We start from the raw sequence: 57,671 nt of genomic DNA, 5'->3' as shown, positions 1-57,671 counted from the left end.
TCGGTCAGGTCGGCGACGAGTTCGTTGTCGACGATGTCGCCCGTGATGTCGCCTGTGTCGATGAAGTCGGTGATGGAGCCGACGTTTGTGAGGTCGCCGGTCACGTTCCCGACGAGGTTGCCGTCGATCAGGTCGCCCGTGATGTCACCGATGGAACCGACGTCCGTCAGGACACCGACCAGGTTGTCGGTGATGTCGCCGGTGTCGATGAGATCGCCGGTGACGTCGCCGACGGAACCGACGTCGGTCAGGTCGCCGACCACGTCGCCGACGAGGTTGCCGTCGATCAGGTCGCCGGTGATGTCACCGGTGTCGACGAGATCGCCGGTGACGTCGCCGATAGAACCGACGCCGGTCAGGTCGCCGACGAGGCCCGCGATATTGCCCACGTTGGTGAAGTCGTTGTCGATCAGATCGCCGGTGATATCGCCGTCGACAAGGTCTCCGGTGATGTCGCCGACCAAGTCGCCGTCGATCAAGTCGCCGGTCACGTCACCGTTGATGAGGCCGCCGGTCACGTCGCCGACATTGCCCACGTCGGTCAGGTCACCGACGATTCCGGCGATATTGCCGACGTCGGTGAAGTCGTTGTCGACCAAGTCGCCAGTGGTGTCGCCGATGTCGGTGATGTCGCCGACGATTCCGCCGTCCACCACGTCGCCCGTGATGTCGCCGATGCCGTTGAGATCGCCCGCGACTCCGGTCAGGTCACCTGCCACCCCGGTCAGATCTCCGACGGCGCCGCCGTCGACCAAGTCACCCGTGATGTCGCCGATGCCGTTCAGGTCGCCCGCGACCCCGGTCAAACCACCGACCAGGCCACCGTCGACAAGATCGCCCGTCACGTCACCGTTGATAAGGCCGCCGGTCACGTCGCCGATAGAGCCGACGTTCGTCAGGTCACCGACCAGACCACCGTCGACTAAATCACCGGTGATGTCGCCGATGCCATTGAGATCGCCCGCGACACCGGTCAAGTCACCGACCAGACCGCCATCGACGAGGTCGCCGGTGATGTTGCCGACGTCGGTCAGGTCACCGACCAGACCGCCGTCCACCAGATCCCCGGTGATGTCACCGACCGAACCGTCGATGAGATCGCCGGTCACGTCGCCGATCGAGCCGACACCGGTGAGGTCGCCTGCGACGCCGGTCAGATCACCTACCAGACCACCGTCCACCAGATCCCCGGTGATGTCACCGATCGAGCCGTCCACGAGATCGCCTGTCACGTCGCCGATGGCGCCGATGCCGGTGAGGTCGCCGTCGACGAGGTCGCCGGTGATGTTGCCGACGTCGGTCAGGTCGCCTCCGGTGATGTCGCCGACCAGGTTGCCGATGTCGCCGGTGTTCGTGATGTCGCCGTTGAGGATTCCGCCGACCACTTCGTTGCCGGTGACGTCACCGATCACGTCGCCGTTCACGAGTCCGCCTGCGACGCCGGTGATGTCGCCGGAATTGTCGAACAGGTCGCCGGCCATGCCTGCCAGGTCGAAGTTTCCGATGAGGTCGCCGGTGCCCACGTCACCCGCGATGCCGGTGACCGCGGCGGCCAGGCCGGTCATGCCGATCAGGTTGGCCACGTCGCCGTTGTTGGTCACGTTGCCCACATTGTCGACGAGGTCGCCGGTGACGTCGTTGTCGGTGATGCCACTGAGCACATCACCGTTCACCACACCGGCGACGATGTCGTTGTCGGTGATGTCGCCGTTCACCACGCCACCCGCGGCACCGGTGATGTCGCTGAGCACGTCCCCGTCGACCACGCCGCCGGTGACGGCCGAAAGATCGTTGAGGAAGTCGCCGGTAATGTCGTTGTCGGTGACGTCACCGACGATGTCCCCGTTGACAATTCCGCCCGCGATACCGGTCAGGTCGCCATCGACCAGATCACCGGTGATGTCGCCCGCGTCGACCAGATCGCCGACCACGTCGCCGTTCACCAGGCCGCCCGCCACACCGGTCACGTCACCGATGTTGTTGACGAGGTCGCCGTTCACCAGCCCGCCGGTGACGTCGCCGTCGACGAGGTCGCCCGTCACGTCACCGACGACGTCCCCGTTAAGGATTCCACCGGCGATACCGGTCACATCACCATCGACCAGACCACCTGTCACATCGCCGACGAGATCGCCGTTCACGAGACCAGCAGTGAGATCGCCTGCGACACCGGTGATGTCGTTATCGGAGATCGAGCCGACCAGGCCGCCGATATCACCGGAGTTCTCGAGAAGGTCGCCGGTGATATCGCCATTGACGATGCCGCCGGCAATTCCGGTGAGACCGGCGTCGATGAGGTCGCCGGTCACGTCTCCGTTCACCAGGTCACCGTTCGCCAGGCCTGCGGTGAGATCACCCGCAATGCCGGTCACATCACCGTTGACCAGGCCGCCGGTCACGTCGAGCAGATCACCGCTGACGTCACCGTTCACCAAGCCACCTGTGACATCTCCGACCACGTCGCCGTTCACCAGCCCGGCAGTGAGATCGCCTGCGACACCGGTCAAGTCGCCGTTCACGAGGCCACCGGTGACATCGCCTGTGTTGGAGATCAGGCCACCTGCCACGCCGGTGATGTCGCCGTCGACCAGGTCACCCGTCACGTCACCGTTGACCAGGCCACCGGTCACGTCGAGCAGGTCTCCGGTGACGTCGCCGTTTAGGAGACCGCCCGCGATGCCGGTCAGTCCACCGTCGATGAGATCGCCGGTCACGTCGCCGTTCACCAGGCCGCCGGTGATGTCGCCACTGTTCGAAATAGCGTCACCTGCAACGCCGGTGAGATCGCCTGCGACACCGGTGATTCCACCGTCGATCAGATCGCCCGTCACGTCACCGTTGACCAGGCCGCCGGTTACGTCCAGCAGGTCTCCGGTGACGTCGCCGTCGATCAGGTCGCCCGTGACATCCCCATTGACGAGGCCGCCGGCAATGCCGGTCAGGCCGCCGTCGATCAGGTCGCCTGTCACATCGCCGTCGATGAGGTCTCCGGCGATGTCGCCCGTGTTGGAGACCAAGCCGCCCGCGATGCCGGTGATATCGCCGGTGTTCGTGATATCGCCGATCACATCACCGTTCACCAAACCGCCTGCGATACCGGTCAAGTCGCCGTCGACGAGGTCCCCGGCCACGTCTCCGTTCACCAGGCTGGCAGTGAGATCGCCTGCGACACCGGTCAAGTCGCCGGAATTGTCGAGGAGGTCGCCGGTGATGTCACCGTTCACGAGGCCGCCCGCGATGCCGGTCACGTCGCCGGTGATATCACCGTTGACCAGGCCGCCGGTCAGGTCACCTGCCACACCGGTCAGGTCGCCGGTGTTGCCGGTGATGGCGCCGACCGAACCGATGAGGCCGCCGATATCACCGGTGTTATCAATGAGATCGCTTGCTGCACCCGTGAAGTCGCCGTCGATCAAGTCACCGGTGATATCGCCGTTGACGAGTCCGCCGGTGATGTCGCCGACCACGCCACCGATGGCGCCCGAGTTGTCAAAGAGATCGCCGGTGATATCGCCGGTGTTGTTCACGAGGCCGCCTGCCACACCGGTCAGATCGCCCGCGACGCCTGTCACGTCGCCTGCGCCGGTGATGTCACCGACGGAGCCGATGAGCCCACCGATATCGCCACTGTTGTCGATGAGGTCGCCGGTGAGATCCCCTGCGACACCGGTGATGTCACCGTCCACCAGACCTGCGGTGAGGTCGCCCGCCACACCGGTCAGGTCGCCGTTCACCAAGCCCGCGGTGAGGTCACCAGCCACTCCGGTGAGATCGCCGTTCACCAAGCCCGCGGTGAGGTCACCAGCCACACCGGTAAGGTCGCCGTTCACCAAACCGCCTGCGATACCGGTGATGTCGCCGTTGTTGGTGAGGTCGTTCAGTACTCCGCCCGAGTTGTCGAGCAGGTCACCTGCGACGCCGGTCAGGTCGCCACTGTTGCCGGTGATGTCACCGACCAGCTCGCCGGTGTTTGTGATGTCGCCGATCGTGCCCGCGTTGTCGACCAGATCGCTGACCACGGTGCCCGAGTTGTCGATGAGGTCGCCGGTGATATCGCCGTTGACCAGGCCGCCCGCGATGCCCGTCAGATCTCCGCTGTTGCCGGTGATGTCAACCACTACGTCTCCGGTGTTGTTCACGAGTCCTCCCGCTACCCCGGCGATATCGCCGTTGTTGGTGATGTCGCCTACGGAGCCGATGAGGCCTCCGATGTCACCCGAATTGGTGATGTCGCCGACCACGCCTCCGATGTCGCCCGTGTTGTCCAGCAGGTCGCCCGTGAGGTCGCCACTGTTGCCGGTGATGTCACCGACCGAACCGATCACGCCGCCGATGTCGCCGTTGTTGGTTACGTCGCCGAGCACATCGCCGTTGACGAGGTCACCGGCTACACCGGTCAGATCACCCGCCACACCGGTCACGTCCACCAGGTCACCGGTGATGTCGCTGATGTTGCCGACGTTCGTCAGGTCGCCGACGGTGCCGTCGATCAGATCGCCGGTCACGTCGCCGTTCACGAGGCTGCCGGTCAGATCGCCCGCCACGCCCGTGATGTCGCTGATATTGCCGACGTTGGTGAGGTCGCCGACAGTTCCGTCGACCAGGTCACCGGTCACGTCGCCGTTGATGAGCCCGCCTGCCACGCCGGTGATGTCGCCGGAGTTGTCGAGCAGGTCGCCGGAGATATCGCCACTGTTGCCGACCGTGCCGATCACATCGCCTGCGACTCCCGTCAGGTCGCCGCTGTTGCCGATGTCGCCGACCGAACCGACGAGGTCGCCCGCGACGCCGCTGATATCGCCTGCGTTGTTGACCAGCCCGCCCGCGACTCCGGTGATCGTGCCGGTGTTGTCGATGAGGTCGCCAGTCACATCACCGTTGACGAGGCCACCGGTGACATCGCCATTGACGATCCCACCGGCCACTCCGGTCAGGTCGCCTGCGATGCCCGTGATGTCGCCGTCGACCAGGTCACCGGTGATGTCACCACTGTTGCCGACCGTGCCGATCACGTCGCCGGCGATGCCGGTGATCGTGCCCGTGTTGTCGATGAGGTCGCCGGTCACGTCACCGTTGACGAGGCCACCGGTGACATCGCCGACCGTGCCGTCGATCAGATCACCGGTCACATCGCCATTGACGAGTCCGCCTGCCACACCGGTGATGTCGCCGATAACGCCCGTGTTGCCGGTCAGGTCACCCGCCACGCCACTGACGTTGCTCAGCAGATCGCCGCCGACGCCGGTAACGTCGCCGACGACGCTCGGGTCGCCGGCGATCCCGGTCAGATCCCCTGTGTTGCCGGTGATGTCGCCGACCGAGCCGACGAGGTCGCCCGCAACCCCAGTGAAGTCGCCAGAGTTGCTGAGCAGGTCACCGGCGACACCGCTCACATCACCGATCGTGTTGGTCAGGTCGCCGGTATTGCCGGTCAAGTCACCCGCGATGCCCGTCACGTCCCCGGCAAGGTCGCCGCCGACGCCGGTCACGTCGCCGATACCACTGAGATCACCCGCGACACCGGTCAGGTCGCCTGCGACGCCAGTGAGGTCACCGGAGTTGCTGAGCAGGTCACCCGCGACACCACTCACATCACCGACTGTGTTGGTCAGGTCGCCCGAATTGCCGGTGAGGTCGCTGAGCAGGTCGCCGCCGACACCCGTCACGTCACCGATCGAACCGACTGTGCCGGTCAGGTCGCCTGCCACGCCGGTCAGGTCACCCGCGATGCCGGTGAGGTCACCGGTGTTGTTGATCAGGCCACCCGCGACGCCGCTGACATCACCGATTGTGCCGGTCAGATCGCCCGTGTTGCCGGTGAGATCGCCCGAGTTGCTGAGCAGGTCACCCGCCACACCGCTGACATCACCGACCGTGTTGGTGATGTCGCCTGCGTTGTTGACGAGGCCGCCCGTGATTCCGGTGATGTCACCCGAGTTGCCGGTGAGGTCACTGAGTAGGTCACCGCCGACACCGGTGACGTCACCGAACGAACCGACTGTTTGCGTCAGGTCGCCCGCCACACCGGTGAGGTTGCCGGAGTTGCCCGTCAGGTCACCCGCGATGCCCGTGAGATCGCCCGCGACCCCCGTGAGGTCTCCTGTGTTGCCGGTGATGTCGCTGAGCAGGTCGCCGCCGACACCGGTGAGATCGCCTGTTACGCCGGTGATATCGCCGATCGAACCGACATTGCCGGTCACGTCGCCGATGGTGTTGGTGAGGTCACCAGCCACGCCCGTCACGTCGCCGATGGACCCGACGGTTTGGGTGAGGTCCCCGGCGACGCCGGTCACGTCGCTGATATTGCCGACCGCCTGGGTGAGGTCACCCGCGACGCCGGTCAGATCGCCCACGGTGTTGGTCACGTCGCCCACAGAGCCGACCGCATTGGTCACGTCACCGACCGTGTTGGTCCAGTTGCCCACGGAGCCAACGGTTCCGGTTACGTCACCGACAGTCTGGGTGAGGTCACCCGCGACACCCGTCACGTCGCCCACCGAGCCGACGGTGTTGGTCAGGTCGCCCGCCACACCGGTGAGATCGCCCGCGACGCCAGTGACTTCGCTGATGTTGCCGACGGTCTGCGTCAGATCTCCGGCCACCGCGGACACGTCCCCGGCGACTCCGGTCACGTCGCCGACGGAACCGACTGTTTGAGTCAGGTCGCCCGCGACGCCGCTGACATCACCCACGGTGTTCGTGAGATCGCCTGCTACCCCGGTGATGTCGCCGACCGATCCGACAGTGCCGGTCAGGTCACCGGCCACACCGGTCAAGTCGCCCGCAACGCCGGTGACATCACTGATGTTGCCGACGGTCTGAGTCACATCGCCCACCGAGCCGATGACATCGCCGGCGACTCCTGTCACGTCGTCCACCGAACCGACGACATCGCCCGCCACGCCCGTCACATCACTGATCGAAGCGACCGTGTTGGTGAGATCGCCTCCGACACCGGTCAGGTCGCCCGCGACCCCGCTGACATCGCCCACAGTGTTGGTGAGATCGCCTGCCACACCGGTCACATCGCCGATGGACTGGGTGAGGTTGCCGACCGTGTTGGTCCAATCGCCGACGGACCCGACCGTATTGGTGAGGTCACCGGCCACTCCGGTCATGTCGCCGACTGAGCCGACCACGTCGCCCGCCACCCCGGCAACCGAGTTGGTGAGGTCACCAGCGACCCCCGTCACGTCGCCGATATTGCCGACAGTGTTGGTCACGTCTCCGAAGGTGTTGGCGAGGTCGCCTGCCACACCGGACACGTCTCCCGCGAGACCTGTGACGTCGCCGATCGAGCCGACGGTCTGTGTCAGATCGCCCGCCACGCCGGTCAGGTCCCCTGCCACGCCGGACACATCACCCGCGATGCCGGTCAGATCACCGACGGCGTTCGTCACGTCACCGACCGAGCCGACGGTGTTGGTGAGATCGCCTGCGACGCCAGTCACGTCGCCGACGGAACCGACCAGATCGCCCGTGACGCCTGTCACGTCACCGGCGACTCCGGTCAGGTTGCCCACCGCGTTGGTCCAATCACCGACGGAGCCAACCGTGGTGGTGAGGTCGCCCGCTACACCGGTGACGTCGCCGACGGTATTCGTAAGGTCGCCGACCGAGCCGACAGTGTTCGTGAGGTCGCCGGCCACACCGGTCAGGTCTCCGGCCACGCCCGTGACGTCGCCTACCGAGTTCGTCAGACCCCCTGCCACGCCCGACACGTCGCTGATCGAGTTGGTGAGATCACCCGCGACACCGGACACGTCGCCGACCGTGTTGGTCACTTCGCCGACCGAACCAGCGATGCCCGTGATATCACCTGCCACGCCGGTGAGCTCGTTCGTCACATCACCGACCGAGCCGACGGTATTGGTGAAATCCCCTGCGACGCCGGTGAAGTCGCCCGCCACGCCGGTCAAATCACCCGCGATTCCGGTTACGTCGCCGACAGACTGAGTGAGATCGCCTGCCACACCGGTGACGTTGTTCGCGACATCGCCCACCGAACCGACGGTGTTCGTGAGATCGCCGGCGACCCCGGTCACGTCACCCGCCACACCGGAGACATCGCCCGCGACGCCAGTCAGGTCGCCCGCGACACCGGTCACGTCACTGATCGAGCCCACCGTGTTGGTCAGGTCGCCGGCCACACCGGTGATGTCTCTGATCGAACCGACATCGGTGATGTCGCCGACCGAGCCGACCGTGTTGGTCAGGTCGCCGCCGACGCTGCCGATATCTCCGACCACGTTCGTCAGGTCACCGACCGAGCCGATGGTGTTGGTGAGGTCGCCAGCGACGCCGCTCACGTCGCCCGCGACGCCGGAAACATCGCCGACCGAACCGATCAGGTCACCGCCGACCACGTCACCGACGAGATTGCTGATCGAACCGATGTCGCCCGCGACGCCGGTCACGTCGCCCGCTACCCCGGATACATCGCCGCCGACGATATCGCCGGCCACATTGCTGACCGAACCGATATCGCCTACCACGCCGCTCACGTCACCCGCGACGCCGCTGACGTCCCCGGCAATACCGGAAACATCGCCGACGGAATTGATTACGTCGCCCGCAACACCGGAGACATCTCCGCCAACGAGGTCGCCCGCGACTCCACTCACGTCACCGACGGAGCCGACGGTGTTGGTCACGTCGCCGAAGGTGTTGGTGAGGTCGCCTGCTACGCCGGTCACCTCGCCGACCGAACCCGCGATGCCGGTGATGTCGCCGACGGAGCCGAGGACATCGCCGCCGACGGAACCCACATCGCCGACCACATTGCTCACGGAACCGATGTCGCCGGCCGTGGCGATGACATCGCCTGCGATGCCGGATACATCGCCGACTGAGCCGATATCGCCGACGGTTTGGGTGAGATCGCCGGCCACACCGGTGACTTCGCTGATCGAACCGACTTCGCTGATCGTGTTGGTGAGGTCGCCTGCCACGCCGGAGACGTCACCGACCGACTGCGTGACATCGCCGACCGTGCCGATACCGCCGTCGAGAATGTCTCCGACAGAGCCGATGTCGCCGACCGAACCCAGCACATCGCCGCCGACGACATTGCCGACGACGTTGGTCACGTCACCTACGGAGCCCACCGAACCGAGGACGTCCCCGCCGACCACATCGCCCACGACATTGGTTACGTCCCCGCCGACCACGTCGCCCACGACATTGGTTACGTCCCCACCGATCACGTTGCCCACGACATTGGTTACGTCCCCACCGACGACATCCCCGACCACACCGCTCACATCACCGATGGAGCCCACATCCCCGCCGACGCTGCCGATATCGGACAGCACGTCGCCCACCGACCCACCGATCCCGGTGACATCACCGACGGACCCGATGTTCTGGGTGACGTCGCCGACGGAGCCGACAACGCTGCCGATATTGCCGACCTCGGTCAGGTCCCCGACAACATTGCTCACGTTGCCGACCCCACCGACAACCTCGCTCACATCACCGATCGACCCGATATCACCCACCACGGATCCAACGACATTGCTCACATCACCCACAGACCGCGCACCGTTCAACACATCCCCCACCGTGTTGCTCACCTCGCCGACCGAGCCCACCTCGTTCAGCACCTCCGACACCGAGCCCACATTCGTGACATCACCGATCACGTCACCCACAGACCCGTTGAGCACGTCCCCGACGTTCGACCCGTTCAGCACCTCGCTGACCCCACCGACGGTCACGTCGTTGAGCACCTCGCTCAGGTTCTGGTCGCCCACAACCTGATTCACCACATTGCTCACATCGCCGACCGAGCCGGCGCCGTTGAGCACGTTCCCGACCACATCACCGGTCGTCACATCACCGAGGACGTCTCCGACGGATCCCACGTTGATGACACCGCCGAGTACATCTCCCACAACATTGCTCACATCACCCACGGAACCGATTTCGCTGATATCCCCAACGGTCCCGATCCCCACATTGTTGAGTGCGGAAAGGAAATTGCCGATGGCCAGCTCTTCGAGCACATGGCCCACATCGCCGATATCACTGAAATCGTTGAACATATTGCTGATCGGACTGATGCCGTTGAGGACGCCGCTCACGCCGCCGAGGGAACCGGATACCACCGTGACGGGGGCGCTGAGGTTGCCGAGGAAGGCGTCGCCGATCTGTACGGCGTTGAAGGCGTCGGTCATCTCGGTCGCGATGTGGGCAGCTTGGTTGAGCGCGTTGATACCGGTGATGTCACCGAGAGTGCTGCCGATATCGCCGACGTTCGCACCGCTGACCAGGTTGGTCATGTCGCCAACCGTGTTGCCGCTCAGCAGATCTCCGATGTTGGCGCCACTGATGAGGTTGGTGACGTCGCCGATCGTGTTGCCGCCGCCGATCACATCGCCGATTCCGGTGATGTCACCGAGGTTTCCGACGGTATTGGTCACGTCGCCGAGACCGCTGATGTCGCCGACCGAGTTGGTCAGGTTGCCCACGTCGTTGAGCGTGTCGCCGAGGCTGCCGATATTGCTCAGCACGTCGCCCACGTTGCCGACATTCGCGATATCACCGAGATTCACGCCGCCCAGATTTGTCCCGTTGAGCACGTTGCTGAGCGGATTGCCATTGAGCACATTGCTCACGGGATTGTTGAGCACATCGCCGGTGAGAATGTCGGGGCTGAAAATCTCGTTGTCCCCGTTGCCCTGATTATTCGTCGTGTTGCCACTATTGGTGTTGGTGGTGTTGCCACTGTTGTTGTTGGTGGTATTACCGCCGGTACCTCCGCCAGGTCCACCGGGTCCGCCAGGCCCACCGGGTCCACCCGGCCAACCGCCGGGTCCCCCGGGTCCTCCCGGTCCCCCGGGCCCACCGGGTCCACCGGGCCGGCCACCACCCCCACCACCGCCGGGCCCACCGTGGCCCCCGCCACCATGACCACCACGACCACCGTGCCCGAACCCACCCTGCCCCGGCCCGAACCAACGCCCCGGCCCGAAGAACATCGACGGCCCGGCCCCGGCACCATAGAACCCGGCACCATGACCCCCACCCCCGAACCCATGACCTCCCCCACCGCCACACCCGACGATGCCCCGCAACGGCGCACTCCCCGCATCGCACACGCCGCGCGCCACCATCGGCGCGCAGGCGGCAATGTATTCGGGGGTCGCGCACAGCTGCGCCTCCTCGATGACCTTGTCCGGCGCGTTGCAGTACGCCGCCGCGGCCTTAGGATCGCGCAGCAAATCGAGAATGAACTGCAGGATCGCGTTCTCCAAGGGTGTGGTCATCGGAATCAGCTCCTCCGGGATCGGCAAGATGTTTCGAAGCTATGGCCGATGGGCACCCCCTCGTAACGGGGCAAATCCCTATTCATCGCATGGGGTGCCCGTTAGGGGATCGAGGGCCGTTAGGGGATCGGCCCCGTCATCGGCGCGTGCACCGGTAACAGCAGACCGTCAGCAACCGACAATCGGGATAGCTCTCTCGATGATTTCCGTCGCTCACGTATCTGCAGAGGTTCCCCATGACAGACCGTCTCGCGCTCGGCGTCACCGTCGGTGCATCCCGTTCAGTTGCCGTAGCGACGGCGATCGACGGTGGTGAACCGGTCGCGGTCGTGCGGCGACCCAGTGCAGTAGAAGTAGCCACGGCCGGTCCGGCGGTGGTGATCGAGGGCTTCCTGGCCCGGGTCGGCGATCCGGTGCGGATGCTCGCCGAGGACGGTTCGTCGCATGTCGCGGCCGATTTGGTGGCCGCAGCGACCACTCAGCTGATCGACGAGGTCCGCGACCGGGTCGAGGGCGAGCCGACGGTGGTGTCGTGCCACCCCGGTTGGTGGACGGATGACCAAGTGCAGGCGGTGCGTTCGTCTCTCGACAACGCGGGCGCCCACGCGGTCGTCCTCGTCCCGGAACCGGTCGCGGTGATCCGCCGCTACGAGGTCGAGCGCGGACTGTTCGACGAAGGCGCGGTGGTGGTCTACGACCTCGGCGCGAGCGGCCTGACCGTCTCGGTGGTCCGCACCGGAGAGCAGTCGGGGCTGCTGGCCACCCCGTTGCACGACACGGAGATCGCCGGCTCGGAATTCGATTTGCTGACAATGCGCTACGTGCTGTCGCACGCGCTGGGTGACCGGGAATTCGACCCGTTCGACCCGGCCGTGGAAACCGAACTCGCGGCCCTGCGCGAACGCGCACGCCTCGCCAGAGAAGAACTGTCACTCGACACCGCGACCGTGGTGGAGGTCGGCGCCCTCGGCGAGGCCGCGACCGTTCGCCTCGTCCGCCACGAGCTCGAGGACCTGCTGCGCGGGTCGGTGCAGGATTCCCTCACCCTGGTGCGCGAGGCCGTCGAACGCGCCGGCGTCCGGCTCGGCGACATCACCGCCGTCCTGCTGACCGGCGGCGGCGCGCAGATGCCGCTGGTCGCGGAACTGGTGTCCGCGGAGTTCGCGCTGCCCGTCGTCGCGTGTGCCGACCCGGCCACCGCGAGCGCGGCGGGCGCGGCCGAACTGGCCGCCGATCTGCGGGCGGCGGAATCCACTCCGCTCGTCCTTCCCCTCGAGGAGGTCGACGCGCCGACGGACATCGCCCCGGTCTCACTCGCGAAAGCCCTGCCCGTCGTCGACGACGAAGCCCCGGCGAAGAAGGTCGTCACCGGCAAACGCCTGGCGGTCGTCGGTGCGGCAGTCGCCGTCTTCGGCGCGCTCACCGCGGGAACGCTGGCCATGTCCCCCCAGTTCGCGACGCCGAGCAAGCCGGACGCGTCCACGGTGAACCCCACCGAGAACGCGCCGAAGAACAACGGCCCCGGACAGGCGGTCGCACCGATCGCCACGTTCGACGCGGACGGCAAGCCGGTGGTCGGCACGCCGACCGTCGACGCGAACGGTCAGCCGGTCCCGGGCGCTCCCCTGCTCGACTCGACGGGTCAGCCGATCCCCGGCACCGTCACCCCGGCCGCACCGGTGAATTCCGCCGGGACACCACAGCCGGGCGGCACTGCCCAGTCCCCGGCAACGCAGCAGCAGGTTCAGTCCGGCGGCGGAGCCCCTGCCCCGCAGCAACCCGCACCGCAACAGCCCGCGCCGCAGCAACCGGCCCCCCAGCAACCGGCCCCGCAGCAGCCCGCTCCCCAACAGCCCGCCCCGCAGCAACCGGCGCCCTACACCCCGCCGGTTCCCCAGGCTCCGAACGTGCCGAATGTCGGCGCGGTCCCCGGCCAGGTGCTCGACGGCGCGGGCGAGGTGGTCGAAGGCACCGTCGGCGGCGTCACGAAACTCCCCGGTGAACTACTCGGAGGCGGCAATTGAGCCCCATCGCGCTCGACACAGTCCCGCACGCCCGTGAGATTCTGCGAGCGGTAGACGCTGCCGACGACCAGCCGGTGGTGCTGTTGCTGACCGGTCGCTCCGGCACCGGCAAGTCGGTATTGCTCGACGCTGTACGCCGTCGGCTGCGCGGCCGGGGTGTCGCCGTGATCGGCCGGGCTCCCGAGCCCACCGACAACGGCGCCTTCGTGATCGCCGACGACCTGCACGACATGACCCCTGCCCAGCTCGCGGCCCTGCGCACCGAGGTGGAATCGGGTGCCCGTTCCCTGATCTGCGCCACTCAGCCGCGCCCCCAGCATCCCGAACTGCGCGCCCTGTGCGACGCGGTCGGCAGGCAGGGCCGCCTGATCGAGATCCGCGCACTCGGTTGCGGTGAGATCGGTTCCTTCGCCCGCGAACTCGGGGTGTCGGTGCCGCGTCCGCTGGTCAACCACATCCACACCAGGACCGCGGGCATCCACGGCGGTGTCGTCGCGGCACTGCGGGCGGCGGGTCAGGCCAAGCTCGACGCCGGTCTGCCTGCCGTCGACGCGGCCCTGTCCGCTTGGGCCCGTGCACAATTGGCCGCTTTCGATCCCCCGCTGCTCGACACCCTCGTCGTCGCGGCGACCGGAACCGGCCTCGACGCCGGTGAGCTCGCCGAGGTGCTCGGGGTGGAATTGCCTGTCGCCCATGACCTGCTGGATCGGGCGCGGGCGAGCGCGTTGGTCACCGATGCCGACCTGTTGCTGAGCGCCGCCGTGCCGCAACTGCGGCTGCTGCTCGGTGATCGCCGCTTCGTCGCGGTGCAGCGCAGGCTCCTCGACACCCGGCTCGAGGCGGGCCTGCTGCGCGACCACACCGGCCTGCTGCTGGCCGAGTCCGGTGTGCGCGACCAGCGCCTCGCCGAATTCCTCTGTGCGGCAGCCCGACAGCAGCGTCCCGATGCCGCCCGCTACTACGCGGCAGCCGTCGCGGCGGGCACCGATCCGCGTCGCGTCACCCTCGCCTGGGCCGAGGCCGCCGCGAAGGCGGGCGACGATGACACCGCCCTCCGCCTGGCCGAACCCCTGCTCGACGGCGCCGATGTCGACACCGCCGAACTCGCGGCCGCCGTCCGCGTCTGCGCGAGCGTGCTCACCCGGCGTGGTCTGGTCAGCCGGGCCGCCGCCCTCTACCGCTGGCTCGGCCCGAACCGGGTCGGCGCCGACTGGGCGGTCGCGGCGACCGTGCACGCCCTGGCCGGTGACAGCGCCGCCGCCGCGGAAGCCGCGGCCGACGCCGAACACTGGCCGCCCACCCAGGCGGGTGCCGGCGCCCGGCTGATCGCGAACGCCCTGCTCACCTCACTCGACCCGCACGGCGCGGCCACCGCGGCCGCCATCTCGGCACTGGTCCAGGCGGCGCGGACCAACGGAACCGGCACCACCCCGTGCAGCGCGGTGACCGTCGGCGCCCTGCTCAGCCTGAGCGCGGGCGAACCACGCCGCGCCGACGACGCGATCCGCGCCGCCGACGGCGAAGGCAAACAACTCGGCGTGCTCGCGGCCTGGACCGCGTTGCGCATCGGCGACGAATGCAAGGCCGCCGAAACCATGACCGGCATCGACATCGCGTCCCTTGCCCCACGCGACCGCCTGCTCGCGCACGCCCTGGCCGTCGGCCTGGCCCGCCGCAGCGGTGACGCGCAGGCACTGCATGCCGCGTGGACCGCCGCCTTCCCGCTGTTCGACGAGGTCGACGTCGACCTGCTGAGCCTGCTACCGATCGGCGAATTGTGGTTGGCCGGAATCCAATTGCGCGACGAGGGCCGCATCCAGCCGCTCGTCGAGGCCGCCACCGCACTGTTGCGCCGCCTCGGCCGCGCACCCGCCTGGACCAACGCCTTCCACTGGTACGGGGTGCAGGCGGCGATCGCCAAGTCCTCGCCCCAGCAGTTGCTGCCGCACGCGCACGCGCTGAAGAACGCCGCCGCCGACGGCGACCCGCATGCCGCCGTCCTGGCCGACGCGGGCCGCACCTGGTTGCTCGTGCTGCGCGGTCAGGTCGACCTGCCCGCCGTGCACAGCGCGGTCCTCGCCCTGGCCCACCAGGGCCACACCTTCGACGGTGCCCGCCTCGCCGGCGACACCGCGCGCGTGATCGACGACCCCGCCGCCGCGAGCGCCCTGCTGAAGCTGGCCCGTTCGGTGCGTATCCCCGCCCGCCTCGAGGCGCCCAAGACCGGCGACGAAACCTCGGCGGCTCCCCAGCCCGCGATCGAGCAGCGCGCGCTCAGCGACCGCGAACGCGAGGTCGCCGAGCTGGTGCTACTCGGTCTCACCTACCGGGAGATCGGCGCGCGGCTGTACATTTCCGCCAAGACCGTGGAGCATCACGTGGCGCGTATCCGACGCCGGATAGGCGCACGTTCACGATCGGAATTATTGTCGATGCTGCGCGCGATGGGACACGGCTCACTCCTGGTGTGACCGCCGGACTCGCCGCCCAACACCACGGACGTCGAAGCGAGGTAACCGGATGGCCACTGGAGTCGGCTTGCGTATCGCCGACGACGAGTGTGTCGCCGCGGTGGTCACCGACGACGGGGCGAAGCATTTCGTCGAGCGGTCGTCGGTGCTGCACATGTCCGACGACGGCGACGCGGCCCTCGGCGACGCACCGCTGTCCGGGAAGGCGCACGCGATCTCCGGTTTCGTCCGGGCGATCGGCGATCCGGCCGGTGTCGATGTCGACGGCGGCGAGGCCTATCGGGCCGAAGACCTGCTGGCCACGGCCATGTTCTGCCTCATCGATCTCACCACCGAGCATCTGAGCGGCCCGGCCGAGTTCTACGCGACACATCCGGCGCAGTGGTCGCCGGAGGTGGTGCGCGGCGTCCGTGAGGCGCTGGACTACCTGGGTCTGAAATCGGTGGCGCTGCTCGGCGAGGACGAGCTGCCCCAGCCCGCCGAGGGCGCCGATCCGGGGAAGGCGTTCGCGTCGTCGGCCGCCGAGGCCGCGCTGGTCGCGGTGCTGGCGACCCCGGCCGGTGCGACACCGCCGGATCCGATCGTCACCGAGAACTCCCTGGTGAAGACCGATGTGATGCCCGCTGTGGAGCCGCCCGTGGTGGTCGCGCAGGCGTATTCGGCGGCGCTTCCGGTGCAGCATCCGACCAAGGCGATGGCCGTCACCGTGCCTGCGCCCGCTCCGACGGCCCCCGCGCCTGCTCCGGCGCGGAACAAGACGCCGCTGTTGATCGCCGGGGCCGCGCTGATCGGCCTGGTGCTCGGTGGCATCGCGGTGTCGGTGCTGCTGCGCGGCACCGAGCCGACCGAGCCCCCGACCATCTCGGACGCGCACTCGGAGACGACCCAGCAGCCGGCTCCCACTCCCGTAGTCGCTCCGCCGCCGCCGGAGCCGACCACCGAGGAACCGGTCGTCACGACCACCCCGGAACCGACGACGACCACCGAGGAGCCGACCACCACCGAAGCTCCGACCACCACCACGCCGTCACCGACGACAACCACGCCGACGACGACGCCCGGCCGCACCACGACCACCCGGCCGTTCCCGTTCCAACCCCGCGAGCCCGGCGAGCTCCCGCCGCCGCTCGAGATCCCCGGCTGGCGCAAAACCGAAGCTGGTAGCGGGTAACCGCACCCCATCGCCGGGCGTGCCTTAGAGTGATGCGCTGACCGACATACCCGCCGCCGGCGGTGGTCTCGGTCACTCGTTCGGTGACGAAGGGATTTCATGCGCAAGTTGGTGGCGCGTCGCGCCGCGGTCAAGGCAGCCTCCGCCGGGTTCGCCGCGACCGTTCTACTCGCCCCTCTGCTCGGCTCCGGTGTCGCTAGCGCGCAACCCGCTGCGCCGCAGCAGCTTTCGGCTGACGCCCTACCCGCCGAACTGGTGACAGCCATCTCGCGCGACCTGGGCATGACCCCGAACGAATACCTCGACCGTGCAGCGCGCGCCCAGGAACTGCGCGCCTACGCCGCCGACTTCCGCGCCGAGAACCCCGACACCTTCGCCGGTGCCTGGCTCACGCCCGAGGGCAAAGCCGTTGTCGCGGTGACCGATGCCGAGACCGGCCGCCTGGCCGCCGCCGACGGCTACCAGACCCATCTCGCCCCGATCTCGGCGAGCGGCCTGGAAGGCGCTCTGCTGCAACTGAGTCAGTGGATCTCGACGCTGCCGCGCGAGATCTCCGCGCCGATCAGCTCGATCGCCATCGACGTGCTCAACAGCCAGATCGTTTTGAGCGTCGCCAATTCCAGCACCGGCCACCTGCTGAACCTGCCGACCCTGATCGCCACCATCAAGGTGGTCATCACCCCGGGTGGCGGTGGCGAGGTGGTGAACCGGCCGATGGGCGGCGACACCTACATCACCGCCGCCAAGGACCTGCACGACGCCGACCTGCGCGGTGTCGATGTGTGCTCGTTCGGTTTCAACAGCACCGACGCGGCGGGCAACGCGCTGAACATCTCTGCGGGCCACTGCAATCCGAATGTCGACCACGGCACACCCGCCGCGGTGTACGTGCCGAACGTGCGCGACATCCCCAACAGTCCCGAGGTCGGTCAGTTCGCCATGTCCGTGCTCGGCGGGCCGGGCGCGCTGGACTACTCGGTCATCAAGCTCAACGAGCGTGCGGTGAACGCGGGCATGGACCAGGCCCGGGTGCGTGGCGCCAACGGCACCACCCTCGCCATCACCGGCACCGCCGATCCGGTGACCGGTGCGCCGGTCTGCAAAACTGGTCAATCGTCCACTTTCACCTGCGGTTTCGTCTCGGCCGATCACGTGGAGACCCAGCTGTTCACCGCGGAGGGCATCAGCAAGACGATCCGCGGTTTCGCCACCAGCGCCTGCACCCTCGGTGGTGACAGCGGCGGCGCGATCGTGTCGGGCACCCTCGCGCTCGGCATCACCAGCGGCTCCAATGCCGCCGAGGCGCCCAACTGCACCGAGGCCAACACCCAGCTCGCGCCCTTCGGCGGCACCGCGACCCTCGGTGTGCCGATCCGGCCCGTCCTGGCCGATATCGAGGCCAATTCCGGTGGCGGTCTCGGCAGCGGAATCATGGTGCGTACCAACCCCAACGCGGGTTAGTACCGGACGAATCACCGAACGGACCGGGTGAGTGAAATCTCTTGCCCGGTCCGAGTAGGCATAACCGGTCCGAGCCCATATAGTTCGATCATGCTCCTGCCACGTATGGGTCGCGCCCCCCTCGCACGAAGCTCGAGACGAGCTCGCAAGTCCGTGATCGCCGCTTCGGCGGCGATTCTGCTGTTCGGCCCCACGATGGCAGTCGCCGACGCCGAACCCGCGGTCGATCTGCCTGCCCAGCTGATCGAGGCCGTGAGCCGTGACCTGAAGCTCTCCCCGCAGGAATACCTGCGCCGTGCCGACGAGGCCCAGCAGGTCGCCGCGTTCGCCACCACCGCCCAGCGTCAGTTCCCGCAGGTGTTCGCCGGTTCCTGGCTCAACGACCAGGGCAACGCCGTCGTCGCGCTGGCTCAGGGCCCCGGCGCCGACGAGGCCCGTGCCGCCGCCGAATCGGCCGGTTTCGAGGTCCGCAACGTCGCCAAGAGCGAATCCATGCTGCGCGGCGAGAAGACCGCGTTCGAGAACTGGCTGGCCGCCGCGCCGCCGGAGATCGCCAACCTGGTGCGCGGCGTCGTCATCGACACCGTGAACAACGCGATCGCCGTGCGCGTCGAGCAGGCCGGGCTGCCCCTGCCCAGCTTCATCGACCCGGCCCGCGTCGTCGTCACCGCGCCGCCGGTGGCCGGTGAGAAGGTCGACCTGGAAGCCACTCCCGTGGCGGGCAACGGCACCGGCCCGATCGCCGGTGGCGAGGGCTACGCCGCCATCGCGGGCAACAGCTCGCTGCGCTGCTCGTTCGGCTTCAACGGCACCGACCGCTCCGGCAACATCGTGAACATCTCCGCGGGCCACTGCAACCCCGACCTGGAGTCGGCGGGCACCGGTTCCGCCGCCGCCGTGTACGAGATGAACGGTGACCGCGCGGGCGCCCAGCTCGGCACCTTCCAGAAGTCGATCCTCGGCGAGCAGGACTACTCGATCATCCGCGTGAACGACAACGCGCGCGCCCGCTTCGAGAACAACCTCGTCACCGTCCCCGGCGCGGCGCCCATCGCCGTCGACGGCGTCGGCGTGCCGGTCGTCGGCGCCCCCGTGTGCAAGTCGGGTTCGCGGACCGGGTTCAGCTGCGGCATCGTCAACGGTGTCGACCAGACCGTGCAGGTCGGCGATCGTCAGCTCACCCAGAGCTTCTCCGCCAACATCTGCGCGCTGCCCGGCGATTCCGGCGGTGCCATCGTCACCGGCCGCATGGCCCTCGGCATCTCCAGCGCCTCGTCGGTCGCCGACTACCCGATCTGCGAAATCCCCAACATCATCGGCGCCATCACCGGCGACACCCCCCAGCTCTTCGCACAGCCGCTGAGCGTGGTCCTGTCGGACAACCCCGGCCTGGCGGTTCGCACGAACTGATGCCCTGGCGGGCAGTGAGCATGCCCTGAACGACGGTGGAGGCCGGTAGCGCTGGAGCTACCGGCCTTTGCCGTTTCTGGGTGGTCACTGTGTGGCGGGTTCCAGCCGTGTGGAACTGCCTTGGTGTTTTGTGCACCACAAAGGTGTTGGGCTGTATTTTTGGAGCGCTGGCGCGCTCGAGCGCGGCCCCTGGAGGGCCGCGAGTTAGCCACCGTTGCTCGCGCTGCGCGCATGCGCAACGGCGGCTAACTCGCGGCCGGGCCGCTACGCCGCTTCGCGGCGGTCCCTCCTCGAGGTCGGGACGTACGGGGCCGGGAGTGCGGTTATGACGGACTGAAAGTAGTGCCGGGTAGCTGGGAGTGCGGTGGCCACTGCACTCCAATGTGATCAGCTCTGAGCCGCCAAAGCCTGCTTGACCTGCGCCAACGTCGGATTCGTCGCAGTCGATCCATCCCGATACTTCACCGTCGGCACGACGTGGTTGCCGTTGTTGACGCTTCCCACGAAGTCGGCCGAGGCGGGGTCCTCTTCGATGTCGATCACCGTGTAGGTGATGCCCGCCTCGTCGAGCTGGGTCTTGAGGCGGCGGCAGTAGCCGCACCAGGTGGTGGAGTACATCGTCAGGTCAGGGGTTGTTTCGCTCACGCGATGTGCAACGTCTCGACCGGCCCTGGTGTTCCGGCCGGGTTCTTGTCGGCGGGCGCTGTCATGATGGTGGCCGTGTCAGCACTCGATCTCGCCGCCCTCGACCCGGAACAGGCCGCCGCGGTGCGGGCACCGAGGGGACCGGTGTGTGTGCTCGCGGGGGCGGGTACCGGCAAGACCAGGACCATCACCCACCGCATCGCACACCTGATCGCGGGCGGTCACGTGAAGGCCGACCAGGTCCTGGCGGTGACGTTCACCGCGCGCGCCGCGGGCGAGATGCGCGGCAGGCTGCGGGCGATGGGCCTCGGCGGTGACGCCGGGCAGGTGCAGGCACGCACCTTCCACGCGGCGGCGCTGCGGCAGCTGCGGTACTTCTGGCCGCAGGTCGTCGGCGATGTGCCGTGGCGGTTGCTCGACAGCAAGTTCCCCGTGGTCGCGCAGGCCGCCAACCGGGCGGGACTGGGCAGCTCGACCGAACTGATCCGCGACCTGCTCAGCGAGATCGAGTGGGCCAAGGCCTCGCTGATCGCCCCGGAGGACTATCCGGCGGCCGCTGCGAAATACCACCGTGACGCCCCCGTCGAGGTCACCCGGGTGGCCCAGGTCTACGCCGGGTACGAGTCGGCGAAGACTTCCGCCGACGGCCTGCTGCTCGACTTCGACGACCTGCTGCTGCACACCGCCGCCGCGCTCGAGGACTACCCGGCCGTCGCCGACGAATTCCGCGGCCGGTACCGCAGTTTCGTCGTCGACGAGTACCAGGACGTCACGCCGCTGCAGCAGCGGGTGCTCGACGCCTGGCTCGGCGAGCGCGACGACCTCACCGTCGTCGGTGACGCCAACCAGACCATCTACTCCTTCACCGGCGCCACCCCCAACTACCTCCTCGACTTCTCCCGCCGCTTCCCCGACGCCACTGTCATCCGGCTCGAACGCGACTATCGCTCCACCCCGCAGGTGGTGTCGCTGGCCAACCGCGTGATCGGGGCCGCGCGCGGCCGCATCGCGGGCACCCGGCTCGCGCTCGTCGGCCAGCGCCCCGACGGCCCGGAACCCGAATTCGCCGAGTACCCCGACGTGCCCGCCGAGGCCGCGGCCGTCGCGGGCAAGATCAAGAAGCTGATCGCCGCGGGCACACCGGCAGCCGAGATCGCGGTGCTCTACCGGATCAACGCCCAGTCCGAACCGTTCGAACAGGCGCTCAACGAGCGCGGTATCCCCTTCCAGGTGCGCGGCGGCGAAGGGTTCTTCCAGCGCCAAGAGGTGCGCCAGGCCGTACAGAAGCTGCGCCAGGCCGATACCCGCGACGACCTGCCCGACGAGGCGCGCAGCGGCGGCGGGCTCATCACGCTGGTCCGCGCCGAGCTGGCCTCGGTCGGGCTCACCGCCGAGGAACCCGCCGGCGCCCAGGCCAAGGAACGCTGGTCGGCGCTGCTCGCGCTGGTGCAGCTCACCGAGGAACTCGTCGGTCACGACCCGGAGATCGACCTCACCGGTCTGCTCCGCGAGCTCGCCACCCGCGCCGAGGCCAAACATCCGCCGACCGTCGAAGGCGTCACGCTGGCGTCGCTGCATGCCGCCAAGGGCCTGGAATGGGACGCGGTGTTCCTCGTCGGCGTCAGCGACGGCACGCTCCCGATCCAGCACGTGCTCGGCGACGACGGCAGCCCGGCCGACCAGGCGGGCCTGGAAGAGGAACGCCGGCTGCTCTACGTAGGCGTCACTCGCGCGCGCGAACACCTCACCGTCTCGTGGTCGCTGGCCCGCGCCGAGGGCGGCCGACGGGTGCGCAGGCGTTCCCGGTTCCTCAACGGTCTCGTCCCCGACGACTCGCCCGCCTCGCGCATCGCCGCGACGGCCACGGGTCCCAAGGACGCCGACGGCAAACGCCCACTGTGCCGGGTCTGCGCGAAACCGCTGATCGGCACCTACGCCTCGATGCTCGGCCGCTGCAGGCGCTGCCCGGCCGAACTCGACGCCGAATTGCTGGCGGCCCTGCAGGAGTGGCGCGCGGAGAAGGCGGAGGTCCTGCGCGTGCGCGACTTCGTGGTGTTCACCGACACCACCCTCACCGCCATCGCCGAACAGCTCCCCGCCGACGACAAGGGGCTGGCGGCGATCGCGGGCATCGGCCCGAAGAAGATCGAACAGTACGGCGCCGACGTGCTCGCGATCGTCGCGTCGCGGATGCGGGCAAAGACACAAAACCCCAGGTAGAAAATAGGTTGTCCGCTTATCGATCTTTGCCTATGGTGGACAGCACGCACCGAGAGTGATCTCGGCGCGTGGAAACTATCAGCACACGAGTTCAGGAGGGAGGCAGTCAGATGAACAGCAACACCGCATTCGTCGCGATGGGCAATCGCGACCTGGTGAACGAATTCATGGTGTCCGCCTCCCGGGGGGTCCTCGCTCTGCAGGGGACCGGTCTGTCCGGCGTCGATACCAAAGCTGTCCCGATGACTGTCATTCATCAGCACAGCCCTGTTCGTCTCCAGGACAAGCCCATTGTGGGTTGGCAGCCGACCGCCGTTCCGGCATCGGCAGACACGTTCGCCGATGAGGCCGGATACGCACCGGCGATCTTCGGCGGCGCAACCCGCCTCCGCGTCCACCCAGCGACCGTGCTCAGGTCTCGACACAGATGTCGAACTAGGTAGGAATTCCTCCCTAGACCTCCTGGCCACGGATCGCGAGAAGCGAAATCCGTGGCCATTGTTTTCGGCTCCTCAGCCGCAGGCTCCGGGTTCGCACACCGAACACCACGACCGCTGCAACGAGCTGAAGGAGAACGACGTGTTCACCGCCCAGGACTGGCCGACGGCCACTACTGACGTGACATGCCGAACCGTGGCGCAGACCCCTCGCGTCCGTGAGGTCACCACCAAGACCCTGCCCTGCCGGGCCGGAAACCCCGATCTGTGGTTCGCCGAGAGCCCCACCGATCTCGAGCAGGCCAAGCAGCTGTGCGCCTCCTGCCCGATCCGTAAGGGCTGCCTGACGGCGGCCATCGACCGCGGCGAGCCGTGGGGTGTCTGGGGCGGTGAGATCTTCGACCAGGGTGTTGTGATCGCCCGCAAGCGCCCGCGCGGTCGCCCGCGCAAGGTCGCGATCTCGGCATGAGCGGTCAGCGGCCGGAGGCGGCAGCGGAGCGTAACCACGTAGGCCGCCCGAGCATGCCGCATGAACACAGCATGAACCCCGGAAAAGGGTTGTACCGCAAGCGAACCGCTCACCGTGCGTCGGTGGGCGGTTCGTTTGTTCTGTGCGGCTAGGAGGCTTGCTCGGCGGGGAAGCCGGGCACCCAGGTGCGGACCAGCCGCATGAAACCGAGTTCCGCGTCGAGCTGGGCGAGGATGCCGACGGAGCCGCCGAGCACCCGGAAGACCATCACATATTCCGCCGGGAGTTGCAGCGCCCGAGCGGTTTTCATCTCCGGACTGGAGAATTCCGATGCCTTGCCCGCGACCCGCTGCATCCAGGCCCTGGTGAAATGGAAGGTGTCGGTGCGGATGGGGTCGCTGAACGGGCGCAGGTAGGCCTCGATCTCCTCGTGCGTGACCTTGCGACCCGGAATCACCCAGCCGTGCTCGTAGAGCAGCCGGGTGAGGGCCTCGTGGTCCTCGGTGACCGCGAGCGCCAGCATCTCGCCGAGGATGCGGGGGAAGCCGTCGGGCATCGGCGCGCAGGCACCGAAGTCGAGGACCGCCAGCTTGCCGTCGGGCCGCACGAGGAAGTTACCCGGATGGGGGTCGCCGTGCAGCAGGCCGGCCAGCTCGGGGGAGGAGAAGTGGAAGGTGCCCATCAGCTCGGCGATCCGATTGCGTTGCGCGCGGGTGCCTTCCGGGTCCTCGGCGCCCGCCTTGATCAGCGCGGAGACCGGTGTGCCGTCCAGCCATTCGGTGACGATCACCTTCGGCGCACCCGCCACGACCTTGGGGACCACGATGTGCGGGTGCCCGTCGAAGGCGGCGGCGAAGCGGCGCTGGTTGGCCGCCTCGATGCGATAGTCGAGCTCTTCCTCGGTGCGCTCGGTGATCTCGGCGAGCAGCGGCTTCACGTCCGCGCCGGGGATCACCGACGCCAGCAGACCCGACATCCGCGACAGCGTCTTCAGGTCGGCGCGCAGCGCCTCGTCGGCACCGGGGTACTGCACCTTCACCGCCACCGCGCGCCCGTCCGACCACACCGCCCGGTGCACCTGACCGATGCTGGCCGACGCGGCGGGGGTGTCGTCGAAGGACTGGAAACGATCACGCCACTTGGTGCCGAGCTGCTGGTCCAGGACCCGGTGCACCGTTTCGATCGGCATCGGCGGTGCGGCGGCCTGCAACTTGGTGAGGGCCTCGCGATAGTGCTCGCCGAATTCCTCCGGCACGGCGGCTTCCATCACACTCAGGGCCTGGCCGAACTTCATCGCGCCGCCCTTGAGTTCACCGAGCACGGCGAACAACTGCTCGGCGGCCTTCTGGTTCAATCCGGCGTTGATCTGCTGCTTGTCACCCCCGACGAGCTTCTTGCCGAACCCGACGGCGGCTCGCCCCGCGATGCCGAGCGGAATTTTGGCCAACTTGGCATTGCGGCTGGAGCTGCGGCGCACGATCTCGGACACGCTACCCATCATGGCCGAACCTGCGGCCGCTGTGCCATGGGAATGCTCACACCGGCGATCATCGGGCCACCTCCGCACGATGACCGGCCAGTGTCCGGCAGCCGCACTCCGGGTGCGGTGGCCACGGTCTGCGGTGCAGTTCGTGCGAATCGAGGTCGAGTTCCATGGTGGCGTCCAGGGTCGCGGGCCGTCGTCGCGGTGAGCATTCGACGATGGCTTCCAGCTCGCCGAGCGCCAGTGCGGTGGTCGCCGCCACGCCTGCGGGGGAGGCGTGGCCGGTGCGGCCGAGCAGTTGCGCCGCCAGGTGCGGCCAGTCGTGGTCGAGGCCCGCACGGGTGAGGTCGGCACACCGCAGGCAGCTGGTCTGACCGGGCAGGACGAGGGGACCGACGACGCCGATACCGTCGCGCACCCGCACCTGCAGGTGCGGCACCCGGCGCAACACCAAGTCGACCGACAGGCGCGGGTCGATCATCAGCGCGTCGGTGAGTACCACCAGATCGCAGCCGGGGACACCGACCACCACCTCGGGGCGGAACGTGCGCGATCGAGAGGGCCGGAAACCCATGCGGCGCAACCCGATCGTCACCGCGTCCGACAACGGGCCGAGCCCGTGCACGGTGATCGACCGGATCTTGGCCTGTTTGCGCTCGGGTTGCAGCAGCAGACCCGCCCGGTCGATCGCGGTGAGCAACGCGACGGTGCGCTCGGGGGAGATACCGAATTCTCCGGCGCGCCAGATGATCTGCGGCCGCGACTGCAGACCGTCGAGCAGCCGGAGGAAGGCGAGCACCGTGCCGGTGTCGAGCTCGGTGGTCTCGAGGACGAGCGCGCGTTCGGGGTCCCAGCCCAGTTGCACCGTGCCCGACGGCCGGACCAGGGTGGTCACCCTCGGGTGCAGCATCGGGCCGCGCAGTGGTGTTGTGGTCGTCATGCCAGAAGTATCGGCATCGCCTCGGCTGCGACCAGGGCCCGAAAGCCCAGTTATCCACAGGTTTTGGGCGTGTCGTTTCGACGATCTCACCTTGTGAACAGACGATGTTCCGCCCGTCGTCACGGCGATTCGAGACCGCGCCACGCCGAAAAGCCGTGTCGCGCAACCGCCGACGGCAAGTTGTTCACCGCCGGTGGTCGCGCACCGTCACGAGTGGTCGGAGTCCGGGTCGTCGCCGGTGTCGTCGGACTTCTTCTCGTCCTGCTGCGCCTGGTCGCGCTCGCGGGCCTCGGTCTCGGCGAGTTGGGCCAGCGGATCGTCGAAAGCGCCTGTGCCGCCGCCGATCACGGAGTCGATGAACCCGGCGGGGGAGTCGAGATCGGTGGAATCGGGCAGCAGGTCGGGGTGTGCCCACACTCCGTCGCGACGCTCCATGCCCGCGTCGTCGGTGAGCCTGCGCCACAGCGCCGAGGCCTCACGCACCTTGCGCGGGCGTAGCTCGAGACCGACCAGCGTCGCGAAGGTCTGCTCGGCGGGCCCACCGGTCGCCCGGCGGCGACGCAGCGTCTCCGACAGCGCCGTCGCACCGGGCAACCGCTCGCCGACCGCGTCGGCGACCACCACGTCCACCCAGCCTTCGATCAGCGCCAGCAGCGTCTCCAGCCGTTCCAGCGCGGCCTTCTGCTCGGGCGTGGTCTGCGGTTCGAAGGTGCCCTGCGAGAGCAGTTCCTCCAGCTTGGACGGATCGCTGAGCATCATCGGATCGATGTTCTGGGCGGCATCCTCCAGCGCGGAGAAGTCCATCTTGATGCCGCGCGCGTACGCCTCGACCGCACCGAGTACCTGCTGACGCAGCCACGGCACATGCGCGAACAGCCGCTGGTGCGCGGCCTCACGCGCGGCGAGGAACACCATGATCTCGCTCTCGGGCTGCTCGAGTCCCTCGCTGAACGAGGCGATCGCGCTCGGCAGCAGCGCCGCGGTTCCGGCCGGTCCGAGGGGCAGACCGATATCGGTGGAGGTGAGCACCTCCTTGGCCAGCTGACCGAGCGCCTGGCCCAGCTGCGAGCCGAACGCGAGCCCACCCATCTGACCGAGCATGCCGACCATCGGACCGGCGAACTGCTTGGCCTCCTCGGGCAACTGCGCGGTCCACATGCCCGAGATCTGCTCGGCCACCGGGTCGCACAGGCGCTTCCAGGTGGGCAGCGTCTCCTCGATCCAGTCGTTGGCCGTCCACGCCACGGTCTTGCTCGCACCCGCCGGAAGGACGGTCGAACCGTCGAGCCACAGCTCGGCCAGGTGCGCCGCGTCGGCGACGGCGGAGGAGGTCTTCGCGGCGATCGGTGCGACGGTGGCACCGAGCTGCTGACGCGCCAGCCGCTTGGCCACGTCGTAGTTGACCGGGCCGGACTGGGCGCCGCCCGGGCCGCCACCCTGGCTCATGCCGCTGATCATCTGGCCGAGCTGGGTCAGCATCTGACCAAGCTGCGACGGGTCGAAGCCGCCCGTGCCGCCCGCCCCGAAACCGAACGGATCCGATCCGCCGGGTCCGTTCGCCTCGTCGCGACGCTTACCGGACTCGTCGTCGTCGCGGTTCGAGAAGCCGAAGGGGTGATCGCTCATGCCTCTTACGTTACGCGGGACCTGCCGGTCCACGGTGTTCGCGCATCGCGAAATCCTCGGCAGGGCCGACGGCGCAAAAGCGTGGCACTGCCGTCGCCCGGCGAAGGTGATCACTACTGTGGTCGGAGTGAATCGTCGGATCCTCACCCTGATCGTGGCCCTGGTACCCGTCCTCGTGCTCGGCGTGGTCGGCAGTGTGGTCACCGTCCCGTTCGTCGCACTCGGCCCCGGCCCGACCTTCGACACCCTCGGCCAGGTCGACGGTAAGCAGGTGGTCGACGTCACGGGCGCACCCCTCGATCCGACCACCGGTCAGCTCAATATGACGACCGTTTCGGTGCGCGACGAACTGAACCTGTTCGAAGCGTTCGGCTTCTGGGTGAGCGGTGAACACGGCCTCGTCCCGCGCGCCGAGGTGTACCCGCCCGGCGTGTCGCGCGAAGAGGTCGACAAGTCCAACCAGCAGGACTTCAAGGACTCCGAGAGCAATGCCGAGGTCGCCGCGCTGCACCACCTGAAGCTGCCGACGGTGGTCCTGGTGCGCGGTGTCGTCGAGGACGGCCCGGCCAAGGACATCCTCGCCGCCGACGATCAGATCATCAGCATCGACGGCAAGCCGATCACCGCGCCCCAGGAAGTGATCGACCTGGTCGGCACCAAGGGACCCGGCGACGTCATCACCGTCGTCTACCGGCGCGGCGACGTCGAGCAGACCACCCCGATCACCCTCGCCGCCCGCCCCGACGACAGCAACAAGGGCTACCTGGGCATCGGCCTCGGTGAGGGCGGGCGCCCGCCGCTGAAGGTGGAGTTCAACCTCGCCGACATCGGCGGTCCCTCGGCCGGGCTCATGTTCAGCCTGGCCCTGATCGACAAGCTCTCACCCGGCGAACTCAACGGCGGCAAGTTCGTCGCGGGCACCGGAACCATCGATCAGGACGGCAAGGTCGGCCCGATCGGCGGCATCCAGTACAAGATGATCGCCGCGCGTGAGGCGGGCGCCGAAACCTTCCTCGTGCCCGCCGCCAACTGCAACGAGGCAGCTCAGCGCATCCCCGAGGGGCTGCGACTGGTGAAGGTCGACACCCTCGACACCGCGATCACCGCCCTGTCCGACATCGAAGCAGGCCGCGAACCAATCAGCTGTGCATGATGGCGGCTGGCGCCGCGGTTCTCGGCGCTAAACCCCCGCCTCTTCCCTCCCTCCGGGCACTCCTTCGTCGCACCCTCCGGTCAGTCCAGAGGCGGGGGACGCGCCGAGAACTCGGCAGTTGATCACTCGAGAGTGTGGTGCAAGGCCTCGACGAGGCCCGGGGCCAGGTTCGGGTAGGTGCGCAGGTCGAGGTCGCCGAAGCCGTCGTCGTCCTCGGGGCGGATCTGCAGCAGGCACAGCGACGCGCCCTGGCGCAACACGCCCGCGATGAGGCGGGCATCGCGGCGGCCCGGGTGGGCGTGGGCGGCGGCGCGCCCGGCCGCGTCGGCGGCTTCGTCGTCGGCGAGCAGCGGAACGAGCGCCTCGTCCAGATCGCTCTCCGCGTCCGGCGGCAGCACCACGATCTCCTGGACGAGCACGCAACCCTCGACCGCGGGCGGCCAGGTGGTGGTGGCCAGGAATTCGTCGAGCGCCATCGAACCGCCGGTGATGTCGTCGGGGAAGGCTTCCTGGGCCACGGGTGTCAGTTCGCTGCCGTCGTCGAGCTGATCCTGCAGATCCGGTTCGGCCGCGGCCAGGTCGGCGGTCGGCACCAACGCGAACATCTGCGGCGGATTGCCCCAGCCCTCGGCGTCGGCGAACTCGACGACCTCGCGCACACAGCGGGCGAGGAGAACTTCGGCGTGCTCGTCATCGGTCACCCGACCATCCAATCATTTTCGGCCCTGCCGCTTGCACGGTGTCCGATTTCCGTAGAGTGGGCGCCAACGATCCCGAACAGGATCACCCGCAACATCGGACTGCGGTGTCCGCGCCCGGAATCGGTCGCGGAACCGCCGGAGCATGGAGAGTGGCACCGTGGGCATGCGGCCCCCCACCGGCTTACCTTCGTTGTCCCGACGCAGCCGTGTGCTGCTGGTGACGGCTGTCGTCCTCGCGGCGCTGCTGCTGCTCGGGCCCCGCCTCACCGACGCCTATACCAACTGGTTGTGGTTCGGCGAGGTCGGCTATCGCAGTGTGTATCTGGGCGTGTTGCGCACCAGATTCATCTTGTTCGTCGTGATCGGCCTGTTCGTCGGGCTCGTGGTGTGGGCGGCGCTGCTGCTCGCCTACCGTTCGCGTCCGGTGTTCGTACCGGTCGCCGGGCCCAACGATCCGATCGCGCGCTACCGCACCACCGTGATGGCGCGGCTGCGCTGGTTCGGCATCGGCATCCCGGTGCTGCTCGGCCTGCTGTCGGGCCTGGTGGCGCAGTCGAATTGGGCAACGGTGCAACTGTTCCTGCACGGCGGCGACTTCGGTCAGCAGGACCCGCAGTTCCATCTCGACATCGGGTTCTACACCTTCGACCTGCCGTTCTACCGGATGGTGCTGAACTGGCTGTTCGTCGCGGTGGTCATCGCGTTCTTCGCGAACCTGGTGACCCACTACGTGTTCGGCGGGCTGCGCCTGGCCGGACGCGAGGGCGCGCTCACCCGTGCCGCACGGGTGCAGCTGGCCGTGATCGCCGGCATCTTCGTGCTGCTCAAGGCCGTGGCGTACTGGTTCGACCGGTACGACCTGCTGTCGAGCACACGCAAGGAACCCACCTTCAGCGGTCCGTCGTTCACCGACATCAACGCGGTACTGCCTGCCAAGCTGATCCTGCTGTCCATCGCGGTGATCTGCGCGATCGCGTTCTTCGCAGGCATCGTCCTGCGCGATCTGCGGGTGCCCGCGATGGCGGCGGCGCTGCTCGTGCTCTCCTCGATCCTGGTCGGGGCGGTGTGGCCGATGGTCGTTGAGCAGTTCTCGGTGCGACCCAATGCCGCCGAAAAGGAAAGCCAGTACATCGAGCGCAATATCCAGGCCACGCGCGAGGCGTACGGCATTACCGACGACAAGGTCGAGTATCGCGACTACCAGGGAGTGAGCACCAAGAGCCCGCTCGAGGTCCCCGCCGACGCGGCGACCATCGGCAATGCCCGGCTGTTGGACCCGAACATCCTCTCGCCCACGTTCACCCAGCTGCAGCAGCGCAAGAACTTCTACGGCTTCCCGGAGTCGCTCGACATCGACCGCTACAACGTCAACGGCGAGCTGCAGGACTACATCGTCGCCGCGCGCGAGCTGCATCCGGCGGCACTGTCGGGTAACCAGAAGGACTGGATCAACCAGCACACCGTCTACACGCACGGCAACGGCTTCGTCGCCGCACCCGCCAACCGCGTGAACAAGCCGCAGTCCGACGCGCAGAGCGCCTCGGGTGGCAGCGATTCGGGCTATCCGCTGTTCACGGTGAGCGACCTGTTCACCGAGAAGGACAAGCAGCAGATCAAGGTCGACCAGCCGCGCATCTACTTCGGCGAACTGATCTCCCAGACCGACCCCGACTACGCCATCGTCGGTACCGCCGAGGGTGAGGCGCCGCGCGAATACGATTCCGACACCGCGCAATTCACCTACGACGGCAGCGGCGGCGTGCCGGTGGGCAACTGGTTCAACCGGTTGGCCTTCGCCGCCAAGTACGCCGAGCGCAACATCCTGTTCTCCTCGGCGATCAGCGAGGACTCCAAGATCCTGTTCAACCGGTCGCCGCGCGACCGGGTGCAGAAGGTGGCGCCATGGTTGACCACCGATGGCAACGCCTACCCGGCGGTCGTCGGTGAGCGCATCGTGTGGATCGTCGACGCCTACACCACCCTCGACAAGTACCCCTACGCGCAGTCGACCTCGCTCGACGGCGCCGTCGAGGACAGCATCGACAAGAAGACCGGCCGGGCGATCCCGCGCAAGGAGGTCAGCTACATCCGCAACTCGGTGAAGGCGACCGTCGACGCCTACGACGGCACCGTCACCCTGTACGAGACCGACACCAACGACCCGGTGCTCAACGCCTGGCAGGGTGTCTTCCCGGATGCGGTGAAGCCCGAGAGCGAGATCTCGGCGGAACTGCGCGCCCACTTCCGCTACCCGGAAGACCTGTTCAAGGTGCAGCGCGAGATGCTCACCAAATACCACGTGGACAACCCGCGCGAGTTCTTCACCAACAACGCGTTCTGGTCGGTGCCCAGCGATCCGACGATCGAGGGCGGCACCTTCAACCAGCCGCCGTACTACGTGCTGCTCGGTGATCCGAAGACGAACAAGCCGGTGTTCAACCTGACGTCCTCGATGGTCGGCTACAACCGCGAGTACCTGTCGGCCTACATCTCGGTGCGGTCGGATCCGGAGGGCTACGGCAAGTTCACGGTGCTGCAGCTGCCCGGCGAGACGCAGACGCAGGGTCCGCAGCAGACGCAGAACTCGATGACCACCGCCGACGCGGTGTCACGGGAGAAGACGCTGCTGTCGAACTCGAACAAGATCCGCTACGGCAATCTGCTCACCCTGCCGGTGGCCGACGGCGGCATCCTGTACGTGGAACCGTTCTACAACGAACGCAACACCGGTTCGTCGACGTTCCCGCAGCTGCTGCGCGTGCTGGTGAGCTACCGCGACTCCGGTGGCGGTGTGAAGGTGGGTTACGCGGCGACCCTGGCCGACGCGCTCAATCAGGTGATCCCGGGCGCCGGTTCGCTGGCGACCCCGTTCGGCGGCGACCCGTCGGTGAAGCCGAAACCGGGCGCGACCCCGCCGGTCGACCAGGGCTCGACTCCGCCCGCCGGTGGCGTTGTTCCGCCGCCGCCCGCGTCGGGCACCCCGTCGACGCCGACTCAGGAAGCCGCCGCGGCCGAGCTGAGCCGCAAGATCGAGGCGGTGCGCACCGCGATGCGCACGGGCAACTTCGCCGATTTCGGTAAGGCGCTCGAGGAACTGGACAAGGCCGTGCAGGCCTACCAGGACGCGGGCGGCCGGTAACGGTTCGCGACACAAGAAGGCCCCGCCGGAATCGGCGGGGCCTTCTTGCTGCAGGGGGAAAAGTGGATCAGCCGGCGATCTGCGCGATCAGCGGGGCGTTGGCGTTGAGCAGGTCCTGGTACTGACCGGCGACACCGTACTGCTCGGCCAGGGCGCGGCCCGCGGCGGTCGCCTGGTCGACGGCGGCGCGCACCTCGCTGGGGGCCTCGGCGGGCAGCTCGACCGGGAGCTCGACGGCAGGCTCCTCGACGGGGGCCGGGATGGGCTCGGGCTCGGCGGCCTGCAGGTACCGGCCGCAGTGCGGCCACGCGCCGACACCCTGGGTGGCGAGCACGTTCTCCGCGACGCGGATCTGCTCTTCCTTGCTCGCGGTGTGGGCCGAGCCCTGTCCGCCGTTGGCAGCCCAGGTGCTCTGCGAGAACTGCAGGCCACCGTAGTAACCGTTGCCGGTGTTGATGCCCCAGTTGCCACCGCTCTCGCACTGGGCGACGCCGTCCCAGTTGTGGGCGGCGGCGGAGGCGGTGCCGGTGGCGAGGCTGAACGGAACGGCAACCAGGGCGCCGGTGACGGCGGCGACGCCGAGGGCACGGGTGCGGAATTTCCGGGTTTCAGTCATGGGGGAGACGCTAACCAAGAATTGCGGGCCGATCACATCTTGATAACGGACACGTTGTGTGATTGGAACAGTTGTCTTTTCGAGGTTTATGCGGTGTATCCGGCGGGAATGCATAAGTGCCGAGTGGTTTGTGATCGCACCGTTATGTGCCCGAGATCACGGCGAAATAGTGATACCGGTCACCGATCCGGATGCGCGCTCCGGGTTCGACCAGATTCGGGTGATGGTCATCACAATTGAACGCTCTGTCGACGATCCCATGTCCGTGAAGATCGCTCCGCAACCGCGAAAAACCCTGCCTGACCTCACGATTTGGCATCTGCGCTAACCCATGTGTAATGTTGTATTCACCGACGCGGGGTGGAGCAGCTCGGTAGCTCGCTGGGCTCATAACCCAGAGGTCGCAGGTTCAAATCCTGTCCCCGCTACAAACGAAGACGGTCCTGACCACAAGGTCAGGACCGTCTTCTTTTTTGTCCAGGCGCCGCACGGCTGAGTCTCGCGACCCTGTCGACCATCACCGCTCCCGCTGTTGACCGTCGGTGACATGTACAAGGACGCAGCCGAGACCATGTTGCCCAGGGATTCCCCGGCATAGGTTCGAGACGGCCTCGATGGCCGCGTGGGGTCGACCGCCCCACGCTTCGGCTGATGCTCCTGGGGAGGGACCACATGTCGCGGCCCGGTAGTTTGCGAACCTGCGCGATCACCGCGCTCGCCGTCGCGGCGGCGCTCACGGCAGCCCCGGCCTGGGCAGGGCCGTCGCTGGTCGACGACGTTCTGCCCGCCCCAGCGCTGCCCGCGGCATCCACACAACTGGTCAAGGACCTGCCCGCCGACGTCGCCGCCCTGTGGCAAGCCACCCGCGCCACCCCGACCGGCGACCCTCTGTTCGACGCCTGGCCCGCCGACCTCGCGGACCGGCGCCCGGGAGAGATCATCGAACAGCGCGATGTGACGGCCACGGCGGCGCCGTTCGCGGTCGTGCCGATCCAGCAGGCCGTGCTGCTGAAGTTCCGCACCACCGACTCGCGCGGCGCGCCGTCCTTCGCGACCGCGACCCTGCTCATTCCCGCTGCCGCGCCCCCGTCCGGAACGACCAGGCAGGTGGTGGTCAACGCACTGCCGATCAACTCGCTCGGCGCGTCCTGCACGCCGGGATACGGGCTCGCCCACGGTGCCCACCCGAAATTCAACATGGGCGACCTCTTCCCACCGACGATGGCCTGGGCGCTGAACCGGGGCCATGCGGTGCTCGTGCCCGATCACGAGGGACCGTTGATGGCGTACGCGGAGCCGACGGTCGCCGGGCACGCGGTGCTCGACGCGATCCGCGCGGTGCGTGCGGTGCGCCCCGAGGTATTCGGCGACAGCCGGTTCGCCGTCGGCGGATACTCCGGCGGCGCGATCGCCGCCTACGGCGCCGCCGTGCTGCAACCCGAATACGCGCCCGAACTCGGCGACGCGCTCGCCGGCGTCGCCATGGGCGGGCTGATCAGCGACTATCCCGCCATCGCCGCCCGCTTCAACGGCAGCTTCGCCTCCGGAATCCTGATGGCCGCGGGCTTCGCCGTCGCCCGCGAACACCCCGCCCTGCTCGCCCAGCTGAACCATCTCGGTCAGTGGGTGGCGACCTCGCCGATCCGCGACCTCTGCGGCGACAGCAACGGCCCGCTCGGTCTGCTCGGCCTCCCGGTGGACGTCGGGATGTCACCACCGAACCCGCTCGCCTCCGACGCGATCCGGGAGATCTTCACGCGCACCGACCTAAGCGGCCGCACCGCCGACGCGCCGCTGTACATCTATCACGGGCAATTCGATTTCGGCGTACCACCGGAGCAGGGTCTCGCCGTCGCCAGGCGGCACTGCGCCGGCGATACGCAGGTGGTCTTCCGGTCGTTGCCCACCGAACACAGCCTCGGGATGATGGCGGGCTGGCCCGGTGCGATGGAGTGGATGGATGCCCGGCTGACCGGGACACCAGCGCCGCGAGAGTGTCCCTGACCGTGGCCGTGCGGCAAAGCCGACGGCGCCGCCCCTGGTGGGAGTCGGCGCCGTCGGCGGTAGGGCGGGTGGTCAGGCGTCGAGGTCGCTGGCCACCAGTTCGGCGATCTTGTCGAGCGTCGGCTGATCGTCGGAGCTGATGACGACCTCCGCGCCCTGACCCGCGCCGAGGGTCATGATCATCAGCGCCGACCCGGCATCGACCGGATCACCGCCCGTGAGCGCGATGGTGACGGGCACACCCGCCGCGCCCACCGCCTCCGCGATCAGGGCGGCGGGGCGCGCGTGCAGGCCGACCGAGGAGCCGACGGTGACGGTGGTGCTTGGCATGGGTTTCTCCTTGTTGTGCGAGGTGACGTTGTGCGAGGGGGCTTACGCGGTGGCCAGAGCGGGTGACTTCTTGCCGGTGAACTCCTTGGCGAGGGTGACGCAAGCGGCGCCGACGACCGTGCCCGCCAGCACCGACACGATGAACCACAGCACGTGGCCGATGGCGAAGAACACGAAGATCCCGCCGTGCGGTGCGCTCAGAGTGACCTCGGTGGCCATGACCATGCCACCGGTCACCGCGCCGCCGACCATCATCGACGGCAGCACCCGCAGCGGGTCGGCCGCGGCGAACGGGATAGCGCCCTCGGAGATGAACGAGGCGCCGAGCAGCCAGGCCGCCTTGCCGTTCTCCCGCTCGGCCTCGGTGTAGAGCCGGGGCCGCAGCGTGGTCGACAGCGCCATCGCGAGCGGCGGAACCATGCCCGCCGCCATCACCGCGGCCATGATCCGCAAGGTGGTGTTGTCGGTGACCGACAGGCCCGCGGCGGCGAACGAGTAGGCCGCCTTGTTCACCGGCCCGCCCAGATCGAAGCACATCATCACGCCGAGGATCACCCCGAGCGCGATCGCCGAACTACCCGAAAGACCGCCGAGCCAATCGGTGAGCGCGTCGGTGACCGCCGCCAGCGGCTTGCCGAGCAACACGAACATCAGCACACCGACGATCAGCGACGCCAGCAGCGGAATCACCACCACGGGCATCAGTCCGCGCGCCCACGTGGGGACGGGCAGTTTGCTCACCCACAGCGCCGCGAAACCACCGATCAGACCGCCGACGAGGCCGCCGAGGAAGCCCGCGCCGACGACGAGGGCGATCGCGCCCGCCGTGAAACCCGGCGCCAGACCCGGCCGGTCGGCGATGGCGAAGGCGATGTACCCGGCCAGCGCCGGAACGAGGAAGCCGAACGCGAGCACACCGATCTGGTTGAGCACGGCCGCGAAATAGGTGGCCAGACCGCCGTCGGGCAGGTCGGTGAGCGAGTTGTTCAGCACGATGTCTTTGGCGCTGTCGGAGATCTCGTAACCGCCGAGCAGGAAACTCAACGCGATCAGCAGACCGCCCGCCGCGACGAACGGGATCATGTAGCTCACGCCGGTCAGCAGGATCTGCCGCAGCCGCGTACCCCACCCGATGCCCTTGGCCGCCGGCTCACCGGTCCTGGGTGCTGCCCCGCCGACCGTGGCGGCGCCGGGGGTCCGTGCGGCCGCGACCGCCTCGGCGATCATCGTGTCCGGTTCGTTGATGGCCCGCTTCACGCCGGATTCGACGACCGGTTTCCCCGCGAACCGGCTCCGATCCTTCACTCCCACATCGGTGGCGAAGATGACCGCGTCGGCGTCGGTGATGGTTCCCGGATCGAGTTTGTCCCCGCCGCTGGATCCCTGCGTCTCCACCGCGAGGTCGACGCCTGCCCGCTCCGCGGCGGCGGCGAGGGAATCGGCGGCCATATAGGTGTGGGCGATGCCGGTCGGGCAGGCCGTGACCGCCACGATCTTCATCGGTGTTCCTGCGCCGGCGGTCTCACTCGCGTCGCCTCGACGAGTCGTGCCGTCGGCACCCGCCGCAGCAGCGGCTGCCGCTGCTCCCCCGGCTGCCGCTGCTCCACCGGTCGCCGCCTTGTTCAGGTCAGTCGCGTCAGCAGGGGTACCCGCGCCACCGCTCGATTCCGCATGACCGGCGGCATCGGATGAGTCAGCAGCATCCTCACCGGGCGCGGAAGTCCCTCCCGTATCGGTCGCGCCCGCGCCGGACGATGAGGCAGTGGCCGCACCCGTACCGACAGCATCGGTCGTGTCGGCTGCCGTTGATGCCGCACCAGTGGCACTGGTCGCACCCGCTGCCGAAACGCCCGCGCCCGTGGTCGTGGGGGCGCTGGACGCGGGCGGGGGATTGATGACCCCGTCGACCAACGCGACAACCTCGGCGGGTGTGGCGGCCGAGCGAAGGTCGTTGACGAAGGCAGGGCGGACCAGCGCCCGAGCCAGGGACGACAGCAGCTTCATGTGGTCCGCACCCGCGCCTTCGGGGGCGGCGATGAGGAACACCAGGTCGGCCGGTCCGTCGGGTGCGCCGAAGTCGACGCCGGGAGAGAGCCGGGCGAAGGCGAGCGAGGGGGCGGTGACGGCAGCGGCCCGGCAGTGCGGGATGGCGATGCCGCCGGGTAATCCGGTCGCCGATTGGGCCTCCCGGTTCAGCGCGGCTTCGCTGACGGCGCCCGCGTCGGTGGCCCGGCCCTGCGCGGCCAGGGTGCCCGCCAGTGCGGTGATGACCGATTGCTTGTCGGCGCCGAAGTCGGCGTCGAGCGTGACCAGGTCTTGGGTGATGATCGAATCGGCCATCGTCGTGTCTTTCCGGTGTCGGGTGGAGCGGGATCGAACGGGAGGTCAGCTGGTCGCGGTGTCGCCCAGTGCCTTCGGCAGCGCGTCCGGGAGCGGGTGGGCCATGACGGCTTCGAGCAGGATGTCGGCGGGCCCCGGCAGTTCCGTACCGGGCAGCGCGGTGGCGGCGCTGCCGTAGGCGACGGCGGCGCGCAGCCGATCGGCCGGGTCGAGGCCCGCCAGATCGGCGAGCAGGTACCCCGCCAGTGCGGAATCGCCGGCACCGACCGTGCTGCGCGCGACGATCGGCGGCGCACCGGCGAACCAGGCGCCCTCGGCGGTGACCAGCACCGCTCCCGCCGCACCGAGGGTGGCGAGCACGGCACCGACGCCGTGCTCGATCAGTGACGTGGCGGCCTGCGCCGCGGCCGTGGGATTCTCGAGGTCGACAGCGTCGAGGCCCGTGAGCTGGGCCAGCTCCTCGCTGTTCGGTTTGATGAGATCCGGTGCGGCAGAGCCGGGTTCGTCGAAGAGGGCGAGCAAGGGTGCCTCGGAGGTGTCGACCGCGATCCTGGCCGAGCCGGTGGCCGACAGCTCACCCACGAGCCGCGCGTACCAATCCACGGGCACACCGGGCGGCAACGAACCGGACAGCACGACCCACGAAGCGCCCGCGGCTGCTTCCGCCAGCGCGCCGGCGAGTGCGTCGAGTTCCGGTGCTCGCAGCGGATGCCCGGGCTCGTTGATTTTCGTTGTGGTGCCGTCGATTTCGGCGATCGTGAGATTGGTCCGTGGGGCGCCACCGGTCGGCACGGCACGGAACGCCATGCCCGCGCCGCGCAATCCGCTCACCACCGGGTCGTCCTCGGTGCCCGGCAGTACGGCGAGCGCGGAAACCCCGCCCGAGGTGAGCACGCGTGCCACGTTGACGCCCTTGCCGCCGGGCTGGGAGGTGACGTTCGCCGCGCGGTGCACCTGCCCTCGGCGCAGCGGTTCGGTGAGTGTCACCGTCCGGTCGACACTCGGGTTCGCGGTCAGTGTGACGATCATGCGAGCACCACTTCGATTCCCTCGGCGATCAGTTTGTCGTGTGCGGCGGACGGAATGTCGGTGTCGGTGACCAGCACGTCGATATCGGCGGTGGTACCGAAGCTCACGAAGTCCTCGCGCCCGATCTTGGAGGCGTCGGCGACGACGACCACGCGGTCGGCGGCCGCGATCATGGCCCGCTTCACGGCGGCCTCCTCCGGGTCGGGGGTGGACAGCCCGTGCCGAACGGTGAGCGCGTTGGTACCGACGAAGGCGACGTCGACGCGCAATTCGCCGAGTACGCGCAGGGTTTCGGCTCCGACGGCGGCCTGGGTGACACCGCGCACGCGCCCACCGAGCAGATGCGTCCGCACCCCGGCGTACCCGGTGAGGCGCGTGGCGACGGGCAGCGAGTTGGTGACGGCGACCAGATCCAGATCGACCGGAAGGGCGGCCGCGACCCGCGAGGTCGTCGTGCCCGCGTCGAACAGCACGCTGCCACCGGACGCGGGCAGGTAGCGCTGGGCGAGTTCGGCGATGCGGTCCTTCTCGGCGGCGCGGGTGCTGTCGCGTTCGACGGTGCCCAGCTCGATGGTGGTGAGCGCGCCCGCCCCGACCGCTCCGCCGTGCACCCGCCGGATCAGGCCGAGCCGGTCGAGTACGGCCAGGTCGCGCCGGACGGTTTCGGTGGTCACCCCGTATTTGTCGGCGAGTTCGGCGACGGAGACGCGACCGTGCTGCCCGACGAGGGTCGCGATGGCCTGCTGCCGTTCCTCGGCGTACATGGTTCCTCCGGTTCGTGAATGTGTGCTCATGTTGTTTTATGCCCACTTGTGTGGCTTTGTCAACGACTTTTGGTGAGCCGAGTCACAATCGTTGCCGACGGGCATGACGAGGCCGCGGCAGCCGGGGGAGAGAGACATCCGCATAACGCGGGCAGAACAGGAGGCGGCCGCACAATCGGGGCCGGGATGGGGCCGCGCGATGGGGCCTGCGCACGGCTGCGCGCTCTAGCGGCGCGTGAGCCGGAAGGGCCGAGCGTCGAACGCTCGGATCAAGAGGGGAGGGTCAGTCGAAGCCGAGGTCGCTGGTGAGCGGATCGCGTAACGCGCCTTCGGCGGCGCGTAGTCGATCGGTGACGGAGGTGAGCAGATCCATCGAATCCTGGGACAGGCCGAGGGCGAGCCGGGTCAGGTGGCGCACGCGGTCGCAGTTGATGCGTTCGGCCAGTGCTACATCCGGATCGGCGGGAGCGGCCGAGTGTTCGACGACGGTCACGACAGGGGCACTCACAATCTCGGAACGCGCTGCTGGGGGTAGGTGCTGCCTACGTTGGAGTATGACGCACCTTACATGGCCCCGGCGGCGCGCGAGGGCGGGTCGCGTGCGAAAGTTCAGCGATGAGTCAGTTCGCCGACTATCAGAACGAGATCTATCTCACCGCGCTCGGGGGCGTTCTGCCCGAATTCCCCATGGACTACGCCACTCTCGAGCGTAAGGCCACCGCCGCCCTGCCCGATACGCTGCTGCATTACATCGCCGGTGGCGCCGGTGACGAGCTCACCCAGCGCCGCAACGCCGAAGCCTTCGCCGACTGGGGGCTGCTGCCGCGCATGCTGGTCGGCGCGACTGAACGCGACCTCACCGTCAGCGCGTTCGGGCACACCTTCGCCAGTCCGTTGTTCCTGGCGCCGGTCGGCGTCATCGGCCTGGTCGGCGAGCAGGGACACGGTGACATCGCGATCGCCAAGGCTTCGGCGGAAACCGGTGTGCCCGCGATGTATTCGACGCTGATGGAAGATCCCCTGGAAGAGGTGCGCCCGCACGCGGGTGACACCCCGTCGTTCTTCCAGCTCTACACCCCCAAGAACCGTGAACTCGCGGAAAGCCTCGTGCACCGCGCCGAAGCCGCGGGTTACGCGGGCATCACCGTCACCCTCGACACCTGGGTGCCCGGCTGGCGCCCCCGCGACCTGTCCAGCGGCAACTTCCCGCAGCTGCGTGGCCATGTGCTGAAGAACTACACCAGCGACCCGGTGTTCCAGGCGATGGTCGGTTCCGACGACCCGAAGATGATTGTGCTGCACTGGGTTTCGACCTTCGGTCACTCGCTGACCTGGGACGACCTGACCTGGCTGCGCTCGCTCACCGACCTGCCGCTGATCCTCAAGGGCATCTCGCATCCCGACGACGCGCGCCGGGCCATCGACCTCGGCGCCGACGGCATCTACTGCTCCAATCACGGTGGGCGCCAGGCCAACGGCGGGCTGAGCGCGCTGGAAACCCTGCCCGAGGTCGCCGCCGCGTGTGACGGCCGGGTGCCGGTGCTGTTCGACTCCGGCGTGCGGTCGGGAGCCGACGTGGTGAAGGCGCTCGGACTCGGTGCGACGATGGTCGGTATCGGCAGGCCCTACGTCTACGCGCTGGCCCTGGGCGGGGTACGCGGTCTGGTGCATCTGCTGCGGGCCTACGCCGCCGAGGCCGACCTGCTGTTGGCCGTCAACGGCTACCCCGATGTGGCCGCCGTGCGCGCCAACATCCGCCCGAGCATCCACGGCAACGCCACCCGCGGCTGAGGTCCTCGGCCCCCAGAATCCGCTCCCGGGGCGGGTTTTGGGGGCAGGCCAACGGCCTCGACCGGAACTTGTCGGTGGGGTGCGGCATCATCAGGGGCACACCACGCTCTAGCACGCACCAACCTCCCGGAGTCCACGATGTCCTCGCCGAGCACCAAGTCCGCATCCCGTCGATCAGCTCCTCCGGTCCTGTCCGAGGCCGAGCTCGCGCGCATCGCAGGCGAGCTGGCCGAGGGCAAACCTCCGATGGTGTGGTTCACCTCTGCGGCCGTCGGCATCGAGGAGGGCAAGTCCGGCAAGATCGTCGCGCTCGGTGACCCGGCCGACGGCGACTTCCTGCAGGTGCGCCCGACCGGTTCCAAAGATGTGCTCTCGTTCGGCCCGAGCGAGGTGACGCTGACCAAGCCGGCCCGCGGGACTACCGTTGCGCCCGGCGGCGCCAAGCCCGCCACGCACCACGTTCCCGAGCCGAGCAACCGAAAGGACACCCCCGTGACCCAGCCCTCGTCTCCGCCGAGTGCCGCGCCGAAGCCCGCCGCGCCGCGTTCGCTCGCGCCCGTGCCCGACGAGGCCACCGCCGCCGCGAAACCGGCGGCGCCGCGTCCGGCCAAGGCCACGGCGGCGCGCAAGCCCAAGGCGCCCGAGGTCACCGTCACGCTCACCGGCACCGCCGACGGCGAATGGACCGTCGACGTCGTGAACGGCAAGAAGCGCAGCGTCAAGGGGCTCGCGGTGAACAGCGGCGCGGTCGCCCAGGCGGCCAAGATCCTGCACCCGGAGGTCGAGGAAGTGGTCGCCGGGATCCTGGAAGCCGCGCGGGAGGTGCAGCAGGCCAAGGTGGCTCAGCTGCAGGCCGAACTGGAGGCGGCCAAAAGGCTGCTCGCCGAACTAGGGGACTGACACCTCACACCGCCGTACTCGTCGGGTCGGCGGCGCGGCGCAGCGCCCGCCGGAAGCCCGGCCGGTGCATGTCGTCGTGAAAAGTCAGGCCGAGGCGGTGTTCCTTGGCGTGATACATGGCCGCGTCGGCCTCGCGGATCAGGTCGTAGACGGTGGTGTCGCTGGGCCGGGTGCGCACGCACGCCACCCCGATACTGGCGGTGATGGGGATTTCCCCGCAGCTCAGCTCGAAGGGCCGCACGAACGCGCCGAGCAGATGTTCGGCGAGGACCGCCGCCTCGGCGCGGGTGCGCGGGGAGAGGACGACGAATTCGTCGCCGCCGTAGCGGGCGGTCACATCGGTGCGCCGCGCCGTGCGACGGATACGTGACGCGGCCCGCGCGATCAGCTCGTCGCCGATCGCGTGGCCGTAACTGTCGTTGACCATCTTGAAGCCGTCGAGGTCGATGAACAACAGGCACAACGGCTTTCCCGCCCACTGCGTGCGCAGCCGCTGTGGTGCGCGCAGCAGTGCCGCCCGGTTGAGCAGTCCGGTGAGCACATCGTGGTCGGCCCGGTACTGGGCGCGGCGCTCGCTGAACTGACTGCGGGCGATGGCGCGTTCGCTGCGCACGAGCACCCCGACCAGCAGCGAGGTGAGCAGCAGGCAGATCACCATCCGGTCGCCCATGCCGAGGTCGGTGCCGACCACGCTCATCAGCGAGGCGCCGACCAGCGCCACCGCGATCACGCCCGCCCGCCTGCGCGACCGGTGCGGATGGGCTTCGGCGCCGTCGCGGCTCACGTCCATCGTCGGGTGCAGCGCGGCCAGCCCCGCCAGCAGATAGGCCAGCTGGTGCGGCACCAGACCGAATGGGTTCTGAGTCGCGAGAAAGCCTGCCGCCGAAAGGCTTTCGACCACTCCCGAGACCAGCACCGCGAGCAGTGCCACATGCAGCAGCCGCAGGGCGATATCCGACCGGGCGACGGTGACGAGCGAATGTGCCAGCGCGGTGAGCAGCAGCGCGTCGATCACCGGGTAGCTCACGGCGATCACCGCGTCGACACCGGTGTTGTGGCGCAGAATCGGCGAGATCAGGAACGTCCACGACGTCAGGAGCGCGCTGATCCCGATGAGGGTCGAGTCGAGCCAGGAGTCGCACGCACCGGCGAGTCTGCGCGGCTGCAACCAGCCGACGGCGGCCAGCGCGAGGCACACGTAGGCGGCCAGGGTGCTCAGATCGTCGGCCGGGTGCCAGGTGGTGTGCGTGTCAAGTTCACGGATCGTGGTGCCCGCGGCGAAAAGGGGGATGGACGTGGCGAGCAGACACCACGGCAGCCGGTTGGCGGGCCGGAACCGGCGCAGGCCGACGCCGATCATCGTCAGACTGCCCGCGGCCACGATCAGGAGCAGCAGGAACGACAGGGGCCGCCCGCCGAGCAGTGGTGCGATCGCGATGACACCCACCGCACCGAGCGAAGGCGTCCACCAGCGCGTACTACCCCGATGTGCTGTGCCGACCTTCATCAGATCCCCCTCGATCCGCCGCGACGCGCCGATGAACGTGGAGCCGGGGAATTCGGTTCGGGGTGTCGGCCGAGGAGCACCGAGTGTCGTTGTCCGAGTGGAATTCCCGGCCGGCGGGCGCGCCGACGCTGAAAAACCTTTACAACTGAGTCGATCATGACACGTCCCGCGCCGTCGCGATGGGGATTCGGCTGCCGCATGGGTAGACGGTGTTTGATGGTCTGCAGGGGTGGTGATCGGGGGGCGGTGAGAAGGGAGTGTGGGTGGACAGGTGGATCGCGCCGGGCCGGGTCAACATCATCGGCGAGCACACCGACTACAACGACGGGTTCGTGTTGCCGATCGCGTTGTCGCTCGGGGTGGTGTGCGCGGCCGGGGCGCGTACGGACGGCCGGGTGCGGGTCGGGTCGGCGCAGCGGCCGGGTGAGGACGTCGAACTGGCCCTCGGCGATCTTGCCGGGCAACGGGATCAGCTGCCCGTCTGGGCGCGTTATCCGCTCGGTGTGGTGGGTGAATTCGTCGCGGGTGGGCGCCCGATCACCGGGGTCGATCTTCAACTCGACGGCGCGGTGCCGATCGGGGCGGGCCTGTCGAGTTCGGCGGCGTTGTGTTGCGCGGTGACCATAGCCCTGCGTGACCTGTTCGCGCCCGGCCTCGACGACCGGGCGATGGTGCGGATCGCGCGGGCGGCCGAGAACGGTTTCGCCGGTGTGCCGACCGGCATCCTCGACCAGTCCGCCGCCATCCTGTGTACCGAGGGCCACGCCCTGTTCCTCGATGTGCGTGCCTACCTGAACGGCGAAGCCGGTGCGGTGGAACAGATCCCGTTCGACCTGCGGGCCGCGGGGCTGGCGCTCATCGTCGCCGATACCGGTCACCCACACGACCTGGCCGACGGCGGCTACGCCGAGCGCCGCAACGAATGCGCGGCCGCCGCCGCCGTCCTCGGTGTCCACGCGCTGCGTGACGCCACCGAGCTGAACATGGCCCGGCTGCACGATCCGGTGTTGCGCCGCAGGGCGACCCACGTCGTCACCGAGAACGATCGCGTCCTCGACGTGGTCTCGCGGTTGCGTTCCGGCGCCGACCCGCGCGCCATCGGCCCGCTGCTCACCGCCTCCCACCGGTCACTGCGTGACGACTTCGAGGTCTCGACACCGGCGCTCGACCTCGCGGTCGACGCGGCGCTCGACGCGGGCGCCTACGGTGCGCGGATGGTCGGCGGCGGTTTCGGCGGCAGCGTGCTCGCCCTGGTCGAACGCGCCGATGCCGACCGGATCGGCGCCGCGATCGGCCGGCGCTTCGCGGCGGCGGGCCTGGCCGCGCCACGGGTGATCACGGCCGAACCGGGGGCGGGCGCCCGCAAACTGGATTGAACGGTTGCCCAATTGTTCACCCGTTTCGGGTGTGACGCGGGGCACGATCACGCACAGTGGTACCAACCGAAAACAGTTCGGCGGGCGTCGCAGCCCGCGCCGTGTGAACGACGCTCTACGCCGCCCGGTTCCCAGTCCAGGAGGGATCCACTGTGCCGCTTGCTCATTCGCCCTCGGTCGTGCTCGATGCCTCGTCGTCGCTGCGGTTGGACGCGGCTCCGGTCGATTACGCGCTTGTCGCCCTGTATTTCGTCTTCGTCCTCGGCATCGGCCTGATCGCGCGCAGCCGGGTGTCCTCCAGCGTCGACTTCTTCCTGTCCGGCCGGTCGCTACCCGCCTGGGTGACAGGCCTCGCCTTCATCTCCGCCAACCTGGGCGCGGTGGAGATCATGGGCATGTCGGCCAACGGCGCCCAGTACGGCTTCCCCACGTTCAACTACTTCTGGATCGGCGCCGTGCCCGCCATGCTGTTCCTCGGCGTGGTGATGATGCCGTTCTACTACGGATCCAAGGTGCGTTCGGTACCGGAGTTCATGCGCAGGCGCTTCGGCACCGGCGCGCACCTGGTGAACGCGCTGAGTTTCGCCGTGGCGCAGGTGCTGATCGCCGGGGTGAACCTCTACCTGCTCGGCACCATCCTGAACGTGCTGCTCGGCTGGCCGCTGTGGATCTCGGTGGCGGTCGCCGCGGTGATCGTGCTGTCGTATGTCACCCTCGGTGGCCTGTCGGCCGCGATCTACAACGAGGTGCTGCAGTTCTTCGTGATCGTCGCCGCGCTGCTGCCGCTCACCCTCGTCGGGCTGCATCGGGTCGGTGGTTGGGATCGGTTGCAGGACAAGGTGAGTGCGTCACCGGGCGGCGCCGACCAGCTGCACACCTGGCCGGGCAACGCGATGAGCGGGTTCACCGACAACTTCGCCTCGATCATGGGCATCGTGTTCGGTCTCGGCTTCGTGCTGTCGTTCGGTTACTGGACAACCAATTTCGTGGAGGTCCAGCGCGCCCTCGCCACACATTCGATCGCGGCCGCGCAGCGCACGCCGATCATCGGCGCCTACCCGAAGATGTTCATCCCGCTGATCGTGGTGATCCCCGGCATGATCAGCGCGGTCCTCGTCCCACAGATGATCGAGTACAAGCAGCAGGTCGCGGCGAACCCGGACTTCGAGGGCGATGTCACCTACAACCAGGCGCTGCTGTTCCTGATGAAAGAGGTGCTGCCCAACGGGTTGCTCGGGGTGGGGCTGGCCGGTCTGCTCGCGGCGTTCATGGCGGGCATGGCGGCCAATATCTCCGCGTTCAACACCGTGTTCAGCTTCGACCTGTGGCAGCAGTACGTGCGCAAGGACCGGTCCGACGGCTACTACCTGCGGGTCGGCAGGCTGGCCACGGTCGGTGCGACGGTGGCGGCGATCTTCACCGCGTTCATCGCGGGCGGGTTCAGCAACATGATGGACTACCTGCAGACGCTGTTCAGCTTCTTCAACGCGCCGCTGTTCGCCACCTTCATCCTCGGCATGCTGTGGAAGCGGATGACCGCGGCAGCGGGCTGGATCGGCCTGGTCAGCGGCACGCTGGCCGCCATCGTGGTGTTCGTCCTCAACGAGACGGGGGTGACCTCGCTGTCGGGGCAGGGCGCCAGTTTCGTCGCCGCGGGTGTGGCCTTCGTCGTCGATATCGTCGTCAGCGTGGCGGTGACGATGGTGACCCGGCCGAAGCCGGCCGCCGAGCTGGTGGGCCTGGTGTATTCGGAGACCCCCAAGGCGCTGCGCACCGACGCCGACGCCGACTCGTTGCCCTGGTATCAGCGCCCGGTCCTGCTCGCCGGGATCGCGCTCGTACTGGTGATCGCGCTCAATATCGTCATCGGATAAGGAGTCGTCGCAATGCTTTTCGATATCCGTACCATCATCGGTGCCCTGCTCGGTCTCTACGGTGTCGTGCTCGTGGTCACCTCACTGCTGCAGGACTCCGCCGCTCAGGAGGTGAAAACCGGTGGGGTCGACGTGAATCTGTGGGCGGGGCTCGGAATGGCGGGAGTGGCAGTGGTATTCGTCGGCTGGGCGTTGCTACGTCCCGTGCAGGTGCCCGAAGTGCCCGAACAGACGCTGGAGGACTTCACCCACTAGGCCTCGATCGTGCCGGGGATGCCGTCCTGCACGACGAAACTGGCACGGGTGCTGATGGGCGCGCCCGGCGAACGCACGTACGGCACGACCCGGAAGTCGTTGCGCCACAGCTCATGGTCGAGCTCGACCCGCACATAGCCGCGTTGCTTGTTGTAGAACCGCATGTGCGGGTTCGCGGCCAGCAGGGCACGGCCGGTGTCGGGGAAGTCCTCGCCGTCGCCGCCCGTACTGATCGACGTGCCCGTGAATTCGGTGGCAACCACCGGTGATTCGGGATCGGTGAAGTCGCGGTGCAGGTCGGCGACGTAGTTCTCGTGCCGGTCACCGGTGATCACCACCAGGTTGGCCACGTCGTGGTCGACCGCGGCGCCGAGCACGGCATTGCGGTCGGCGATGTAGCCGTCCCAGGCGTCGGTGCCCAGCAGCAGATCCGGGCCGGGATCGTAGTCGGATTCGGCCATGGCGACCTGGTTGCCGAGGATCTGCCAGCGCGCGGTGGACGCGGCGAAACCGTCGACGAGCCAGTCACGCTGGGCCGCACCGAGAATCGAGCGCCCGGCGGAGTACCGGTCGGTGCAGTCGAGCACCGCTTTGCCGTCGCCGCAGGCCTGTTCGTCGCGGTACTGCCTGGTGTCGATCATGGTGAATTCGGCCAGGTCGCCGAAGCGGTAGCGGCGATGCAGGCGGATCGAGGAACCCGACGGGAGCTGTGCCAGGCGCATCGGCTGGTGCTCGTACATCGCCTGGAACGCGGCGGCTTTGCGGCGCCGGAACAGGAACGGCAGGCGGTGCACGTCGTTGCCGAGGCCGGGATGCTCACCGGCCCAGTTGTTGTCGAGTTCGTGGTCGTCGAAGGTGACCAGCCAGGGGAACGCGGCGTGGGCGGCTTGCAGTGGCGCTTCGGCCTTGGCCTGGGCGTAGCGCAGCCGGTATCCGGCGAGGTCGACCGCCTCGCCCTCGAGCTGCGGCGGCAGCTTCACGCCGCGCCGGGCGACCACCCACGAGGACTCGTAGATGTAGTCGCCCAGGTGGACGACGAGATCGAGGTCCTCGCGGGCCATGTGTTCATAAGCGGTGTAGTAGCCCGAGCTCCACGACTGGCACGAGGCGAACGCGAATCGCATCCGCTGCGTCGGCCGGTCCGGCGGCGGCGCGGTGCGGGTGTGCCCGACCGGTGAGATGGCCGAGCCCGCGCGGAAGCGGTAGTAGTACCAGCGATCCGGCGCCAGGCCGGTCACCTCGGGATGCACGCTGTGGCCGAGCGCGCGGGTGGCCACCGCCGAACCCCGGACGACGACCTTGGTGAATCGTTCGTCCTCGGCGACCTCGTAGTCGACCGTCACCGGGTCGACCGGCATGCCGCCGTACCCGTCGGGGGCCAGCGGGTCGGGGGCGAGCCGGGTCCACAGCACCACACCGTCGGGTGCCGGTTCGCCGGAGGCCACGCCGAGGGAGAACGGTTCGCCCAGGAAACGGGGCGCGGGAAACGGTGCGCTGCTCGCCGCCGACACCCCGACCGCCGCCACGATCGACCCGGTCGCGCCGTATCGGAGGAACTGCCGCCGGTCGATCGCCATGCCCCGATCCTAAGCATCCCGCGCCTGGCGGACCGGGCACGCGGGGAAAGCGCTGGTCGCCGAGCCGAAGCGGCTGTCGGCGAGGCGGTTTCACCTCGCCGACAGCGCACTCAGCTGTTCGGGTAGGCGCGGGCGGCCAGGCCGAGCGCCACGTCGATCAGGAAGAACCCGAGCAGGCTCAGCCCGAGCAGGGGCACGAACCACCCGATCGCCACGGCCACCGCGACGAGCGGAACCGTGATCCACAGCGACGTCCTGCGCAGTACTCCGCGCCGTGGCGGCATCGGCAACGAGCCCGCGCGGGTGGGTCGCCGCTGCCACCACATCCGGTAGCCGAGGACGATCATGACCACGAGGCCGAGCATGATCGCCAGCAGCAACAGCTGGTTGACCAGGCCGAACAGCAGCCCCATGTGGAAGGCGATACCCCAGTTGGTGAGCTTGGCCATCAGTGGCCAGTCGGCGTAGGCGAGTCGATCGGTGACTGTGCCGTTGCCGTCGACCGCGACCGAGTCGATCGTGTAGGTGCCCGGCTTGCGTAGCTCCTTGACCCCGAAAGCGGCGGCCGATTCAGACGGAACACTGATTTCGGCGGCCTGGGTGATGCCGTTGGCCCGCGCGACCTCGTATACCCGGTCGAGTTGTGCGATCCGGACGTGCTGATCGGCCGGTGCCGGTGTGGTGCTACCGCCGCTGTGGTGGTCGCCGCCGGTCGTCGCCGGTGCGGCCGCGCCGGGGAGTGCCACGCTCACCGCCGGGGTGGTCCAGCTCATTTCCTCGCGCAGCTTCGTCACGTTCTCACCGGCATAGACCGACCAGGTCAGACCCGTCGCCGACAGCAACAGGATCACCGGAAGCGTCCACACACCGATCGCACCGTGCCAGTTCATCTTCCAGCGTTTCGGTTGCGAGAGATCCGGTGCCACCAGCCACCGCGCACCGTTGCGCGCACGACGCTTGCGCACCCGGTTCACCCACAGCACCAGCCCGAACAGGGCGATCACCCACAGCCACGAGGCCGCGAGCTCGCTGTAGAGCCGCCCGGGTTCGCCCAGGTGCAGACTCCGGTGGAATTCGCTGAGCCACGCCCGCAACGGCAGCGCGCCACCACTGCCGTAGACGACGGCCTCGCCCACCGGTTGGGCGGTGTGCGGGTCGACGAACACCGAGAGGCGTTCGGAATCACCCAGCGCGGGATCGTTGAACAGCACCCGCGTGGTTTCCCCGTCGGCCGCAGCCGGGGCGACGGCCACCAACGCGAGGTCGGGCTTGCCGGCGACCGCCGCGCCCACCTGCGCCGACAATGCTCGATCCGGCCCGGAGGTCTGCACCTGGAGCAGATCCCGCGACACGAACCCTTCGATCGTCGGCGCGATCGCATACAGCGCGCCGGTGAGTGCCGCGATCAGGATGAACGGGGCGACGAAGAACCCCGCGTAGAAATGCAGCCGCATGGCCAAGGGAGCGACCCGCATCCCGCGCCGTGCGCGAGGTGTCCGCTCACCGTCCCCGACCGAACTCCCGGCCGGACGAATATCGGTAATACTCATCATCATTCGTTTCTGAAGTAGTGAAACCCGGTGCTCACCATCGCGAGCGGCAGCCACCGCACGAGCTTTCGCCTGCGTGCTCCGCGAACACGAGGTCCGTGTTGTCGGGCACGAGCCCACCGAACCGCTTCGAGCGGCATGCCTCGACCGCCGCTGCGTGAGCCACGGTGGCCGACGTCGCGAGGCGAGCTGCCAGCCGCAGGCACGATGAACCGCCAGACCGGAGCCGCTCGAGTGCACCGACCACCGCGATCACAGCGAGCGGGCGCGCACGAAGCCGGTCGGCCGACGAGACTCACAGCCGCCGAGCACGGGTGCATGCATTGGTGACCAGTGCACGAGAACGCGCACCGGGGAAAAGGTCAGAAGGCGAAGGCGAGAGGCGGGGCTCGGGTGCGCAGGGATCGCGCGGTGAGGACGCGCAGGATGACGCGGTCGCGGTGGGTCAGGCGCAGCGGCGCGCGACCGGGAATGCGGGGGGTGCGGTAGCGCTGGGGGAGGGCGCGAGCCAGCAGGGCGCCCGCGGCGCGGTAGGCGGCTTCGGCGCCGATGACGACCACCGCGGCGAGGACGGCCGCGACGGTGTGGGCCGTGAGCATGCCGAGGCCGAGCGAATCGTCCACGTGGTGTCCGTGACCGGACCAGCTCATCGTGGTGTGACCGACGAGCTGACCACCCAGCAGCACCACCGCGAGCCCGAGCCCACCGTGACGCACCGGCCCGGCCACCAGCGCGCCGACCACGGCCGACACGGCCGCCAGCAGCACCACCGTTGTGCTGCCGGGCATCGCGCTCCCGGCGGCCAGCCCGTGGGCGGCCAGCGACAACGCACCCGACATCGAGCCCGCACAGGCACCGCGCACGCGCGCGCCGAGGGCACGCGACGGCGCGGACGCCTGCCGGAACTCGATGATCACCGGCCGATGATAAAGCACCGCCGAGACCAGGCCCGACGGTGCGACGGGATCACTGCCCGTCGATGTCCATCTCGATCAGCGGCTTGCGCAGCAGTTTGCCGGTCGCGTTGCGGGGGAGTTCGTCGAGGAAGATCACTTCGCGCGGCACCTTGTAGCGGGCCAGGTTCTGGCGCACGAAGTCCTTGATCTCGTCGGCATCCCGGGCGGAGTCGGGGCCGGGCACGACGAAGGCGCGCAGACGTTTCCCGTAGTCGCGGTCGTCGACACCGACCACGGCCGCTTCGAACACATCGGGACGGCCCGCGATGAGGTTCTCCACTTCGAGTGGGAAGACGTTCTCACCGCCGGAGACGATCATGTCGTCGTCGCGGCCGTCGATGTAGAGCAGGCCGTCTTCGTCGAAATGGCCCACGTCACCGCTGGACATCATGCCGTCGACCATTTCCTTGGTCCGGCCGTCGGTGTAGCCGGTGAAGGCGAAACCGTTGTCCACGAAGATGGTCCCGGTGACGTTCGGCTCGGTGATGGGCTTGCGGCTCTCGTCGAGCAGCACGATGCGGATACCGACCGGCGGCTTGCCCGCGGTGGTCGGCGACTTGCGCAGGTCCTCGGGGGTGGCCACGGTCATCACCGCGCATTCGGTGGAACCGTAGAGGTTGTAGAGGCTGTCGCCGAAGTAGTCCAGGCAGCGGGTCACCACATCGGGTGCGATGGCCGAGCCGGCCGCGAAGATCACCTTGATCGTGGACGGGTCGTACTTCGCCAGGATCTTCTCGTCCAGGTCGAGGATGCGCTGCAGCATCGTCGGGACGACGACCAGCGAATCCGCCCGGTACTTCACGATATTGGCCAGGGTCTGTTCCGGGTCGAACTTGCGCTGCTGGAAGATCACCCGGTTGCCCAACGCCAGACCGAGGGTGAACTGCGACAGACCGGTGCCGTGGAAGATCGGCGCCGCCATGATCATCGTGCCGTTGTAGGGCAGCGGCACCCGGTCGACGAATTGGGCCGACGCGAACGGGCTCACCTTGTCGCGCGGCGCGCCCTTGGGAGTGCCGGTGGTGCCGCTGGTCAGGATCACCATGCCGCCCGGCTTGCTCGGCGGCGTCAGCGGTTCCACCGAGCGCCCCGAGATCAGCGATTCGACCGTCGGGATCGACGGATCCACACCGTGCGCCTCGTCGACCCAGGTCAGGATGCGCGGGATCTCGGCGGGAATGGCGCTCATGAGGTCCATGAATTCGCTGTCGTGCAGCACCGCCTTGACCTTCTCGCGGGTGGCCACATCGGCGAACTGCGGTTTGGCGAAACCGGTGTTCATCAGGACCGCGCGCACGCCGAGCTTGCCCGCCGCGAGCAGGCTCAGCACCATGCCACGGTGGTCGCGCGCCAGCACCGCGATCACATCGCCCTCGCTGATGCCACTGGCGCGCAGCCCACGAGCCAGGGCGCTCGACTGCTCGTCGAGCAGCCCGAAGGTGAGCTCACCGCGTTCGTCGACGATCGCGCCCGCACCGGGTCGCGTCTGGGCGGCGTGCATGACCACACCGGCGAACGGGCCGAATTTCGACACATTGCGGAACGAGCGCGCGGCATGGTCGAGGCGCAGGGGGTTGAACAGCTTGCGGTCGACCATGACCTTGACGCCGAGGGCGAAATCGCCCGCACGCCGAGCCGTGCCGCCTAGCGCGGGCAGAGACAGAGACATCGAACAGCCTTTCGGCAGACCGAGCCCGCGTCACCGCGGGGCCGGACCGCGTCTTCGAGATCCAGTGCTGGTGCTAACAATAGCAAGCACGGGGCTCTTACTGTGTCGCCCGTCTCAGCGCTGAGACATCACTGTGACACCTCATAGTCGATGAGCACCCGGCGCAGGATCTTGCCGGTGGCGTTACGGGGCAGTTCCTCGACGAACACCACCTCGCGCGGCACCTTGAAGCGGGCCAGGTTCTCCTTCACGTGGGCCTGCAGCGCGGCGGCGTCGGGGGTCTGGCCGGGCTCGGGGACGACGAAGGCGCGCAGGCGTTTTCCGAATTCGGGGTCGTCGACGCCGACCACCGCCACATCGAACACCTGCGGGTGCTCGATCAGCAGGTTCTCCACCTCCTGCGGGTAGACGTTCTCGCCGCCGGAGACGATCATGTCGTCGTCGCGGCCGTCGACCATGAGCAGGCCGGACTCGGTGAAATGGCCCATGTCGCCGCTGGACATGAAACCGTCGATGATCTGCTTGTGCCTGCCGTCGGTGTAGCCCTCGAACGGGGCACCGCTGCGCACGAAGATCCGGCCCTTGGCGCCGGGTTCGCGGACCGGCTGGTCGTTCTCGTCGTAGAGGCGGACCTCGCAGGTGATGGGGGAGCGGCCGACCGTGCCCGGCGCCTCCGCCAGCTCGGCGGGGTTGGCGATGGAGGCGATGGCCACCTCGGTGGAGCCGTAGAGGTTGTAGAGCACCGGCCCGAACACCTCGGTGGCCCGGATGCACAGTTCCGGGGTGAGCGCCGACCCGGCGAACAGGATGACCTTCAGCGACGACAAGTCGTACTTCGCGCGGACCTCGGCGGGCAGCTCGGTCATCCGGTGCAGCATCGTCGGCACGCAGACCAGCATCTCCACCTTGTGCTCGGCGATCGAGGCCAGCGTGGCCTCGGCGTCGAAGCGGCGCCGCATGACGATCTTGTTCGACAGGATGGTGCCGACCAGCCAGGTGCCGAGGCCCGTGCTGTGGAAGATCGGCGAGACGATCATCATCACGCCGCGCTTGGGGAAGGGCACCCGGTCGACGAACTGCGCGGTGGCCATCGGCGTCACCTTGGTGCGCGGCGCGCCCTTGGGCAGGCCGGTGGTGCCGCTGGTGAGAATGATGAAACCGCCCGGCTTGCTCGGCGCGGGCAGCGGCTCGGCGGAGTTGGCGGCGATCAGGTCGTCGAAAGTGGTTGCACCGGTGGGGATCTCGGCGCCCTCGTCGACCCAGGTGAGGTAGCGCGGCAGGTCGGCGGGCAGGGCGTCGAGCAGGCCGAGGAACTCACTGTCGTGCAGGACCGCGCGCACCTTCTCGCGCTCGCACACCTCGGCGAACTGCGGTTTGGCGAACCCGGTGTTCATCAGCGCGATGCGCGCCCCGAGCTTGCCCGCCGCGATCATCGACATGATGAGACCGCGATGGTCGCGAGCCAGGACCGCGATCACCATGCCCTCGCTGATCCCGGCCGCCTGCAGACCACGAGCCACCGCCGTGGACTGATCGTCGAGTTCGCGGTAGGTGAGTTCGCCGCGTTCGTCGGCCAGGGCGACCTGTTCGGGGGCGACGCGGGCGGAGTGCCGGACCAGGGTGGCCTGCGGACCGTAGATCTTGGACTCTTTCATCGTCCGCAGGGTCTCGAGCGGCTTCGTGGGATCGGAGACGCCACGCGAACGCAGAACACCGAGGGCTTTCACCGTTTCGAGAAGATGGGCCACGCTCACTCGTCTACCTCCACACATTGTTGGTCTTCGCTGCTCACGGTAGCAGTGTGGTGGCCTGCGTCACAGTGGTAAATCGGGACAATTGGGACAATTCCCAATCATCGCTGAGCGCTCGCCAGCGCGGCGAGCAGCGGAACAAGCCTGCCCTCGGGCACCTCGAAGCGGCCCAGACCCGCGGTCTGCAACCAGCCGACCGCCGCCAGCTGACGCAGATGCTGATAGATCTCGGCCGAGGTGCCCAGTTCGGCGATGGCCGCCAGGTCCGCGGCGGTGCGGCGACCGTACACGATCTCGCGCAGCAGCCGCAGGCGAACCGGATCGGCAAGGGCGGCAAGGCAATTGGCCGCTTCGATGGTCCAGATGTCGCCGACGATGGCATCGGTGGCGTACTGCGCCTGCCAGTCAACCCGCTCACCCGTCGGCAGTTTCAGCGCGCCCGCCAGCAGGACGCCGCCGTTGCGGTCGCCCGCGTCGTCGAATTCCGCGCGCAACCGCGCCACCGCCCAGGGCAGCCGCTCGTCGGTGTGCGGGGTGCCTTCGAGGGCGGCGACCCGCCGCTCCAATGCCTCGAGTCGCTCGTCCAGATCCACGCGGTCAACCTACGCCACCGCCGGATCCGCTGTTGCCCCGACGCGAACACCCCGGGACCATGCGGACCCGGGGTGTCGTTGTCGGTGCGACTCAGCGCGTGACGGCGCCGAACGACGGCTGCTGGATGTGGCCGAGCCGGTAGGCGTAACCGTCGGGCTGGCCGGCGTCGGGCCAGCGGTGCCACAGGCTGCCGTACACCGCGGCGACGATCAGGCCGCCGCCGGTGTTCAGCGGCGCGGTGCGGATGGTGGTGTCGACGGGGACGTCCATGTGTTCGGTGAGCACGGCGGTCCCGCTCTGCCCGTTCGACAGGTTCAGCCACATCACCTCGAGCTTGGCGCCGTTCTGATTCGGCGAGATGGTGCCCGGTCCGCCGAAGAAGCCGAAGCGGAAACCGTCGACATCGAGCGCGATACCCGAGCCGTACACGCCGGGTCCGCCACCGTTCTGGCCGATATCAGAGGTGGCGGGGATCTGGAACGGCTGGGCGGGCAGGGCGACATCGACCGTGCCGTCGGCGACGAGCTGGTCGAGGGCGGCGAGCGCGCCGGGGTTGTCCGCGACGGAGGTGCGCAGCTGGGACACGGCGGCAGCCACGTCGACGGTCTGGGTCTCGGTGGGTTCGGCGACGGCGGGGCCGGCGAAAACAATGGCGGCGGCGACCGAGGTCGCGGCTACCGCGGTGGTGAAACGACGCATGAAACTCTGCATAACCAGCTCTCCTAGAGTGTTCCTGGTACAGCTTTTCCTGTCGCTGGCACCGTAACGGAGACCTGGATCACGTTTATCGCCCGCCCCCGCGAAAATACAGTTCAGGGCATGGGGGCGACGTGCACCTTGTATCCGCGATACAACTCGGGTTTCGCGGTGAGCACCGGCATGTCGAGATTCTGCGCGGTGAAGACGACCGGGGCGATGAGCGGCCAATCGGTGTGATTGTCGGCGATGGGAACGGTGGTTCCCGTGCGAATGGCGCCCGCCGCGTCGAGATCGGCCCAGCGCACCGCGACCCGATTGTCGAGCAGGCGGCCGAGTTCGTCGACATTGTCGACCGCGCGCATGGCGGCCATCAGGCTCACCGTCGGCACCACCATGATGCGGCGCTGCTGGGTGAACTGGCGCATGATGACCTGCCCGAACAGCGGGGACAGGGCAAGCGAGGTGAGGGCGGTGTGGTCGGCGACGCTCACCGGCGGCTCGCGCTCGTGCCGTCGAGCGCGCCCATCACCTTGCTCAGTTTCGCCTCCGCCTCGGCGATGTCTTCGGCGGAATGCTGTTTGATCCGGTCATCGAGCCTGCCGAGGATCTGTTCGCGCAGGTCGTCGTTGAAATAGGCGGGCGGCAATGCCGCGTGCCGCAACACTTCCGCCGGTACCACTGCGACCAATTCTTTCCCCTCCCTGGTGACGATCACCGGTCGTCCGCTCGCGGACACCCCGTCGAAAACACTACCGAGCTGACCGCGTAATTCGGTCAGCGGAACACTCTCGTAATCGGCCATATCCCACTGTACATCGCTGTGTACAGTGGGATATGGCGAATTCGACTCAGGCGGCCTTGCGGGCCGGTTCGCTGCGGTACCGGGTGACGGGGCCGTCGATACCGAGCAGTCGCCACGCCAGGCGCGAAACCGGGTTCATCAGGCCGCTGTTGGTGGCCAGCGCGCGCACATCGCCGAAGATGTTGCGCATCATGGTCTGCGATTCCGGGTTCGACCAGTAGGCGTCGCGCATCACCTCGGCGGGGATGTCGAACTTCTCGACGAACTCCTTGGGCGGGGTCATGATCATGTCGAGCATGATCCGCATCGCGAGCGGGAACAGCACCGACAGCAGGGATTTGGTGACCATGTTCATGCCCGGCACGTTGCGGCGCAGGTACTCGTGGGCGAAGGAGATGTGGCGGGCTTCCTCGGCCACGTGGATCTGCATCACCCGGTGGACCATCGGATGCAGGTCCACACCGCCGCGCAGCAGCGACTTCTGCAGGTGATCGATCGGTTCCTCGCCGCCGAGGATCATCGTGAAGAACAGCTCGGGGAAGTACTTGACCGCGGGCCAGATGATCATCGTGAGCTTGCGGTCGATCGTGCCCATGCCGATCACATCGCGGTAGCCGATGCGGTTGATCATCTCCTGGAACATCATCGTGTGGTTGCACTCTTCGGC

At 68.3% G+C, this 57,671-nt stretch carries 39 protein-coding genes and 1 tRNA gene (1 of these 40 running past the window's edge); 17 read left to right on the top strand and 23 right to left on the bottom strand.

Annotation, left to right across the window (positions count from 1 at the left end; all coding sequences use genetic code 11):
• Positions 1-11,270 carry the 5' portion of a hypothetical protein gene (locus ACSVDM_RS21320; protein WP_439267265.1) on the bottom strand. It extends 3,907 nt beyond the left edge of the window, so 11,270 of the gene's 15,177 nt are visible here — the first part of the coding sequence; the start codon lies at positions 11,268-11,270; its stop codon lies off the left edge, out of view.
• Between the two features lie 236 nt (positions 11,271-11,506).
• Here ACSVDM_RS21320 and ACSVDM_RS21315 point away from each other — a divergent pair, with 236 nt between their 5' ends.
• The 5 genes from ACSVDM_RS21315 to ACSVDM_RS21295 all read left to right on the top strand — a co-directional run bounded on the left by ACSVDM_RS21315 (position 11,507) and on the right by ACSVDM_RS21295 (position 19,807).
• The gene (locus ACSVDM_RS21315) at positions 11,507-13,294 is read left to right on the top strand and encodes an Hsp70 family protein (RefSeq protein ID WP_439267263.1); all 1,788 of its coding nucleotides are present in this window, start codon (positions 11,507-11,509) and stop codon (positions 13,292-13,294) included.
• A complete protein-coding gene (locus ACSVDM_RS21310) occupies positions 13,291-15,765 on the top strand; it encodes a LuxR C-terminal-related transcriptional regulator (protein WP_439267261.1) in 2,475 nt (824 codons plus the stop codon). Before ACSVDM_RS21315 ends, ACSVDM_RS21310 begins: the two co-directional genes overlap by 4 nt.
• Before the next feature lie 49 nt (positions 15,766-15,814).
• On the top strand, positions 15,815-16,936 hold the full coding sequence (locus ACSVDM_RS21305; RefSeq protein ID WP_439267260.1) for a hypothetical protein: 1,122 nt from the start codon (positions 15,815-15,817) through the stop codon (positions 16,934-16,936).
• A gap of 99 nt (positions 16,937-17,035) precedes the next feature.
• Positions 17,036-18,397, top strand: coding sequence for a S1 family peptidase (locus ACSVDM_RS21300; RefSeq protein ID WP_439267258.1), 1,362 nt, complete (start codon positions 17,036-17,038; stop codon positions 18,395-18,397).
• Between the two features lie 153 nt (positions 18,398-18,550).
• Positions 18,551-19,807: a S1 family peptidase gene (locus tag ACSVDM_RS21295; RefSeq protein ID WP_439267257.1), complete on the top strand. Its 1,257-nt coding sequence runs from the start codon at positions 18,551-18,553 to the stop codon at positions 19,805-19,807.
• Positions 19,808-20,194: 387 nt separating this feature from the next.
• On the opposite strand, the gene ACSVDM_RS21290 is transcribed toward ACSVDM_RS21295, so the two are convergent.
• Complete coding sequence (locus ACSVDM_RS21290) at positions 20,195-20,425, bottom strand: mycoredoxin (RefSeq protein WP_067637296.1); 231 nt, start codon at positions 20,423-20,425, stop codon at positions 20,195-20,197.
• Between the two features lie 90 nt (positions 20,426-20,515).
• Here ACSVDM_RS21290 and ACSVDM_RS21285 point away from each other — a divergent pair, with 90 nt between their 5' ends.
• The 3 genes from ACSVDM_RS21285 to ACSVDM_RS21275 all read left to right on the top strand — a co-directional run bounded on the left by ACSVDM_RS21285 (position 20,516) and on the right by ACSVDM_RS21275 (position 23,578).
• Entirely contained in the window at positions 20,516-22,672 is a 2,157-nt protein-coding gene (locus tag ACSVDM_RS21285) for an ATP-dependent DNA helicase UvrD2 (protein ID WP_067637525.1), read from the top strand.
• A gap of 110 nt (positions 22,673-22,782) precedes the next feature.
• Entirely contained in the window at positions 22,783-23,115 is a 333-nt protein-coding gene (locus ACSVDM_RS21280; protein WP_439267256.1) for a hypothetical protein, read from the top strand.
• Positions 23,116-23,251: 136 nt separating this feature from the next.
• Complete coding sequence (locus ACSVDM_RS21275; protein ID WP_281201970.1) at positions 23,252-23,578, top strand: WhiB family transcriptional regulator; 327 nt, start codon at positions 23,252-23,254, stop codon at positions 23,576-23,578.
• Between the two features lie 148 nt (positions 23,579-23,726).
• Here ACSVDM_RS21275 and ACSVDM_RS21270 read toward each other — a convergent pair whose 3' ends face one another.
• The 3 genes from ACSVDM_RS21270 to ACSVDM_RS21260 form a co-directional block, all read right to left on the bottom strand.
• A complete protein-coding gene (locus ACSVDM_RS21270) occupies positions 23,727-25,076 on the bottom strand; it encodes an ABC1 kinase family protein (protein WP_439267254.1) in 1,350 nt (449 codons plus the stop codon).
• A gap of 49 nt (positions 25,077-25,125) precedes the next feature.
• Positions 25,126-26,001: a TOMM precursor leader peptide-binding protein gene (locus tag ACSVDM_RS21265; RefSeq protein WP_067637290.1), complete on the bottom strand. Its 876-nt coding sequence runs from the start codon at positions 25,999-26,001 to the stop codon at positions 25,126-25,128.
• 207 nt (positions 26,002-26,208) lie between these two features.
• Positions 26,209-27,627 carry a zinc-dependent metalloprotease gene (locus tag ACSVDM_RS21260; RefSeq protein ID WP_439267252.1) on the bottom strand — a complete coding sequence of 473 codons (1,419 nt, stop codon included), beginning with the start codon at positions 27,625-27,627 and terminating at the stop codon, positions 26,209-26,211.
• Positions 27,628-27,754: 127 nt separating this feature from the next.
• Here ACSVDM_RS21260 and ACSVDM_RS21255 point away from each other — a divergent pair, with 127 nt between their 5' ends.
• Positions 27,755-28,780, top strand: a complete 1,026-nt coding sequence (locus ACSVDM_RS21255; RefSeq protein WP_225278952.1) for a YlbL family protein — start codon at positions 27,755-27,757, stop codon at positions 28,778-28,780.
• 122 nt (positions 28,781-28,902) lie between these two features.
• Here the strand turns inward: ACSVDM_RS21255 and ACSVDM_RS21250 are convergent, their stop codons facing one another.
• Positions 28,903-29,481: a PPA1309 family protein gene (locus tag ACSVDM_RS21250; protein ID WP_067491592.1), complete on the bottom strand. Its 579-nt coding sequence runs from the start codon at positions 29,479-29,481 to the stop codon at positions 28,903-28,905.
• Between the two features lie 157 nt (positions 29,482-29,638).
• On the opposite strand from ACSVDM_RS21250, the gene ACSVDM_RS21245 reads away from it, so the two are divergent.
• Positions 29,639-32,620, top strand: a complete 2,982-nt coding sequence (locus tag ACSVDM_RS21245) for a UPF0182 family protein (RefSeq protein ID WP_181700391.1) — start codon at positions 29,639-29,641, stop codon at positions 32,618-32,620.
• A gap of 67 nt (positions 32,621-32,687) precedes the next feature.
• Here the strand turns inward: ACSVDM_RS21245 and ACSVDM_RS21240 are convergent, their stop codons facing one another.
• Positions 32,688-33,236 (bottom strand): transglycosylase family protein, encoded by a 549-nt coding sequence (locus ACSVDM_RS21240; RefSeq protein WP_181700389.1) that lies wholly within the window; start codon positions 33,234-33,236, stop codon positions 32,688-32,690.
• A gap of 354 nt (positions 33,237-33,590) precedes the next feature.
• Between ACSVDM_RS21240 and ACSVDM_RS21235 the strand changes: the two genes are divergently transcribed.
• Positions 33,591-33,664 (top strand) — tRNA-Met (locus ACSVDM_RS21235).
• Positions 33,665-33,887: 223 nt separating this feature from the next.
• Positions 33,888-35,240, top strand: coding sequence for a lipase family protein (locus tag ACSVDM_RS21230; RefSeq protein ID WP_439267249.1), 1,353 nt, complete (start codon positions 33,888-33,890; stop codon positions 35,238-35,240).
• A 72-nt stretch (positions 35,241-35,312) separates the two neighbouring features.
• On the opposite strand, the gene ACSVDM_RS21225 is transcribed toward ACSVDM_RS21230, so the two are convergent.
• From ACSVDM_RS21225 to ACSVDM_RS21205, 5 genes are all read right to left on the bottom strand, one after another.
• Complete coding sequence (locus tag ACSVDM_RS21225) at positions 35,313-35,570, bottom strand: HPr family phosphocarrier protein (protein WP_067491599.1); 258 nt, start codon at positions 35,568-35,570, stop codon at positions 35,313-35,315.
• 42 nt (positions 35,571-35,612) lie between these two features.
• The gene (locus ACSVDM_RS21220) at positions 35,613-37,910 is read right to left on the bottom strand and encodes a PTS fructose transporter subunit IIABC (RefSeq protein ID WP_439267247.1); all 2,298 of its coding nucleotides are present in this window, start codon (positions 37,908-37,910) and stop codon (positions 35,613-35,615) included.
• Between the two features lie 45 nt (positions 37,911-37,955).
• The gene (locus tag ACSVDM_RS21215) at positions 37,956-38,939 is read right to left on the bottom strand and encodes a 1-phosphofructokinase family hexose kinase (protein WP_067637282.1); all 984 of its coding nucleotides are present in this window, start codon (positions 38,937-38,939) and stop codon (positions 37,956-37,958) included.
• Positions 38,936-39,703: a DeoR/GlpR family DNA-binding transcription regulator gene (locus ACSVDM_RS21210; RefSeq protein ID WP_067491605.1), complete on the bottom strand. Its 768-nt coding sequence runs from the start codon at positions 39,701-39,703 to the stop codon at positions 38,936-38,938. Before ACSVDM_RS21210 ends, ACSVDM_RS21215 begins: the two co-directional genes overlap by 4 nt.
• 283 nt (positions 39,704-39,986) lie before the next feature.
• Positions 39,987-40,196, bottom strand: coding sequence for a hypothetical protein (locus tag ACSVDM_RS21205; RefSeq protein WP_067637281.1), 210 nt, complete (start codon positions 40,194-40,196; stop codon positions 39,987-39,989).
• Between the two features lie 122 nt (positions 40,197-40,318).
• On the opposite strand from ACSVDM_RS21205, the gene ACSVDM_RS21200 reads away from it, so the two are divergent.
• Both ACSVDM_RS21200 and ACSVDM_RS21195 read left to right on the top strand, forming a co-directional pair.
• Positions 40,319-41,494, top strand: a complete 1,176-nt coding sequence (locus ACSVDM_RS21200; protein ID WP_439267245.1) for an alpha-hydroxy-acid oxidizing protein — start codon at positions 40,319-40,321, stop codon at positions 41,492-41,494.
• 138 nt (positions 41,495-41,632) lie between these two features.
• Positions 41,633-42,394, top strand: coding sequence for a DUF6319 family protein (locus ACSVDM_RS21195; protein WP_067491611.1), 762 nt, complete (start codon positions 41,633-41,635; stop codon positions 42,392-42,394).
• Between the two features lie 4 nt (positions 42,395-42,398).
• Here the strand turns inward: ACSVDM_RS21195 and ACSVDM_RS21190 are convergent, their stop codons facing one another.
• A complete protein-coding gene (locus tag ACSVDM_RS21190) occupies positions 42,399-43,901 on the bottom strand; it encodes a diguanylate cyclase domain-containing protein (protein WP_439267243.1) in 1,503 nt (500 codons plus the stop codon).
• A gap of 263 nt (positions 43,902-44,164) precedes the next feature.
• Between ACSVDM_RS21190 and galK the strand changes: the two genes are divergently transcribed.
• The 3 genes from galK to ACSVDM_RS21175 all read left to right on the top strand — a co-directional run bounded on the left by galK (position 44,165) and on the right by ACSVDM_RS21175 (position 47,406).
• Positions 44,165-45,277 carry a galactokinase gene (gene galK, locus ACSVDM_RS21185; protein ID WP_439267241.1) on the top strand — a complete coding sequence of 371 codons (1,113 nt, stop codon included), beginning with the start codon at positions 44,165-44,167 and terminating at the stop codon, positions 45,275-45,277.
• Between the two features lie 152 nt (positions 45,278-45,429).
• Positions 45,430-47,151 (top strand): sodium:solute symporter family protein, encoded by a 1,722-nt coding sequence (locus ACSVDM_RS21180; protein ID WP_439267239.1) that lies wholly within the window; start codon positions 45,430-45,432, stop codon positions 47,149-47,151.
• Between the two features lie 12 nt (positions 47,152-47,163).
• On the top strand, positions 47,164-47,406 hold the full coding sequence (locus ACSVDM_RS21175; RefSeq protein ID WP_439267237.1) for a hypothetical protein: 243 nt from the start codon (positions 47,164-47,166) through the stop codon (positions 47,404-47,406).
• Here the strand turns inward: ACSVDM_RS21175 and ACSVDM_RS21170 are convergent.
• From ACSVDM_RS21170 to ACSVDM_RS21125, 10 genes are all read right to left on the bottom strand, one after another.
• A complete protein-coding gene (locus ACSVDM_RS21170) occupies positions 47,403-48,983 on the bottom strand; it encodes an alkaline phosphatase D family protein (RefSeq protein WP_439267235.1) in 1,581 nt (526 codons plus the stop codon). The genes ACSVDM_RS21175 and ACSVDM_RS21170 overlap by 4 nt on opposite strands.
• A 110-nt stretch (positions 48,984-49,093) precedes the next feature.
• Complete coding sequence (locus ACSVDM_RS21165) at positions 49,094-50,533, bottom strand: PepSY-associated TM helix domain-containing protein (RefSeq protein ID WP_439267233.1); 1,440 nt, start codon at positions 50,531-50,533, stop codon at positions 49,094-49,096.
• 362 nt (positions 50,534-50,895) lie between these two features.
• Complete coding sequence (locus tag ACSVDM_RS21160) at positions 50,896-51,450, bottom strand: hypothetical protein (RefSeq protein WP_439267231.1); 555 nt, start codon at positions 51,448-51,450, stop codon at positions 50,896-50,898.
• 49 nt (positions 51,451-51,499) lie between these two features.
• Positions 51,500-53,158: an acyl-CoA synthetase gene (locus ACSVDM_RS21155; RefSeq protein WP_439267230.1), complete on the bottom strand. Its 1,659-nt coding sequence runs from the start codon at positions 53,156-53,158 to the stop codon at positions 51,500-51,502.
• Between the two features lie 128 nt (positions 53,159-53,286).
• Positions 53,287-54,930: an acyl-CoA synthetase gene (locus ACSVDM_RS21150; protein WP_439267228.1), complete on the bottom strand. Its 1,644-nt coding sequence runs from the start codon at positions 54,928-54,930 to the stop codon at positions 53,287-53,289.
• 80 nt (positions 54,931-55,010) lie between these two features.
• On the bottom strand, positions 55,011-55,502 hold the full coding sequence (locus ACSVDM_RS21145) for an ArsR/SmtB family transcription factor (protein WP_067491622.1): 492 nt from the start codon (positions 55,500-55,502) through the stop codon (positions 55,011-55,013).
• A 91-nt stretch (positions 55,503-55,593) separates the two neighbouring features.
• On the bottom strand, positions 55,594-56,214 hold the full coding sequence (locus ACSVDM_RS21140; RefSeq protein WP_067491624.1) for a hypothetical protein: 621 nt from the start codon (positions 56,212-56,214) through the stop codon (positions 55,594-55,596).
• 101 nt (positions 56,215-56,315) lie between these two features.
• Complete coding sequence (locus tag ACSVDM_RS21135; protein WP_067491626.1) at positions 56,316-56,693, bottom strand: hypothetical protein; 378 nt, start codon at positions 56,691-56,693, stop codon at positions 56,316-56,318.
• Positions 56,690-57,004, bottom strand: a complete 315-nt coding sequence (locus tag ACSVDM_RS21130) for a type II toxin-antitoxin system Phd/YefM family antitoxin (RefSeq protein ID WP_067491628.1) — start codon at positions 57,002-57,004, stop codon at positions 56,690-56,692. Before ACSVDM_RS21130 ends, ACSVDM_RS21135 begins: the two co-directional genes overlap by 4 nt.
• Positions 57,005-57,050: 46 nt before the next feature.
• Positions 57,051-57,671 (bottom strand): AurF N-oxygenase family protein (locus ACSVDM_RS21125; RefSeq protein ID WP_439267223.1); only part of this gene is annotated, 621 nt, incomplete at its 5' end.

The sequence above is a fragment of the Nocardia sp. JW2 genome (genome assembly GCF_051843015.1).
GTDB classification, from domain to species: domain Bacteria; phylum Actinomycetota; class Actinomycetes; order Mycobacteriales; family Mycobacteriaceae; genus Nocardia; species Nocardia coubleae.
The sequence above is the reverse complement of the archived record's forward strand: the minus strand, read 5'-3'. Positions and strand labels throughout refer to the sequence as shown.

What these genes read in the sequence shown, in the direction of transcription:
- ACSVDM_RS21215 (WP_067637282.1), bottom strand. Translation starts at nt 38,939, where the DNA reads ATGATCGTCACACTGACCGCGAACCCGAGTGTCGACCGGACGGTGACA.
- ACSVDM_RS21130 (WP_067491628.1), bottom strand. Translation starts at nt 57,004, where the DNA reads ATGGCCGATTACGAGAGTGTTCCGCTGACCGAATTACGCGGTCAGCTC.
- ACSVDM_RS21150 (WP_439267228.1), bottom strand. Translation starts at nt 54,930, where the DNA reads ATGTGTGGAGGTAGACGAGTGAGCGTGGCCCATCTTCTCGAAACGGTG.
- ACSVDM_RS21155 (WP_439267230.1), bottom strand. Translation starts at nt 53,158, where the DNA reads ATGTCTCTGTCTCTGCCCGCGCTAGGCGGCACGGCTCGGCGTGCGGGC.
- ACSVDM_RS21170 (WP_439267235.1), bottom strand. Translation starts at nt 48,983, where the DNA reads ATGGCGATCGACCGGCGGCAGTTCCTCCGATACGGCGCGACCGGGTCG.
- ACSVDM_RS21190 (WP_439267243.1), bottom strand. Translation starts at nt 43,901, where the DNA reads ATGAAGGTCGGCACAGCACATCGGGGTAGTACGCGCTGGTGGACGCCT.
- ACSVDM_RS21230 (WP_439267249.1), top strand. Translation starts at nt 33,888, where the DNA reads ATGCTCCTGGGGAGGGACCACATGTCGCGGCCCGGTAGTTTGCGAACC.
- ACSVDM_RS21195 (WP_067491611.1), top strand. Translation starts at nt 41,633, where the DNA reads ATGTCCTCGCCGAGCACCAAGTCCGCATCCCGTCGATCAGCTCCTCCG.
- ACSVDM_RS21140 (WP_067491624.1), bottom strand. Translation starts at nt 56,214, where the DNA reads ATGCAGAGTTTCATGCGTCGTTTCACCACCGCGGTAGCCGCGACCTCG.
- ACSVDM_RS21240 (WP_181700389.1), bottom strand. Translation starts at nt 33,236, where the DNA reads ATGACTGAAACCCGGAAATTCCGCACCCGTGCCCTCGGCGTCGCCGCC.
- ACSVDM_RS21200 (WP_439267245.1), top strand. Translation starts at nt 40,319, where the DNA reads ATGAGTCAGTTCGCCGACTATCAGAACGAGATCTATCTCACCGCGCTC.
- ACSVDM_RS21290 (WP_067637296.1), bottom strand. Translation starts at nt 20,425, where the DNA reads ATGTACTCCACCACCTGGTGCGGCTACTGCCGCCGCCTCAAGACCCAG.
- ACSVDM_RS21220 (WP_439267247.1), bottom strand. Translation starts at nt 37,910, where the DNA reads ATGGCCGATTCGATCATCACCCAAGACCTGGTCACGCTCGACGCCGAC.
- ACSVDM_RS21175 (WP_439267237.1), top strand. Translation starts at nt 47,164, where the DNA reads ATGCTTTTCGATATCCGTACCATCATCGGTGCCCTGCTCGGTCTCTAC.
- ACSVDM_RS21265 (WP_067637290.1), bottom strand. Translation starts at nt 26,001, where the DNA reads ATGACGACCACAACACCACTGCGCGGCCCGATGCTGCACCCGAGGGTG.
- ACSVDM_RS21280 (WP_439267256.1), top strand. Translation starts at nt 22,783, where the DNA reads ATGAACAGCAACACCGCATTCGTCGCGATGGGCAATCGCGACCTGGTG.
- ACSVDM_RS21285 (WP_067637525.1), top strand. Translation starts at nt 20,516, where the DNA reads ATGATGGTGGCCGTGTCAGCACTCGATCTCGCCGCCCTCGACCCGGAA.
- ACSVDM_RS21210 (WP_067491605.1), bottom strand. Translation starts at nt 39,703, where the DNA reads ATGTACGCCGAGGAACGGCAGCAGGCCATCGCGACCCTCGTCGGGCAG.
- ACSVDM_RS21165 (WP_439267233.1), bottom strand. Translation starts at nt 50,533, where the DNA reads ATGAGTATTACCGATATTCGTCCGGCCGGGAGTTCGGTCGGGGACGGT.
- ACSVDM_RS21225 (WP_067491599.1), bottom strand. Translation starts at nt 35,570, where the DNA reads ATGCCAAGCACCACCGTCACCGTCGGCTCCTCGGTCGGCCTGCACGCG.
- ACSVDM_RS21305 (WP_439267260.1), top strand. Translation starts at nt 15,815, where the DNA reads ATGGCCACTGGAGTCGGCTTGCGTATCGCCGACGACGAGTGTGTCGCC.
- ACSVDM_RS21300 (WP_439267258.1), top strand. Translation starts at nt 17,036, where the DNA reads ATGCGCAAGTTGGTGGCGCGTCGCGCCGCGGTCAAGGCAGCCTCCGCC.
- ACSVDM_RS21260 (WP_439267252.1), bottom strand. Translation starts at nt 27,627, where the DNA reads ATGAGCGATCACCCCTTCGGCTTCTCGAACCGCGACGACGACGAGTCC.
- ACSVDM_RS21270 (WP_439267254.1), bottom strand. Translation starts at nt 25,076, where the DNA reads ATGGGTAGCGTGTCCGAGATCGTGCGCCGCAGCTCCAGCCGCAATGCC.
- ACSVDM_RS21315 (WP_439267263.1), top strand. Translation starts at nt 11,507, where the DNA reads ATGACAGACCGTCTCGCGCTCGGCGTCACCGTCGGTGCATCCCGTTCA.